We start from the raw sequence: 57671 nt of genomic DNA on the forward strand, positions 1-57671 counted from the left end.
CATGTGTGGACGGCCCGGTGAGGTCAAGAGCTGACGTTGCAAGATTTAGCGGCGGTTCGATTGCGATCATGTGTCCGGCTTCTTTGTGCGGCCAATGACCGCCAGCCTAGATAGGTTCCGCGAACGAGATCCAAACATTTGAACGGCATGGGTGCGCCTTTGGGCCTTACGGATTCTCTCGCTCGTCGGATCGACCGATTACTATCTCCTGCTCAGATCTTCTCCTCCGCCACCGGCACGAGGTTCAGGCAGCTACCGGTTGACGCCGATACGCTTCACCCCGCACCATCATCGCCCAGATCACCCGGGCGATCTTGTTGGCTAGAGCGACGGCGGCAACCTTCCGCGGCCGACGCTCCAGCAATTTCAATAGCCACGCCGACGCGGACTTGCTGCCTAGTTTGGCGAAGCGGACCACCGACATCGCTCCAATGACCAGGAGCTGACGTAACCTCTCATTGCCCGCCTTGCTGATCCTCCCCAGCCGATGTTTACCACCGGTAGAGTGCTCCCGCGGCGTCAGGCCGAGCCACGCGGCAAAATGTCTTCCGGTCTCGAAGTCTGCCGCGTTGATGGTCAGCGCCATGGTAATCGCGGTGATCGGCCCCACGCCAGGGATTGCCGCGAGCCTTTGGCTGACTGGATTGGTCTTATGGAGCTCGCTCAGTTTCTGATCCAAAGCCGATATCTTGGCATCAAGGTCGGCCACGTGACTGCCCATGTCCTTGAATATCGATTTTGCGGTGTCTGGGACCGCCGTGTCAGCCAATAGCGCCGTGATTAAAGCCTCTACGTTCGCACACCCCTTGGCGCCGATGATCCCGAATTCGGTCGCGTGTCCCCTCAGCGCATTGATTGCCTGGGTCCGCTGGCCCACCAGCATCTCCCGGTGCTTCAGGATGAGTGTCGCCGCCTGCTCATCCACCGACCTCACGGGAACGGTTCGCATCGTCGGGCGAGACGCCGCCTCGCAGATTGCCTCCGCGTCGTTGCGGTCATTCTTGCCCCGCTTGACCAAGGGCTTGACGTATTGCGGAGGAATCAATTTCACCCGGTGGCCCATCCGGCCAAGCACACGCCCCCAGTGATGGGAGCCGCCGCACGCTTCGAGAACCACCTCGGTAGGCGCGATTTTGGCAAAGAACCGTTCAACCTGAGCGCGTCCGACTTCGCGACGCAGCACCGGCCTCTCCTTCTCGTCGACCCCGTGGATCGTGAAAACATGCTTGGACGTGTCAATCGAAATGCGCTTGTATTCCATTGGGCGGCCCTTTCATTGGGTTGGTAGTCCGACCCCATCTTGGCACATCCGATGCCGTAGGGCCGTCCACCCCAACATTTGAGGGTGAGGTCGAAACGGGAATATTCCGGCGCGCCGAGCGTTTTGCGGAGCATGTGCGCGATCGCGGTGAAGCGGTCGGCGAGACTCTGTGCGAGGGGGTTAGTGGCCTGCTCCATTTCGCTAACATGGCATAGGCGGGGGTGGGTGCGAAAGAGCGAAATCAGGGGGTGAGGGTGGTGCCGGTGGTGGTGGTGGTGCTGTGCAGGCTGCCGGTGAATTGGCTGAGGAAGATTTTGCTGCCGTCGTTCAGGGTGAGCAGGGTGCCGGTCAGGGGGCTGGTGGTGGTTTGGCTGATGGACAGGCCGGATTGCAGGATCAGGCTATCGCTGGTGCCTTGGGCGCCGAAGCCGGTGATGGTGGTTGCGTTGTTAGCGGTGAGGCTGTTGATCAGGAAGCTGTTGCTCGCACCGGCGATGGTGCTGGCGACGAGGAGTTCGTTACCTGTGCCACCCATGATGGTGTTGCTGCCGCCATTGCCGATCAGGGTGCTGTTGCCGCTGGCGGCGAGAAGATTATCGCCACCCGTGCCGCCGATGAAGACGCTGCCATTGTTAGCGCCCGTGGCGGTGACGGCGCCGGTGCCTGCGGTCATGGTGATGGTGCGGCCACTTGCCATATCGGTCACGATCAGGGTGCCGCTGCCGCCCTGGATGGCGAGTTGATTGCTGCCGCCGGGGGAGGCGGCGCCGGCAAAGATTGTGTCGTTACCAGCGAGGTTGGTGATGGTGGAATTCCACGACCCGCCGGGGATGGAGATGACGCTGTTGCCGGTTGCGGTGGTGATGGCATCAAAGCCGGAGGCGATGACGGTGTTCGCGCCGGTGTTGGCGGCACCCGCCATTGTGACGGCGGCGGTGCCGCTGGTACGGATGATATCATCTGCCCCGGTGACCAGGACCGGCGAGTAGGTGCCGGCGAAAACGATGTTATCCGCGCCGCCAATGGTGGCCATGACTGGGTTGGGGCCGCCGCCGGATTGCACCGTGAGATCCGCGATATTGTTCGAGCCGCCGACGCTCACGCGCGTGCTGCCGGTGACCGAGGCAAATTGGCCGGTGCCCAGCTCATTGATGGTGAGGGCGCCGAAACTATAGGGCGAGATGACGGTATCTTGCGCGCCGAGTTCAGTGAGGACACCGCCGGTGACGGTGATTTGGCTGTTCGCGCCGGTGGTGGTGATATTGCCATAGGTGGCATAACCGCCCGCGCTGCCGATGGCGTTGATGCTGTCATTCGCACCGCCGATGGTGAGGAAGTCAAACCGGCCAAGCTGTTGCGCGTTGATCGCGGCGTTGCTGAGCGGATCATACATGAAGGCGCTGGCGGCACCGAGAATGGTTTGCTGGGGCGCGGGTTGGGCGCTGGGCGGCGGCACGGCGGGGCTGCTGGGCAGGGTGAACCAGCCGGTTTGCGGGGCGGATGTCAGATCGGTCAAGGTGAGGGTTGCGCCGCTGCTCAGGCCGAGCGTGGCGGTTGAGCCGTTGATGCTGGCATTTTGTACGATGCTGGCGATTTGCGCGGCTGTGAGCGCGCTGCCATTGGCGGTTTGGAGCGAAATTTGGTCGATCAGCGGGTTGAAGCCTGCGACCGTGGCGGCGCCTTGGGTTTGGATGTTATCGATGATGGTGGCGATGCCGGCCCCGGTGATGGAGACATTGGCGTTAGCGCCGAGGGCGATGGTGCTGCTAGAGGCTGTTTCGGTGGTGATGGTGGCCATCACGTTGGCACCGCCCACGGCAGCGATGAAGCTCGGGCCGCTGGCGGCGGTGATTGCATCGAAACCGGAGGCGAAGACGGTATTGGCCGAGGCTTGGGCGGCGGCGCTGATGGTGACGGCGGCTTCACCGCTGGCGTTGATGATGTTGTTCGCGCCGGTGACCAGAATGGGCGAATAGACGCGGGCGGTGACTGTGTCGTTCGAGCCGGAGATGGTGGCGCTGGGGGTGCCGGGGGTGCTGGCCTCAATCGTTAGGAATGCGATGTTGCCGGAGCCACCGATACTAACGGCGTTAGTGCCGGTGAGCGAGGCGAATTGGCCGGTGCCTAGCTCATTGATGGTGAGGGCGCCGAAGCTATAGGGGGCGGAAACGGAATCGCCTGCGCCGGTTTCGGTGTAGACGCCGCCGGTGATGGTGATTTGGTTGTTAGCGCCGGTGCTGGTGAGATTGCCATAGGTTGGAAATGAGCCTGCGCCACCCTGGGCGTTGATGATGTTATTCGCGCCGGTGAGGGTCACGTAATCGGATTGGCCGGTTTGTTGGGCATTAATGGTCGCGCCGCTGATGGAATCGACCGCCGAGCCGCCGCTGCCGCCGAGAATGGTTTGCGCGGTGCCGGAGGTGATGATTTGGAGCGGGTTGGTGGGGGCTGGGGGCGTGCCGCCGCTGCCTGTACTGCCGCTGCCGCCATTGCTGGTGCCGCCGGATGCGGCGGGGATGGTGTTATTGGCCTCGGCGGTGGCGAGCAGGCTGGCGGGCGCGGTGACGGCTTGGTTTTGCTCGCTGAACCAGGCGCCGGTGGCGCCGGTGACGCTGGTGAGGAACAGGGTTTCGCCGGAGGAGAGCGCAAATTTGGTGCCGCCCGCGATGGTGGTGGCGCTGGCTTCGATGGTGGCGAGCTGGGCTGGGGTGAGGGCGATGCCGGTGGCGCTGACGATGTCCAGCCGATCAAGGCTGGGGTTGAAGCCTGCAATGGTGACGGCGCCGGACGCGCCGCTATTGAGCACGAACAGATCCTGGCCGGTGCCGGTGGTAAGCAGGGCGGTGCTGCTGGCTTGGATATAGGTGGCGCCGCCGCCGGCGATGATGGTGTCCGCCCCGGCGCCGGCGAAAATATCGTTACCGTTCGGGCCGCCGAAAATGACATCGTTGCCGGCACCGCCGAATAGGAGATTGATGCCGGTGCCACCGATCAGTGTGTCGGTGCCGCTGCCGGCATAGAGCAGGGCGTTTTCGGTGAGGGTGATCGGGGCAAGAGCGGTGGCGGCGCCGGCGCTGTCTTGACCGAGCACCATGTTGGCGAAGGAGAGCAATTGGCCGTTGGCGAGGCGCGGGACGATGAGGAATTGCGGGTTCGAGGCGGCGATTTGGGCGGGGCTAAGATAGGGCGCGCCGCTATTGAGGAGCCAGCCGAAGGCCTGCATGGCTTGGTATTGGTAATTGCCCATGACCGTGGGGTTGGCGACGCTGACGGTGATGATGCCGGCGAGGCTTTGCAAAGCGAGGGCGCCGTAATCGCCATTGCTGCCCGCCCAATTATTGCCGACATTGGATTGGCCCGTGGCTTGGGTGGCTTGTTCGATTTGCGCCCAGGTTTGGTAGTAGGGACCTTCTGATTGCAGACCGGTGGCATTGTTGCCGACTGCGAGATTGTAAGCGATCCCGTCGCGCGGCGAAAAACCTTGTGATTGGGCGAAGAAGCGCCCGACCAGAAAGTTGGATTGCCATTTCAGGAAGGTGAGGGCGTTGGTGTAGCCCATTTCTGCACCCTGGATCACGGTGCTAGCAAGATAATCTTCTTCCCAGGGTGGGAGTCGGGAACCATTGCTCCCATAAGGACCGGGCAGGTAGCCATAGGCCTGACCTTCGGCGATGGTAAGTTGCGGGATCAACGAGACCAAATAGCTGTAATTGGCGTTGGTGACGGCGGAGAAATAGGCTTTATCGGCGGAGCCTGCCGGATTGGCGTAGGCCGCTTCCTGGATGGTGCGTAAGCTCCAAGCGGAACCACGAATTTGGTTGCCGGGGCTGGCTACAATGGCCTGACCATTATTACGCGGATAAGGCCAGAAATTATCGATGGCGAACGAGGCCTGGGCGTTTAATTGCTCTAACGCGACCACATTGCCGGTGAGCATATAGGCGACATAATTGAGATCCGGCGTGTGGGCTACGTCGGTCGTCCAGCCGGAATTGGTGGGGTTAACTTGTTGGGTAAGGCCGGTGGTGTAGGAGCCGGGGCCGCCGCGACCGTCTGTCCAGATCGTCGGATAATCGGCCGGGTTGAGAAAACTGCCATTACTCGTCGGATCGTAGAAATGCCAAGGGATTGAGCCGGCTTCGTTGGCTTGACCGAGAGCGTAGGCGGCGGCGGTGGCGCTTTGGGAGAGCAGCCAGGTGGCATTGGCTTGGGTGGTGGGGCCGATATCGCCGCGACCGCCGACATTGGGCATATATTGGGTAATGCCATCGGTGCCGAGCGGGGCGTTCCAGCCAGGGGCGGCGATGGCGGCGGCTTCGTTCGCGAGGACGGTGCTGGAGACGCCATATTGGGTATCGTAGTTTGGAATTGCGCCGGTGGCTTCGAGATAGGCGATATCATGCTGAATATTCAGGCCGGTGGCGGGCGGGGTGGTGCCGGTGGTGAGGCTCCAATCTTGATATTGATATTGGGTGAGGTTTGATTGCTGCGCCACGGTCACGCCGTTCTGGCTGATGGTGGCGCTATAGCTGATGGTGCCGCCGCTGGCCTGCATGGCGGCATCATTGTTGAATTGCAGGGTGGTGCTGATTTGGCCGTTGGCGTAGGCGGTGATGTCCGCCTCGATCCGCAGCGAGCCGGTGACCGGGATGCTGACGATGGCTTCGCTGGCGAGCGGGCCGGAGAGCCAGCTTTGGGCGCTGTTGGCCGCGAGGGCGCTGCGCACTAGGCTGGCGATATTGACGGTTTGCACCCCGGTCGCGCCGCCCGCATTGGCGGTAATATTGAGGGTTGCGGTTAGATTATAGGTGGCGAGGGCGCTCGCAAGATCGACCGGGGCGGCGGTGCTGGCGGGGGCAAGGCTGAGGCTGACCGGCGTTGAGGTGCCGGCGGCCAGCGCGGGGGCGAGGATGGTGACCACGCCGCTGGCCACCGAGCCATCCGCGTTGAAGGTTTTGGCATCGAGTTGGGCCTGATAGGAGACGCCATTAATGGTGGCGATGAGGCCCGATCCGGCGGGCACGGCGCCTTGCTTGAACACCTCATTGAGCGTGACCGGTTGGGCGGCGAGCGTTGTGGTGCCAGTATTTTGGAGCGTAAAGCCAACGATTTCACCCGTGCTGGTTGCGGGCGCCATCACCGGAGCGACGAATTTTCCGGACGGGATACGGCTGGTCAGCATAGAAACTCCTGAGGGCAGAGCTGGATAGTTACGAACAGCACCAGATCAGGCGTTTTGCCAGACGACGAGCCAACCTACCCGGCCAATTCTTAACGACTGATTACAAGAGTCTGAATCACATAAATTTTATTGAAATGCAACCTAGAGACGATACCAGTAAAATGAAGATCGATATTGTGGCCTGCCTGCCACAATCCGAGCGATCGGGACGGGTTTTACGACCCTCGGTCATCCTTGGTCATGTGGGGTCATGCGCATACGACGCTCGGAAGCCTCACCGGGCTACCGGTGATGATGATCTTGACGTATCGACCTATCAGACCGCATAGATTTTTCGGTTATTGTGATGTGAAATGCTCACTTCAGTCAGATTATTTATCGAGGCTCCATGATGATATTGAGCGATGCCTGGAACTGGTTGGTCAATCGGCCCTTGAAGGTTTGACGGATGGGGGGTTTGTTCATCGTTGCAGGTGCTGACACGGCCCGCGCGCAGGCGTTGGCGCAGCGGGCCCGGCCCCATTTTGCCAATGCGGGTTTGAGCCATCCATTGACCATCGATACGGGCGATTTATGGATCGATCTTTATCCAAAATATCGCCGGACGATGCCCATCATCGAGCAACTTGGGGGCGGCGATTTTGCCGCTGTTGTTGGGACATTCATCTTCGGCGGCAAGACGGGGCTCGACGCGCTTCGGGACTATCTCGCCCAAACGGAGCCATCGGGCGCGGTAGATCCTGATCGGTGTCGTGGGGCGTATTTGCTGCTGATGCGCCGACAGGGCCGAACGACACTTCGGGCTGATTTGCACGGGGTTTATGAGCTTTATTTGGATCAATCCCGCACCTTGTTCAGCACGGCCTATCTGGCCCTTGCCGCTTGTCTGCCCCAGCGCACGGTCAGGCGCGCGGAGTGCCTTGAATATGTTGTTGGCGGCGTCACGCTGGGCACGGCGACACCGATTGCGCAAATTGACCGGCTTGATCTTGGTGAGACCATTGCGTTTGAGGACACGACGCGCCGCCATATTACCCGTCCGTCCCTGATCCAAGCCGAGCGGGACGCGCCGATTGAGGAGTTGATTGAGCGCAGCCTCTTGAGCCTGCGCACCGTTATGGATGATTATGTTGCGGCGTTTGACAAACAGATTCGGATTAGTTTTTCGGGCGGCTATGATAGCCGGCTGTTGTTCGCGCTGGCCCGGGACCGCGGTGTTGAACCGGATTTGTTTGTGTATGGGGATGCAAACGCCGCAGATGTCCGCAACGCGGCAGCGCTCGCACGTGCCGAGGGCGCGAAATTCGAGCATATCGACAAGACGCTGATCCGCCCGGTCACGCTCGATGAATTTCCGTCGATGCTGAAAGCCAGCGCCGAGATGAATGACGGATTTTCGCAATATTGGATGTTCTGTTCAGATTCCGAAAACTATGCCCGCATTGATCGATGCGGGAGTGATGGCGTGATGATGAATGGCGGCGGCGGCGAAGTGTTTCGTAACTTCTTCAAATTTGCCGGACAATCGATGAGCGTAGCGGCTTTCGTTCGGGCTTTTTTCAGCGGCTATGATCCGGCTGGACTGACGGATTCGAGCCTTGCCGGGGAGTATGAAGCCAATCTCGCCGATAAAATCATCAAGCTGTTCGGATTGGAGCGCCCGGTTCTGACCCGCGCCCATGTGCTTGCCTTATACCCGCACTTGCGCTGCCGATCATGGTTTGGGCGCGATACTAGCCTCGATAGCCGTTTCGGTGACCGCGCCACGCCCTATTTGGAGCCAGAAATTGTGCGCACCGCATTGCAAGTTCCGCTGCGGTGGAAGCAATTTGGCATTTTCCAAGGACGGCTGATCAACACACTGAACCCGCGTTTGGCGGCGCATATGTCATCGCATGGCTATCGATTTGATCGCGACCCGCCATGGCGCGCTCGGATTGGTGATCTACGCCTGCTCTTGCAACCGCTGGCGGTGCGCCGACATAATTTCAGGATCAAGCAATATCTGGGTGCGCGCGCGACCAGGCCTCAGGAATTATCCGGCAAATTTCTTGAAACGGTCATTAATCCGGCTTTTCCACGCACATCTTCGCTGTTCAATCCGCAAAAATTGACCGACTCCACGCAGTTTCAAAGATTGGCTGTTTTGGAGTATATGATGAAGATGCTTGAGATTTGATTGATTAATTTATTTATTAGTGTACTTATCTTGGTATAAAAATATAGTTTACGGTATCATTTCTAAAATTTTATGAGTGTGTCGATATCGGCCAACCTTCTGTTCCTTAGGTATACTATGCGGTAATTACGTTCAGCAAAAAAGCTAAAGCACAATAAACGCAGTCAGGATTATGACAGTCTTCCAACTCGACAATCAGGGTCGGCCGGTATACAATGGGATAATTGTGGATCAAGCGTTGTGCCGAAAGAGAGTTTGTCATAGCCGATCAGAATTTAGCGGTTTGCCAAACCGATCTAGAGCACGCCGATTGATTGATGATACTGCTCTTTTTCCAATGCGTTTTTGATTAAGTTGGCACCATGAAGAACCCTCAGCCGCCATACGCTATTCTATTCACGCATTTTGGCGTTCAATGGTTGCGCGGAAGCGAGCTTGTGCTTCTCGACTTACTTATCAAACTTAACCGTGATAATTTCCGCGTTATAATTTGGACCAACGTGCTGCCCCTGGCAGAGAAAACAATGGCTCTCGGCTTGCCGACCCATGTGTCAAGCTTTGAGACCTACTTTGATTGGGGTTCAAACTCGTTTAGTCCTCGCCGATACATTAAGTCGGTCCGTGAGGCTGTCCGACTCATTCGTTATTATGGTATCGCACTGTTACATGCTAACAGCGCAGCGCCGACGCAGTGGCTCGCCCCCGCTGCATGGATTACGCAACGCCCCCTCGTTGTGCATCTCCATGCCCCATATCTTGCTCGCAATCGGTTTTTTTATGGGCTTCATCAAGCCGATCATCTCGTTGGCGTTAGTAATTATGTTCTCGGTGAACTGCGGACTGATGGCCTGGCTGAGTCGCGGCTCAGTGTGATATATAACGGAATCGATGAAACACGCTTTGCTCCGAACAAGGACGGTGATTTCCGGACATTCGTCGATGTTCCAGAACACGCGATACTACTCGGGGCTGTTGGATCTCTTATTCACCGAAAAGGATTTGACTTACTAATTCAAGCTCTGGCACTGCTATCATCAAATTACTACTTATGCTTAATTGGTGATGGTGAAGATGCCGAGAGATTAAAAAAAATGACAGGCGACCTCGGCGTTACGGGCCGTGTTTGTTTTCTGGGCCACTGTCCCGACCCATCCCCATTATTCCATGCTGCGGATATGCTGGTGATGCCATCGCGTCAAGAAGCCTTTGGATTAGTTCTTTTGGAAGCGGGAATCTGCGGATTACCCGCCGTTGCAAGTCGGGTTGGCGGCATCCCCGAGGTGATCATTGACCAAGATACAGGGCTACTGGTACCGCCCGAGGACGCCCATGCTCTGGCTAATGCGATAACCTTGCTTGGATCAAGCGCGTCTTTCCGGCAACGGCTTGGTGAAAATGCGCGCGCTAGGATTCAATCGCAATTTTCGTTGGCTCAAATGGTTACACAATTTGAAAAGCTCTATCTGGCACAGATCATGCGGCAGAAACGCGATAAAATCTCCCTTTCTGAACGACTTTTACCTTATCAAAGACGCTTCTTTGGCCAGAGAGGCTGAATGTCATATTTTAATCGTCCATAATAAACACTGATTAAACCTAAATGGTCAGATAAAATTTAATAAAATCTAGGCTTACTAAATATTTTTTATTTTGCTCTCTCGATTAAGGTATCAAATTTTTTTATTGATTTTGAGAATTCTTGATCGGCAATCGTGTTGGGGTCTTTATCGTCAAATAATTGACGAGCTATTGTCATCCATAATATTTTATCAAGCCTTGATGACGACTCCAGCCGACGTATTGTTTCTTCGTTAAGCTCTACCGCAAGAGTTTTCCGCAAACCTTGCTTTGGTATAGATGCCTCATTTTTATTAATTTTATGCCCACGATTTATAAATTTCTCTAAGCTGGCCCAGCGACTATGTTTGTATGTTGATCCAAGCCAAAGAAACAGCCGATCGCGTAATCGTAAATCCTCGATCATACCGACAAAATCAAATTGATTAAGGCGTTCGAGAGCGATCATCAGTAAAGTTTCGTCCATCTCTGGCGAAATAAATTCTGTGGCCTGACAAGCTGGATGCGGCCAAACTAACATCCGGGTCATCAGGTTATCAGTTTGGCATGCTATTTCCGGAATTGAAATGTAATCGCCGAAATGTTTACGTGCGAGCTCCAACCGTTCACCGTAATCACCGTAAAGTGACAATACATGATCCGAGTAATTTCCCAAATAGAACCAGTATGATAGGAGTCGCGAGCGTGGCTCCCGCAAAACGGTCATCAATTTTGCTTCCGGGTTCCAAGCACGCAGCATTCCCCAACCAAAATGCCCGGCAAGAAAATCAACATTCGCTGGAATTTCGGTCTCATCGCGGAACACGCCGGCCCGAAGATCAATATCCATCGTGTCGAAGGCCTCAAAGTTACCGGTCAATGTCCGATCAATCCCACCGGCCCACCGTAATGGCCGCAAGGAGCGTTCAATTTCACGTATGAGCGCCGTTCCACCAGCCTTTGGCATATGCATGAATACTAATGGTGGTCTTAGATTACGTCGCGTTGCTGTATAACGCGCTCGCTTTATTGATGAGTATATTGTCAAATTATTGCACTTTCATTTCGAAAACATTTGATTTGCTCATAATTTTTATTTTTCAATCAATCAATGCCTTACTAAGACTCTTGAGCGTGAGCCGCTTGAACTCCGAAAAATGCAGCTTCTGAACTGGAATTATTTTTAGTTTCTTTGATCATGTGTATTTCCTTGGACATAAAAATTCATGGCTTGACTCAGCCGCATTGCGAAAGCCGACTGAGACTGGTGTTGCTCCGCAAAAACATGGGCGGCATTACCCAGTCTTTTAGCGAGATCAGGATTGGTGAGCAATGTTTCGATGGCTTGGCGCAACGCGAGGGGATCACCGGGGGGAACGGTTAGGCAGGTCTCACCTGGCTTGAGAATGTCGTTCAACACCGCAGTATGGGTGACGATGAGGGGTTTGCTCATGGCGGCGGCTTCGAGAACGGCGCTGATGCCGCCCGCATTGAGTGTTTCGATCAGCGGGATCACGACGAGTTTGGCCTTGGCATAGAGTGTGCGGAGGTCGGGAAACGACAAGGATTTGGGAATAATCTCGACGTTGTTGGGCTGTGCCAGATGCGCGACGACCGAGGGCGATGTGCGGATTTTAACGCGGGTGGCGAGTGGTGCCACAGCCTCGAACAACGTTTTGTAGTCACGGCTGGCATCATTGCCGATTGACAGCAAAAAATCATCAGTGTCGATGGATTGAGGGGTGAAAAACATCGTATCGACCGAGTGACCGATCATTTGCACCGGGGCGCGCACGCGCCATTTTGCTTCGATATAGTGTTTTTGGTGGGTTGCAAGAACCATGATGCCGTCGATACGCGGGATGACATAGTCAAGCACCCGCATGCGCAACCGCCATGTCTCGGTCAGTCCAAGGTCCCAGAGAATGATTTTTGTGCGAAACCCGAAAATGTGCCGTAACATTAGGAGCGGAATAGCATTGCCGTCGAAAACCGAGACGATCAGGTCGTAATCGCGTTTGCGGGTCAGGATTTTGAGGGCGCGCAGCGGATCAAGCGCCTGGAGTAGCGGGTTCATGCCGCCAAATGGGTTCCATGGGCGCGTGCCGGGGTCGAGGATATCAACGTGCCAACCTAGATTTTCCAGCGCAGCATCAAGGCGTTGCGGAACGGGGCCGCCATCACGCTCCACCGTTTGGCGGTAGGGCAACCATTGGGTTGATGGGATCATCAAGACGCGGCGGCGGGTCATGGGCTTCGTTCCGGGACGATCCAATATTGTGCCTGCTCAGCGTGCGCCAGGGGGCTGGTTTCGGGCGGGTGGGCTTGGATGAGCCAACGATAGGCCGCGCGGGCGCGGGCGGAGCGGGTGGTGTTGATGATGCTGGCCAGGGCGGCTAAGCGGGTTTGGGCATAATAACCGTTGCTATGTTTCCAGCCGCTGCCGTTCGCTTGGCCGGCTTGTTCGGTGGCGCTCCGGATCGCGGACCAACTTTTGAAATAGATCATGGTCTTGGGATTATACACGATCAGATTATAGGCGACACCATCACGCGGATTAAAGCCTTGGGCGAGCGGGAGCAGTGAATTGGCCAGAAAATGGGTTTGCCAATGTAGCACGGCCCGCGCGCCGGGAACCTTAAATTGGGCGAGGCGACCCATTGTGGTTGCGAAAAAATCCTGCTGCCAAGGGGGCATGGCACCAGAGTGACCGTAATTGCCTGGAAGATAGCCATAGGCTTGGCCTTCGCGGGCTTGCCAGAGCGGGATTTTCTCATGGAGAAAATTCATGTTGTTGGAGACCATTTGCGCGAAATAATGCCGCATCGGGCTGTGTTGCGGATCGATATAGGCGGCTTCGGCGATTTCGCGCAGATCCCAGGCGGCGCCGCGCAACTGATTACCCGAGCCGACGACGATGCCTTCGCCGCCATTGCGGGCTTTGGCGGCGGGCCAGAAATCGGTTTCGGAAAAGCTGGCTTGGGCGTTGAGTTGATCAAGATCGTAGCGGCGGCCGGTGAGGAGATAGGGGATGTAAGCGAGGTCGGGCTGGTGGGCGGCGTCCGCGTGCCAGCCGGTTTTGCCGACTTGTTGGGTGAGGCCGGTGGTGTAGGAGTGCGGGCCGCCGCGACCATCGGTCCAGATGTTTGGGAAGTCGGCGGTGGTCAGAAATTGCTGGGTTTTGGGATACCACATATGCCACGGCACCGCGCCTGAGGCGTCTGCTTGGCCGATGGCGTATTCGGCGGCGATCGGGTTTTGGCTGATGAGCCAAATCGCGTTGGCGCGGGTGGTGGGACCGATGCTCCCGCGACCACCGACCATGGGCATATATTGGGTGACGCCATTGGCGGCGAGTGGCGCGCCCCAGCCAGGTTGGGCGATGGCGTGCTGATACTGGGCGAGCACGCTGAGGGCGGCACCGGGATGAAGTTGGTAATGCGGGATGGCGCCGAGGCGCTCAAGGGCAGCGATGTCATGCACCACATTGATCGGCACGCGGCCATCGCTGCGGAGCACAACGTGCCAGTCTTGATATTGATGTTCGGTGAGCGGGCCGACGCGGTAGATGGTTTTGCCATTGAGGGCGATGCTGACGGTTTCGCTCATGGCGCCGCCGGAGGCGGTCATTGCGCGATCATTATTGAATTGGATGTCCGCGCCGATGGCACCGCTGCGATAGGCGGTGAGGTCCACCACCAGGCGGAGCGAGCTGATCAGGGTGCGGCTCAGCCGGACTTGGTGGGCGAGCGGGCCTTGCAGCCAGGGGGAGAGCTGATGCGCGGCGCGGGCTTGCTGGTACCAGACGGGCAGATTGATGGTGAAAGAATGCGGGGTGCCATCTTTGGGCGTTATCGTGGCGTGCAGGGTGATTTTATGGGCGGCGAGGGCCGGGCCGATGGCGACGATGGGGGCTGCTGACGCGGGAGCGGCGCGCAGGAGTACGGGCGCGTTCGCGGCGGCGCGGAGCAATGGGGTTTGCAGGGTGATGATGGCGAATTTGGCTGAGCCATCAGGGTAGCGCAGCTTCACATCGGCCTGTGCCGGAGCAGAGCCGACAGTGATGCCGTCACCGCGCGGTAGGGCGCCGGGTGCGAACATTTCGGCGAAAGTGATTAGACGGGGCGGCAAGGCGTGATGGGTGGTGTTTTCCAGCACGATGCCGGCCAGCGCCCCCGGCGCGTGCGGCACCGGTGGGGCGGCGACAAAATTTTGTGCGGCGGCGGGGTGCGGGGCGGCCAGGGGGATGGCGGCCAGGGCCAGCAGCGCGAAAACTTGGGTGCGGGGTAAAAATGTCATGTGGGGCGTTGCCTTGTTCTCATGCGCTGGAGCGCGCTGTGGGCAAAGTGAGCGAGATCACGCTCGCCGCCATCGGGGCGACCGGCGAGGAACCAGAGGATGCCGAGTGATGCACTATAGCTGATGACGCCGGTGAGGATGGCCAAGCCGAGGCGCACGGCTTGTTGATGATTAGTGCCGGGATGATCGCTCCAGCCGAGATGCAGAGCGACCAGCAGCGCGGTCATGATGGCGGCGGCGGCGAGGCTGCGCCAGACGCGGGCGAATAAAGTGGCGAGTGACAATTCGAGCCGGTGGATGGTGACGGCGAGGAAGGCGAGCTGGTCGATAATATCGGTGATGGCGATAGCGATGGCCGCACCGCGCAGGCCATAATGGGGCATGAGCAAAATGATTAGGCCGAGGCGCAGGAGCGTCAGGGCGACGGCGAGTTTGAACAGGGCTTTCATCCAGGCTTGCACCCTGAACACCACGCCGCTGATCATGCTGAAAATGCTGAGGGCGTTGGCCACACCGATGATTTGCAGCAGCGGCACGGCGCCGATCCAGTTTTTGCCAAAGCCGAGCTGCACGATGGGATAGGCGGCGAGTGACAAGCCAAGACCGGCGGGGAGTGCGATGATCATCATCAGGGCCAGCAGGCGGAGCAACAGGCTGGCCCCATTATCGCCGCCGGCACGGGCTTCGGCGAAGCCGGAGAAGGCCGCACGGCAGAGCGGGCCGACCAGTTCGGTGTTGGGCAGGCCCGCAATTTCATTGCCGAGGCCGTAAATACCGACCGCGCCAACGCCAAAGACCTTGCCGATGATGAAGTTGGTGCCGTTGGAGTTCAGCAAATTGACCAGATTATTCACCCAGGTCCAGGCGGAATAATGGGCGATGCGCCGCCAGGCGACGAGGCTGAGGCGCGGGCGATACGGGTGCAGCCGGTAGGTCATCAGCGTGGTGAGGGTTTGATTGACCAGCAAGGCCACGATCAATGCCCAATAAGAGCGAAACAGCAGGCTGAGAGTGATGCCGATGGCGGTTTGCGCGATGCGGGGGATGATTTTCAGGATGAATTCGCGGTCGAACGCGATGAAACGCCGAAAATCCACGACGCCGATATTTTCCATCGAGCCGATGGCGCTGATCGCCGCGACCGCGAGCAGCACCGGGGCGAGATGCGGGTTGTGAAAAATCACCGCAATCGGGAAGGCGGCGATCAGCAGCACCAAGGCGACGCCGAGGCCACGGATTAGATTGATGGTGAAGCCGGTGTCATAGAGCGCGCGGTCCGGGTTGGTATCGCGGATGATCGCGGCTTCGACGCCGGCTTCGCAAAGCTGGCTGAAGCCTTGGGCGAAGCTGGTGGCGAGGGCGACGATGCCGAAATCCGCTGGGGTGAGCAGGCGCACCAGGATCAGGGTGCTGAACAGGCCGATGAAGCGGGTGGAGAAGCGCCAGCCGACCACCCAGCCCGCACCGCGCGCGGTGCGGCTGAGGATGGAGCCTTTGCCGGCGAGGCTGGCCAGACCGGCATCTGATGACGGAGATGGGTCAGGCGCGGGGCTGACGGGGGGGTTGGTTGGTGGGGGGGTTGTTGGCTCGGCGGTCATCAGGGGCGCGCCGATGGGGTTTGCCAACCGGCGAGAAAACCATCGAGCACCAGCAAGTGCCAGAGCAAGGCGGTATGATCGCGCCGCCCGCTGGCATGGGCGCTGAGCAGGGCGGTGAGGCCTGCAGCGTTGAACCAACCGCTGGCCAGCAGGGCGGAATTTGGCCCGCAGAGTTTTTGCTGCACGCTGGCGGCGGCCTCGCGCAGGGCGGGGGCCAGGGTGGCGGTGAAGCCTTGTTTGGGGCGGGTGAGCACCGAGGCGGGCAATAAGCGGGCGGCAACATCGCGCAGCACGGCCTTGCCGTGGCCACCGCGCAGTTTCAGCCGATGTTCGAGCGCGAAACCGAAGGCGAGCAAGCGCGGATCGAGCAGCGGCGAGCGGACCTCAAGGCCGACGGCCATGCTGGTGCGATCCGCTTTGACCAGAATATCGCCGGGCAGCCAGGTTGCGAGATCGATCTGCTGGGCGATGCGCAGCGGGTCATCGCCCTCATGGGCATCGGCGATGGCATGAAAGCGCTGGGCGGGATCATGACCCGCGATCAGGCGGCGAAATTCGGGGCTGAACAAAGCGTGGCGGGTTTGCGCATCGCTGCGGCTGACGCTGCGATAATAGGCTTCGGCGGAGTCGAGGCTAAGCTCGGTGAGGGTGGATTTGGCGCGCAGCCAGCGGGGGGCGGCATCGAGTTTCGGGTAGGCGCGGGCCAGGGTGCCGATGAGGTGGCGGCGCGCGGTTGCTGGCAGCAGGCGGCGGCCCGCTTCGGTGATCTGGTGAAAGCGGTAGCGCCGATAGCCGGCGAAGGCTTCATCCCCGCCATCACCAGACAGGGCGACGGTGACATGCTGGCGGGCCAGGGCGGCCACGGCGCGGCTGGGCACGGAGGAATGATCGCCGAACGGCTCGCCGAACAAAGCGGCTTGGGCGGCGGCATCACCCAAGATGGTGTGGGCGGACATCAGGGCGGTTTCGTGGTCAGCACCGCAATGGCGGGCGATTTCGGCGGCGGCTTGCCGCTCATCGGCTTCGGGAAAGCCAATGGTGAAGCAGCGCAGCGGATGATCGACCGTGCGGGCGGCGAGGGCGACCACGCAGCCGGAATCGATGCCGCCGGAGAGAAACGCGCCGAGCGGGACATCGGCGATCATGCGCTTGGCGACGGCGGCTTCGAGCTGATCCTGGAGCTGGGCGGCGGCGATGGGGGCATCGGACGGCACCACGAGGCCGTCGGCGGCGGTGGGCAGATGCCAATAAGGCTGCGGGGGCGGCACGGGTTGATCGGCGGTGATCAGCAGGTGGTGGGCGGGGGGCAATTTGCGAATATCACGGAAAATCGAGGCGGGGTCTGGGATGTAGCCGAGGGCGAGAAAATCCTCGATCGCGCTTGGATCGAGCTGGTCGGTCAGGCCGGGCACGGGTTTGAGGGCGGCGAGTTCGGAACCGAAGGCGAGGGTACCATCCGGTGCGATACCGTAATAAAGTGGCTTTTTGCCGATCCGGTCACGCGCGAGCAGGAGTTGGCGGGAGCGCCGGTCCCACAGCGCGAAGGCGAACATGCCATCGAGCCGGTCGAGCACGCCGAGGCCCCATTGGCGCCAGCCATTCAGGATGGTTTCGGTATCGCCACGGGTGCGAAACACCTGACCCAGTGCCGTGAGTTCGGCGGCGAGGCTTTGAAAATTATAGATTTCGCCGTTGAACACGATGGTTTGGGCGCCATCCGCGCTATCCATCGGCTGCTGGCTGCCCGCGAGATCGATAATCGCGAGGCGACGGAAACCGAGGCCAATTTGGCCATCAAGACGCAAACCAGCCGAGTCGGGACCGCGATGGGCGATGGCATCGGTCATACGCTGGAGCAGCGGCCCATCGACCGGGCCGGATTGGGCGAAGACCGCGTCGCGCCGGAACAGACCCGCAAGACCACACATGACTATACGACTCCGAGACGGTTAATATTTTTGTAATAAATTCGGGTGTTTAATGGGCGTCTTGCAAGAGATTGGCGACAATCCAAGGTTTTTACGGATCGAGGCGATTTCGCGCCTGACGCGATTCGCGCTTGATTGACGGGGCAAAAATGTCTCATATTACGAATACGAGATTTGGTTTTGTGACTCAAACAGATGAAACGAGATTTGGACATGTCCCGCGCGATCGTGGTTGACAGAGCAAATGCGGACAAAGTGCCTGAGCGGCTGCCTTGGCCCCAGGCGGCTTTGGCAATCATGCTGTTTTCGGCGGCGGCATGGATGATCATTGGCGGGATATTTTTCCTCATCTGAGCCTGGGCCTTGGCGCCTCGGCCCGCAGGCTCGTTTGTGCCAGTAAATCCTGCCATTGCGCGGTCATCACCGCGACATCGAATAGACGCTCCGCCTTGCGGCGATTTTCGGCACCGATCATCGCGCGGTCAAGCCTGTGTGCCTGGGCGAGGGCATCGGCAAGGGCTTGATCGTTCGGGGCGGTGAGCAAGGGCAGATTGGCCTCGGCGACCATGGCGCTTATGTCACCGACGGCGGTGGCGATGACGGGTAAGCCGCTCGCCATCGCTTCGATCACCGAGAGTGGCATTTGTTCGGTATCGGAGGAGAGCGCGAAGAGATCGGCGGTTTGATAGAGCGGTGCTGGATCGGCGATGTTGCCGAGAAACGTGACCTTGAGGGCCAAATCGGTGGCGAGGGTTTGCAGGGCGGCGCGCTCCGGCCCGTCACCGGCGATCAGCAGGTGCGGGGCTGGGTTCAGGCGCGCCAAAGCGAGGGCGCGCAGCAGGCGGGCGATATTTTTCTCGGGGCGCAAGCCGGCGACGCACAGGATGGTGAGGCCCGGATCGGCGCGGCCCGGATTGGCGCGACTGATGGCTAAACTTGGATTGGGGGTGAAGCGGGTGAGGTCGATCCCGTTGGGGATATAATGGATGCGCGGTTCGGGCAGACGCCAGATATTGCGGGCGGCCTGGTGCAGCAGGGTCGATGGCACGACGATGTCGCTTTGGCGCAGCACCAGGCGGCGGGTGAGCACGCGGCGGGGTAATTGGGTTTGATGCTCTTCGGGACCGAACCCGTCTTCAGTGTGGATATGGCGGGCGATGCGCGCGAGGGGGCGGGCCATGGCCCATTCGATGGCGCCCCAATTGCTGGTGATTAACAAATCAGGCGCGATGCGGCGCAGCAGGGCGCGGATGGCGCGCAGGCGAGCCGGGAGCGCGCGGGCGGGCGTGGGTGGCGCGATCAACTGGACGTCAAGCTGCGGATCGAGCCGGTCGCGGCAAGCGGTTTGCTGATCGAGGGCGATGATCGCGTGGCGGAAGCGCGGGCCGAACCGATTGGCCAGGGTCGCCATGCGCATTTGCGCACCGCCGACGGCGAAGCTCGGAAACACATGGAGGATCAGCGCGGGGGGTGCAGATGTCATTTGGGTTTCGCGTGCGCGATGATGCGGGCGGCGTTATGGTCCCACAAATAGGGGTGCGACAGGATTTCGTGGCGGGCGGCGCGACCGAGACGATCGCGCAACGCGGGATCGGCGGCGAGGCGATGCACGGCGCGCCAGAGCGCTGAGGGATCGGCGGGATCGACCAGCAGGGCCGAGTGGTCATGGGTGAGGATTTCGCGGATATTGGGTTGATCCGGGGCGATGATCGCGCAGCCGGCGGCCATATATTCGAATAGTTTCAGCGGCGAGGCGTAGGCGACCGAGGCGGGTTGCAGCGCAATATCGATCTCGGCGAGCAAGGGCGGGATTTGGTCGCGCTCGACCAGACCGGCGAAGCGGACCCGATGTTCGATGCCGCGCGCGGCGGCCAGGGCGCGCAGATCGGGCAAAGCCGGGCCCTCGCCGGCGATGACCAGGTTCAGGGCTAAATCCGGGTCGTCCGCCATGTCCGCGATGATCAGATCAAGCCCGTGCCAGGGGCGCACGAAGCCGATGAAGCCGAGCACCGGGGCGCGCGCCGCCGGGGGGACGATGGGGCGGTTGATAGCGGGGAAGCGGCTGATATCGACGCCGTTGGGGGTGATGGTGATGTTTGAGGCCGGTGCGCCTTGGGCGATCAGAATGTCGGCGAGCACCTGGGTGACGGCGAACACCTGATCGGCGCGGCGCCAGACCGCCCGTTCACCTGCGCGCGCCAGGGCTTGCAGGCGCAGCCCGCCATGCTGCGCCCGCTCATCGGCCAGCGGGGAATTAACTTCGACCAGATAGCGGGTGCGCGACAGGCGCGCGGCCCAGGCGCCGGCGAGGTAGAATAAATTATAGCGCTCATAGATCAGATCGGGCTGGAACCGGCGCAGGGCGCGCCATAAGCGCCAGAAGGCCGGTAGGTTATAGGCCAGTTCGGCGAGTTCGCCGATGGCGGTGGGCAGCAGGCGGCGCAAGGCCCCCGCCGCACCGCCGGAATCACCAAAGCGTGACGCGGCATAGGCACCGGGACCGACCACCAACACCTCATGGCCGGCGCGGCGGAAGGCGGCAATCAGGTCTTCGAGATGGACCGATTGACCATCACGCGATTGGATGCGGTGACTATAGAGGATTTTCATGGGGCTGGACTGACCGAGCTTGTGGCGGGCTGATAGGCGCGGCGCAGGGCGGCGAGGCGCAGGCGGGCGAGCATCGCGACACCTTGGGCGCTGCGCCGATTGATCAGCAATAAGCCGATCCGGCGCTGCTGGAGAGAAACCCAATCGCGCTTATAGGGATCATCGCCGCGCCCGAAATCGAGATAAGCGATGGGGTCGGCGGCGAGGAGCGATTGGATCATCAGGGCGGTGAGCACGGTTCCGGGTGAGTGGCTGGCGGCGGATTTGAGATAAGCGAGCTTGAGCAGAAAGGCGCGTTGGCCGCTGACGGCCCAATATTGGGCGGCGAGCGGCCCGTTTTGATCGGCGAGCAGGCCGACGCGCAGCACCCCTGCCCCGGCCAGGCTGCGCATCATGTGTTCGTTGATCTGGGCGAATGGCTCGGGCGGTTTCCAGGAGCCGGCATAGACCAAAGCGAACCCGGCGACGGCGTCATCGAGCGTGATGGGTTGGTGATTGGGCGGGCTGGTGGTCCAGCCGAAACTGCGAAATTGCAGGCTGGCGGCGGCTTTCATCCGGCGTTTGATGGTGTTGCGCAGCGCGCCGGGGCGGGTTGCGAGCCAGTGCGCGAAATCCCCCTCGACCGGCATGAACCAATTGCTGAAATGGCTGAAGCGATGGGTGGCGAGGCCGGTTTCAGCGGCGGCACGCTCAAAGGCGGCGATGGCGGGATCGGCTGGGTCTAGCGCGTCCAGCCGGACCACACCGCGCACGGCGCGGACGAGGGTGGCGGCGAGGGTGGCAGCGAGGGCGGTTGGCTGGGTCAGGGCCGGGCGAAACGCGATGCTATACGGGCTGGTCATGCCCTCGGCCGGCAGCAGCGCGCCGGCGCGGGCGCGGCACCAGAGCGGCAGGGTTGCGCCGTCCACCACCAGACCTGCGGGGACGCGACCGGGCGGGCGGGCGGCACGGGCCAGCAGGTCGAACCAGAGCCAGCTTGCGAACAGATCATCGCCGGGGGCGGCGAACGCCGTGCGCTCAAGGGCGGTCCAGGGCAGGATGGGCGAGCGGATGCACGTCACGGTGCGTCGACCCTGCAGGCGGCGAGAAATTCGGCGGCTTTCAAGCGCCAATCGGACTGGGTGGCGCGGGTATGCGCGCCTTGGGTGAGGCGGGCGCGCAAGCTGGCGTCGGTGCGCAGGCGGCGCATGGCGGTCTCGATGGCCGCGATTGAATGACCATCGACCAGCAAGCCGTTTTCGCCATCGGTCACGGCGGCGGGGCTGCCGCCATCGATCCCGGCGATCACCGGCAAACCCGCCGCGTTGGCTTCCAGAAACACCAGACCGAAGCCTTCCGTGTCCCCCGAGGCGAGGGCGCGATTGGGCATGATAAACACATCGCCCAGGCGGTAATGATCGGCGAGGTCGGCATCCGGCACGTCGCCGGTGAAAATCACCGCGTCGCTCACATCTTCGCGCGCGGCGAGGGCGACCAGGGCGGCGGCGTATGGCCCATCGCCCACCACCAGGAATTTCACGCTCGGATCGGTTCGGTGCAGGGCGGCAAAGGCGATGATGGCGTGGTCGATCCCTTTTTTTTCGAGCAAACGGCAGACCGAGACGAACACGAAAAACCCGTCCAGCCCGTAGCGGGCGATCAGATCGCGGCGGCGTTCCTGCTGGGCGGGGGCAAATCGGCGGTAATCGACGCCGTTTTCGATCAGCTTGATCCGATCAACAGCGTCCGGCACCAGACGCGCAACGGCATCGAAGGTGAAGCGGCTGACCACGATGATGACATCAGCGACGGCGAGCGCGGCACGGCGGCGGCGGCTGGTGGGGTCGTAATCATCATCGGTGGTGATTTCCTCGCCATGGACATAAGCGACGCGCAGCAGGCCGGGCCAGAAGCGCAAGGCGCGCAGCAGCCAGGCACCGGCCATTAATTCGCCGATGCAGACGGTGCGGATGGGTTGGGTGGCGAGGATGCGGGTGACGCGCACCAGCACGGTGGCGCGGAGGGCCAAATCATAAGCAAAGAAGCGGAGCCGACCGAACCAGGAATTGCCGCTGGGGTTATTGAGGGGGGTGCGCAACAAGGTGAGACGGGTGACGCGATACGGGGCTTGGCGATCATGTTCACGCCAGCCGATCAGCGGCAGATGATCGACATAATGGGTGCGGGGGGCGAGCACCTGGACCTTGCCGTTCGCGTGGCGGGCGAGTTCGCCATAGACCAAGGCTGAACCGCCGCGAACCGGCGGAAAATTATTGGCGATCAGCAGGATTTGCGATTTCTGGCTCATGGCACCGCGTGGCTGACCGGGAGTGGGGGGGCTAGCAAAGCGGGGATTTCATCGGTTCGCACGAAGCGGCAGCCATGGCGATCCGCAAGGTCGGTCAGCATGGCGGAGAGATCATCGAAAAACCGGTGTAAATCGCGCCGGTTGCGGACATAGGGGTTGCGGCCCGGCCAGATTGAAGAGCTGTGAAAGCTGAGGGGGAGCACGCGCTGTTGATGCGCGATCAGGGCGTTGGTCAGGCGGCGGACGGCGCGCGCACCGTTGCCCTCGGGCGACAGGGTCACGCGCTCGGCGCAGCCCAGACGGGCCAGCACCGCGCCGACCATTTGGCGTTGGCGCCCTGGCTGCATGACGCGGCGATAGGCAATGCGGCCATAGGCGCCGCCCCAGCCGATGATTGAACGGCAGAGGGGGAGTTCGAGTAATTTTTGATCATCGCCAAACCAGAACGGTTCGAAATTGATCCGGCTGTAATCGGGGCCGCCCTCATCGGCCATCGAGGTGCAGGGCGCGACGCTGGTATCGATGGTAATGCCCAGCGCGCTGATCAATCGGGCGGTGTGCCGACCCAGGCCATAGCGGCCTGAGCGGAACACCAAGGGCGGGAAGGCAAAGCAGGCGAGAAATTTCCGGTAGAGATTTTCGAGCTTTTGGGCTTCGATATCGGAATCGAGATTGCTGGCGAAGGACATGTCCGAGCGTGATTGGCCGGCAAAGGGTGGGGTGACCCAGGCATGGAGCTGCAAGCCGAGCGCGCAATCACCGCGTTCGGCCATGCGGCGCAGTTGGGCGACGATGTTGGGGTTTTCCAGAATCGGGAAGGTTAGGAGCAAGGTGGGGACAGCGCCATAGGCGCGCAGGATCGGGATCAGTTGATCGAGATGATGCAAATAGGCGGTGTCATGCGGGGTGCCTTCGATGGGTGTTTGCCAATCGAAATCTTCTTCCGTATCGATGATGATGGTGGCGATGGGCTGCGGGCCACGCAAATGAGCCGGTTGTGGCGCCATGAAGAGGTCTGAAAGATGCGCGGGCATGGCAATGTCAAATCTCATAGGGAATAGGCCTTTGCCTGATGGCACGCGAACCGTTTGAGTTCAAGCAGATCGGGCCAGCGTCCGGACCGCAAAACGACCCGCTGTTGTCCGTGGCGGTGGTCGATGACCCTGATTTGCGCGCGCTGGAGCTGGATTGGCGGGCGCTGGAGGCGCGGGCGGATGGGTCGTTTTTTACCTCCTGGATTTGGGTGTCGGCGGCGCTGGCGACCGGGCTGACGCGGCCATTGGTGGTGCGGGTGACGACGCCGCATGCGGTGGTGGCGCTGGGGATTTTCAATCGCCGGTCGGCTTGGTTTTCGCGCTGTTTGAGCCTGAATTCGGTGGGCGACCCGGTGCTGGATGCGGCCTATATTGAGCATAATGGGCCGCTGGTGGACCGCGATTATCCGCAGGCGGCGGCGATATGGTGGCGGGCGATTGCGGATTTGGGCGCGGCGATTGTGGATTTGCCGGGGATTGCGGCGGCTTCGCTCGCGGATTTGCGCGGGATGGGGGCCATTTCGGTCGAGCGGCGGCAACCGGCACCGCGCCGCAGCCTTGCGCCGGTGCGCGCTTGCGGCGGCGATGTGACAGCGCTGATGTCGGCGAATAGTCGCGCGCAATTGCGGCGAGCAATCCGCTCCTATCAGCGCAGCGGGCCGATTACGATGACGCGCGCAGCAACCCTCAGCGAGGCCGAGCGCGTATTCGAGCAGATGGCGGTGCTGCATCAGCGCGCGTGGCACCGACGCGGCCAAGCGGGGGCGATGTCAGCTTTGTTCCGAAATTTTCACCAGCCGATTCTGGCGACCGGCGTGGCGGCGGGGATTGTTGATTTATGGACGGTGACGGCGGGTGATCGGCTGATCGGGTATTTGTATAATTTCAGGCATGGCGATGTGGTGGCCGCCTATCAGAGCGGCTTTGCCTATGATGAGGCGCAGCCGCACGAAAAGCCGGGGCTGGTGTGTCACGCCATGGCGATTGGCCATTACGCGCAAGCGGGGTTGGCGGTTTATGATTTTCTGGCGGGGGCGGCGCGCTATAAATCGAGCTTCGCAGACCATGAGGCTGAGCTGGTTTGGGTGCGCCTCGCGATCGGGTATGCGCCGATGGCGGTGCTGGCGAAGGGGCGGATGATGCTGCGTGCGGCGCGGGCGCTGGCCGGGTTGGACAGAAAATTTTGTCGGAAAATTTTACAGTTGAGGATTTGGCGCCGGGAAAAATTTGGTTAAGTATTTGAAAAAATTATATTGTGTGAATTTGGCACGGAATCTGCTTACTGATTGGGACTGGGTTCAATCGGCTCTTCAACGAAGGATTATGACGATGTCTCTTAAAATGGCTACTCTCGCGGCTTGCGCCGTTGGCGCGCTGATGATGGGTTCGGGCGTTGCGTATGCGACACCCTCTTTGGACTTTACTGTCACGGCATGGAATGCATCGACGCCAGGTGCGACTGAGGGTTCGGCGAACCAGCAGGCTCTGCCGAGCAACCCGATCAATATGCAAAACAATTTTTTCTTTTCGGGCACTTTCACCGGTATCCCGAACTGGATTGATGAATCGCAGACGAACAACACGCTGGGTTATTTCACTAATAATTTGGCGGGATTCACCGGCGTTGTGTTCGGCAAGGGCCCTTTCAGCGCCAATACGGTGCTGAGCACGCCGGGCTTTGCCAGCGGCACGTTGTTTGATCTGACGTTCACAACCAACCACAGCTTGAGCGCGACCATCACCCATGATGATGGTTTCAGCCTGTGGAATGGAACCAATAGCGGCCAACCTTTGTTCGATTATGCCAGCCCGACGGTTGCCGTTGGCGACAATATCCAGGTCGGTCCGGGCACCTATAATCTTTGGTATTACGAAGCGAATGGCGCGCCGGCGCAGCTGACATTCTCGAATGTCGATGTTCCGGAGCCAGGTTCGCTGGCGCTGCTGGGCACCGGCCTGCTGGGCCTTGGCTTGGTGCTGCGCCGCCGTCGTCGCGCTGCGTAAGCAGCCGAGTTTATTTAAGATCGGCGCAACGGGCGGTGGCAACACCGCCCGTTTTTTTGTGCCGCAAACAGGATTGCCCGGCGCAGCATTGCGTGATGATCGCGTGGTTATAGCAGTCTGTCTGATCGATGATCGGCCCTTGGCTCCGTGTCGGGTTCGGCGCTGGCGGACCAACTCAAAAAAGTTTTTTGCTGCTTTTTTTTCAAAAAAGCAGACCTTCCTTATCGCCCCTTATCGCTATCGCTATCGCCATCGCCACCACAACAACGGTGATCCGAAAAGACGATTGGTATGAACGCGTCACTATTGCGGGGAGCGGAGTGCGGCTTGGGCGAATTGGCGCAGACTGGCATGGCTCAACGCGGGGCTGGCTAAAGCCTGGCTGATTGCGGTGCGCGAGGCCGATTGGCCGGGCTTCGGGGTGAGGATGATCACCAATTGCGCGGCGGGCGGGCTGGGCCGGCTTGCGACCATGTGCAGGCGGGTGAGCAAAGAGCCGAGCGTGAGATGACCATTGATCAGCAGGTCGCTCGCGGCGCGGTGATGGCCGTGTTTGCTGACGGCGAGTTGCCAATGCGGGGTCGTGCGGCCGGCGGGGCTGATTAGGCCGAGATGGGCTTCGCGCAGATTGATCAAGCCGAGGGTGCGGCGGAGATCGAAAATTGGTTCTGGTGTGGTGGCGGGTGGAAACGCGACGATGGTGACCCGCATAGCGTTGGCGCAGGTGAAATCACGCCGGACCGCACCGGATGGCAGGCGGGCGGTGGGGCTGGCGCTCAGGCGGCAATCGGCGAGCTGGGTGGGCGGATTGACCTTGGTGGCGCGGGCGATGCGATCAAGGGCGACGGCGGTGATCGGCGCGGCGAGGCTGATGGCCAGCACCGCCAGGGCGGCGGTGATCCGCGCTTTAGGTTGAGATGGGGGTTGAGTTGGGGCTGATGTCGGGTGCGACGCCACCATTGATTCGGTGTCGGATGATTCGGTGTCGGGCGGAAGTTGCGGGGGCGCGTGATCTTCGCGGAAAGGCAGGCCGAGGAGAATAATGATCAGCAGCACGATGGAGAAGAAAATATAGCCATATAAAACATGGTCGGTGGCGGCGGCTTTGGCGCTGCCCTCGGCATAGCCGAGCCAGATGATGCCCAGCGCCCGAAAGCCGTTGGCGATGACCGGCACCACGAGGCACACGGCGATGAAAATCAGGCGCCGCCCGGTCGAGCGGAAAATCACCAGCGCGTAGAGGACCGCAAAGGCGATGGCGGCGATCAAAAAGCGCAATCCGGCGCAGGCCTGCGCGATGCGGAACGCGCCGGCGCTGATTTCGATGGTGGTGCCGTGCAGATAATGGGCGATGCCGAGCAGGCTCAGCCCATCCGCCGCGAAGACGGCGGTGAAATGCTGGAGCGGGGCCACCAGGAAGCCGCCGAACGGCACCAGAAAGAACAAATACCAGAGCGGTGCGCGAAAATACCAATAGGCTTTGCGCCCGATGACGCCGAGGATCAGGCATTGCAGCAGCGCCATGGCGGCGAGTTGCCGCCCTTCCATGATGCCGAGCCGATTGGCCAGCAGCCAGCCCAGTGCGAAGGGAATGGCGAGCAAGGCCGCGCGCGGCTCGGCGGATGGGGTGAGGTGGGCCAAGCCGGCGCGGCGCTCCCAGGCGAGATAGGCCGCGATGGGCAGGATCAGCCAGCAATGATTATAGGCGGTGGAGACCAGCCAGACATGGATGGCGGCGGTGGCTTCGTGACTGAAGGCGATGCCGAACAGCAGCACGCCAAGGGCGAGAAGGACGGAGGTTTGGCGCCAAGGCTGGGTCATGCCAGCACCCGGTCCAACGCGGCGAGCGGCGTGGCCCAGCTATGATGCGCGATGACCGCCGCGCGACCGGCGGGGCCGAGGCCGGGCCACTCACCGCGCAGGATGGCGCGGGTGCCTGCGATCATCGCAGTGGCGTCATCCGCGATCAGCGCATCGCGCCCAGCGCTGGCGGCGATGCCGGTGAGGGCGGCGGTGGTGGTGAGGACGGGACGGGCCATAGCCATCGCTTCGAGCACCTTGTTTTGAATGCCCCGGGCGATGCGCAACGGCGCGACGGCGAGGGCGGCGTGGTGAAGATACGGGCGGATATCCGGGACGTTGGGGTGAATTTTGATGTTGGGCTGGTTGGCGAGGGCGCGGATGGGGGCTGCGGGATCAGCGCCGACAATGTGAAACAGCGGGCTTGGGGTATCGGCAGCGAGGGTGGGCAGCACAGCGTTCGCGAACCACAGGCAGGCTTCGATATTGGGGCGATAATCCATCGCCCCGGTGAACACGATGGCGGGATGGTCAGGGGGATAGGGCGTGGGGCATGGAACATCGGGGTTGAAAAAATCAATATCGACGCCGTTGGCGACCGCCTCGGTTCGTGCCTCGGTTTCGGGGGCCAAGGCGGTGAAACGGGCGCGCTCGGCCTCGGAGACCAGGAAGGTGCGGGTAAAGCGCGCGGTGGCGGCGCGTTCGAGGGCCAGCAGGGTTTTTGCTTCGCGGCGCCAGATCAATGATGTCGGCAGGGCCGCATTTTGGCCGTAGGCGGCGAATTTTTCGGAATCGAGATCGACCATGTCAAAAACGGTCGGGATCGGTGCATGGGCGGCGAGATAGGGCGCCATGGCGGAGGAAAAAATCAGCGCGCGCGCGACCGGATGGGTTTTGAGTGTGTGATCGACCCAGGCTTGCAGGCGTTGATCGGTAAAATAGGCGACGCTGAGCGGATGACCGGGGCGCAGCCGGGTGAGGGCGCGCAGGCGGGCGGTGCGAGGGTTCAGCGGGATCGCGGCGAGTGAGGCGAGGCCGGGGCGGAGTGTTTCGACATGGGCCATATCCTCAGGCCGATCGACAAAGCAGCCGAGATGCACATCAAAGCGCTGGCGCAGATGATCGAGCCAGCGAAAGGAGCGGATTTTGTCGCCTTTATTGGGAGGATAAGGCAGGCGATGGGCGAGAAACAGCAAATGCATGCGGCTCAGCCCAGGCCGCGAATGATCGCCGGGCCGATTTGATTGACGATGGGCCGTGGCAGGCGTTTCCAGAGGGCGATCAAGGCGCGATATTTCGGGTTGAGCGGGTTGTTTTCCGGGATGCGGGCGCCGGGGGCGAGTGCGAAGCGATAGGCCAGCGGCTCGGGCGCGAAACCCCAGTTTTTCTTGAAGGAAAACGCGCCGGTGCCCGCCTTGCTGCGGCCAAAATCGAACCCGGTGCGCCCCTGGCTGATGGCGTGGCGCATCAGCGCCCAATACATGAAATCATGACCGCCGACACCGCGTGCGGCCAAGCCACCGCCGGCGTAATAGGGCAGGATTTCATCGCGAAACTTGAAGGACAGCACAGCACAAAGGGGTTTTTCCACCTGCCGCACCGTGAGGACTTCAACATCTTGTCCAAACCCCTGGAACAAAGCGCGGACATAGCGGCGCGAAAACACCGGCGTGCCGAGATGATGAACGCTCTCGGCATAGAGGGCGAAAAATGGCTCGATTGAGCGTTCGATTTCACTGGTCAGGCCGTGCTCGATGGCTTTGCGCACGACGGCGCGCTGCTTGCGCGGAATCGCTTTGAGGGCGTCCTCTTCAGTGCTGGGCAAAGTTTTGCGGAAGGTGAAATAGAGCGGCTCAGGGGCGGCGAATTGCGCCGGATCGAGATCGAGCGGGGTGCGGGCGCGCAATTCGCAAACCGGCGCGCCGAGTGTGCGCTGGAGGGCAATAGCGGCGTCGGCCAGCCCGTGCAGAGTTTCGGTGTCGGCGGCGAGTGGCCCGCCATAGACGGTGAACGGCAAGGAGATCAGTGAATGGCCGAAGAGCAGGGTTTTCACCTGCATCAAGGGCAGAACACCGCAAATTTGCCGGTCGCGTTCGGCGAGCAGGAAATGCGGGCGATGACCAAAGCCGGTGGCCAGAACCTCACCCCAGGCGAAGCGGTGGAAAAATGTCGCCTCGGGATGGGCGTTGACGAATTCGTCCCAAGCGGCTTGATCGGCCGGTTCGGCACGGCGATAGGTGAGGGTCATGTTAGTGCGCGCCGGGGGAGTTGAGCAGGTCGGCGAAAATATGGTCCATGCGGTCCCAGGCGAAATCGGTCAGGAGGGCGGAAAAGCGGGTTTTCATGCGCGCCAGATTGACCCGGTGGCGAAAGCGCGCTGTCAGGCGGGCGCGGGGAATTTGCGGTTGCGCGGGGTCCAGCTCCCAGGGGTGGGTGTAGAAAATCGCTGGGTTATGCTCGGTTTGATGCAAATGCCGCACGGCTTGGCGGTAGGCGGCGTAAGGGAGCAGGCGAAAATAGCCGCCCCCGGCGCAGGGCCAGTTGCGGCCAAGACCCTTGATTGTGGTCAGCGGAATTTCCCACAGCGATAATCCGGTGGGCTGGAAGGGCGTGCGGGAGGCATCCGGCGTGCCATAGAGATCATGGCGGACTGGAAACAGGCTGGAACTGTAGCGATGGCCGGTTTCTTCCAGGATTTCCCAGGCCCAGGGCACATGCGGGCCGATGGAAAACGTGGGGGCGCGGTAGCCGATGACCGCGACGCCGCCGGCATCTTCCAAGGACGCGCGGGCGCGCCGCAGATCGGCCCGAAACGCGTCCGGCCCGATTTGATCGACGAGTTGATGGCCATAGCCATGGCTGGCAAGCTCATGCCCGGCCTCGACGATGCGCCGGATCAGCGATTTATGCCGATCAGCGACCCAGCCGAGGGTGAAAAACGTGGCGCGTTGGTTGCGCGCGGCCAGCGCATCGAGCAGCCAGGCGGTATTGGCTTCGACGCGGCGGGGCCAGGATTCCCAGTGATCGCGGTCGATCACGTCCGCGAAGGCCTGAACCTGGAAATAATCCTCGACGTCGATGGTCATGGCGCCGGGGATCGACATTAATATCGGTCCGGGATGTTGAGCAGGCTGTTGACGCGCTCGGCGGAGGAGGCAGCGCTGCTATCGGGCAGGCCGGAGGTGAGATCACGCTCCAGCTCTTCGGCGATGCGTCGCGCCGTGGCGGCGCTGATGTTCATTTCGCCCTCGATGGCGGCATTGAATAATAATCGGCCACAGAGCCGGTTGATCCGGCGCGGCACGCCGTTGGTGGCGCGATGGATTACCGCGAACGTGTCCGGCTGGAACAGGTCGGTGCGGGTGCAGCCGCCGGTGGCTAGCCGATGCAGGATGTAAGGGCCGACTTCCTCGGGTGCGAGCGGGTTTAGATGATAGGAGGCGAGGACGCGTTGGCGAAGCTGGTCGAGATCGGGGCCGGCCAATGTGCGGCGGAATTCGGGCTGACCGAGCAGCACCACCTGCACCAGCGGCTTTGAGCCATCCGCGAGGTTGGACAGCAGGCGCAGATTTTCGAGGGCTTGGACTGATAAGGCTTGGGCTTCGTCGATCACGATGATGGGGCGGCGGCCACCGGCGAGGTCGCTGCGCCAGCGCTCGCGGATGCGCATCAGAAAATCGGCGTGATCGGTGCTGCGGCCAATGCCAAATTCCGCGCCGATCAGATGCAGCAAGGTTCGGCCATCGACCGCCGTGGTGGTGATGACGGCGGGACGGTAGGTGCCGGGATTGATCCGCGCGAGGGTGCGCTCCATCAGCGTGGTTTTGCCGGCACCGACTTCGCCGGTGATCACCACGAAACCATCGCCCTGCGCGAGGCCGAACATCAGATGGGCGACCGCGCGGTTATGCTCGGCGCTGCCGAAGAAATAGCGCTCATCCGGGGTGAGCCGGAACGGCATTTCACGCAAATTAAAGTAATCGAGAAGCAGATCCACGGTTCAAAATACCTTTTGCACACCGAAAGTGATGCTGGTTTGCACACCATTACCCGCACTGGCCTGTGAACCGGTCAATCCATTAAATGACGTATTGGTAACGGCGAGTTGGAGTGAAAATTGGAGCTGGTGCGCGGTGCGATAGCGCCCGGTGATGGCGCCGGCATAGACCGGGACATTGCCGGTGTTTGAGGGGGAGCCGAGAACCGGGTTGTTGATGGAACTATAATCAAAATAGGTGGAGATTGAGGCGTTCGGGGTCAATTGGTGGGAAAAATTCGCGGACGCGGACAGGCTATGCTGGGAAAAGCCCAGCGTGCCGGGGGCATTGGCCACCAGCGTTTCATTGCTGCGCGTCAGATTGAGCGAGAGCGTGTCACGCGACCAGCGTGTGGTGGTGGCGATGGAGAATTGATGATTGCGAAACAGGCCCGATTGGACGCTGAGGCTGTTATTGGTGAGCAGGAGTGGGGTTTGGCCAACGCCGCCGACGGCTTGGCCGGAGAAATTGACGGTGGCGCCTGCGAGATTGGCGGCGACGCTTTGGGCCTGGGTGGCGAGTGTTTCGGCATAGTTGGCGGATAGGGTGGTGCGCGGCGTGAGTTGTAGCGTGGCGCGCAGATAAGGCGCGTTGAACCCATCGCGATGGCGATACGAGACCACCAGATCGACATGCGGGCGCGGATGTAATTGCACGCCCACGCTCCAGGTGGCATCGGCGATATGGGTGGGTGGCAGGCCCTGATAGCGCAAATCTTCATAGCCGCCGGAGACGAAAACCAGATCATGCGGGCGGATTGCGTAGCGGATTTCGTCTTGCCCCCGCAGAACACTGGAATTATTCAAAATGCCGGAGCCGATATATTGGGTCGCGGTGAGTGACACGCGGTCATCGATATTGGCGTACAGCGGCACGGTGGTGAAGCGTGCCCGGCCGGTTTGCGAGAACACATCATTGGGCGTGAAATAAGGCTGCTGGCCGCCGGACAAAGCGGCGCGGTTGCCATTTTGGCTGGTGTATTGGGCGCTATAAATGACATCCAGCGAACCGAGGCCGATGAATTTTTGCCGGTAACGCGGGCTGATCAGATAGCTTTGGGTGGTGGTGCGCTGATGCGGGCCGATGGCCTGATAGCCGCCGGGCGCGTAGCCGCCGGCAGTGGCCTGCTGGGTGAGATAGGCGCTGGCATTGAGGGTCAGGCGGTTGGGGATCAGGGTGGTGCTGAAGCTGCCATTCAAATCTTGGCTGATGCCCGAATCCTGACTTTCATGCGCGTAAAATTCAAAGCTCGGCTGGTAATCGAGCTCGATCCGCCCGATCGGCGCTGACCCTGCGACGCGCAGGCCGGGCGTGAGGCTGGTGATGAATTCATTGTTCAAGCCGAGATATTTTGGAAATCCACCGATAATTGCTTCCTCGGAAACCCCGATTGAAGGGGTGAATTGCAGGCCGGTTGGCGTGGCGAGCGGGCTGTTCAAGCCAGCCGCGCTCGCAAACGGGCTAGGCAGAGCGCCGAGGCGAACGGCGGAGCCGAACGGTGCCGCACCGGTGAGTGCCGAATCCGGCAATAGTGAGTCTGCTGACGCTGACGCCGCGGATGCTGACGTGGACGCGGATGAAGACGAGGAGTCAGTGGCCGATTGGGCCAAGGCGCGCCCTTCAGCAGCGGCGAGGGCTGGGGCGAGCAGCAGGGCGATGCGCAGGGTTCGGCGGTTGAACAAGGCGGCCCGGATCATCGGGTTAGGCCCTGGCCGCGAACAAGCCGCGCCGACGCACGGGCGCGCGGTTTAGTAACAGGCTCAGTTGCGGGCAGGAATCGAGCAGATCAAGCGATTGCTCGATATCGGCGCGGCGGGTTTGGCCGGATTCGACCACCAGGATCACTTGCCCGGCGATGGCGGAGATTTCTGTGGGATCGCTCTTGGTGAGGCAGGCCGGGGCATCGATCACAATGATGGCGTTATCGTAGCTGTTGGCGACTTGGGCGATCAAATGGCGGATGGGCTGTTCGGCGGCGAGTTTGCCGCGCGTCTGCGCATCGGCGGTGCCGCCGACGGGGATGAAAATCAGCCGGTCGAGCGCGGTGCCGACCGGCACGGTGCGGGCGAGTTGCCGTGGTGATTGACCAAATTCGAGCAGGCCCGGCACATCCGCGAGGTTGAAATGGGCGGTGAGCGAGGCGTGGCCGATATCGGCATCGACCAGCACGACATCCTGCGTGCCGCCTTCGGCCAGCAACCCCGCGAGATTGAGGGCGGCGAAGCTCTTGCCTTCGCCATCGCGCGCACTGGTGACCAGCACGACATTATGGTGGCGAGCGGGGTCGTTATCGGCGGGGGGTTGTTTGAGATGTTCGAGCACATGGTGGCGAACAATGCGGAATTCTTCGCCAACCCGGCTGCGGCGGCGCAGGGAGACCATGCCATTTTCCTCCAGCAATTCGTGAGACAGGCGATGCGGGGCTAAGCTGGTGCGCGGTGCGGCTGACGGATGGACCGGGCCGAAGGCTGGTGCCGATAGGGGTGTTGGTATCGGCGTTGGCGTTGGCCCTGGCGTTGGCGTTGGCGTTGGCGTCAGCGTTGGCGCTGCGGGCGAGCGTTGGTTCGCCGCATCGAGGGTCGGCAGGCCCTGCGCGTCGAGGCCGGCGGCGAGGCGCTCGACCAGGCCGGGCTTGATGCTGGCGGGACGGTCATTGCGGCTCATCCCAAATTTCCAATCATGAAGGTCGCGATGAATAGCGCGCCAAAGACGCTCAGCAGCAATCCGCCGGCGATGCCAAGTTGCATGACCGGGGCGGTGGCGCTGGGGGCGGGCGCGAGATCCGAGATATGGCCGATGATCGGCAGGCCGAAGCTTCGCAAATCGGCTTCGGACTGGACCCGGCCTTCAAGTTCGCCGAGCACGACGCCGATGCCAAGACCCGCACCGATGCCGAGGATCAGCACCGCGATTAACAGCAAGCGCCGGTTCGGGCCGATGGGCAGGCGCGGCTGCACCGGCGGGTTGATGACCTGCAATTGCACCTGATTGGCATCGATATTCGCGGCGGCGCCGATGCGCATGGCTTCACGCCGGCTGATCAGGTCTTGATATTCCTTTTGCAGCACGCCGTAATTGCGATTGAGGTTGATGAATTGCGCCTCGATACCGGGCTGCGAGCGGGCGAGCGCGTTGAGCTTGGTGCGCTCGACGCGGGCGCGGGCGAGCTCGCGGGTGAGGGTGAGGATGGCGGTTTGGGTTTGCAACAGCTTCAGATGCAACGCCTCATAGACCGGATTGGCGACCGGCAGGCTGTAGGATGAGGTGCCGCCGCTGCTCGGTGCGTGTTCCAGCGTTTGGACTTCGCGCTCGGCGGCTTGCACGCCGGGATAATCGTTGGTGTATTTCTGGCGCAGCCGGGCGAGGTTCGCGAGGGCGGCGGCGAGGGCGGGATTGCCGGCGGCGGTTTGCCCGGAGGACAGGAGCGGCTTGGTTTTGGCCAATTCCTCGGTCAACAAACCTTGTTCGGCCTTGGCATCTTGCAGGGTGGTTTCGAGTTTATGCACATTTTGGCTGGCGGATTGCACAGCGGAGACGCCATTAATGCCGGGCAGCAGGTCGAGATATTTGGCTTGGAACGCGGCGCGGCGCGCTTCGAGCGTTTTCAGTTGGTCGTGAAAATAGGTGATTTGCGATTGCAGAAACTTGCCCGCGTTATCGATATCGCCTTGGTTATGGACGGTGGCGCGCTCGACATAGATACTCACCAACCCTTCGATAATGTTATAGGCGCGGTGCGGATCATGCCCGACGAAGCGGATCGTGAACAGATTGCGGCTTTGCGGCACCACCGTCACCCGCGACTTCAGGGAGCGAATAAGCGCCTCACGCGCGCCGGGGCCTTCGGCGCGCAGACCTTCACGCTCGATCAATTGTTGCAGATTGGGCGTGCTGAGCAGGGTTTCGCGCAACAGGTTGAATTCCTGCTCGGAATTGCCGTTGATCGCGATGCCGCGCAGCAACGGGGTGAGCACCGGGTCCGCCGCGACATAGAGCTGCGCACTCGCCTCGTAATTGGGCGGCAACAGCATCACCACCGTCCAGCCGAGCAGGCAAACGGCCCAGCTGGTGGCAAGTACATAGAGGCGTTTGCGCCACGCCGCCGCGAGCAAACGTTGGGCGGTGTTGATCAGCGGTTCCATGGAGCGGTCAGAACAGGCTGCGCGGAATGACGACGATATCGCCGGGTTGCAGCCGGATATTTTGCTGCAAATCGCCATCATTCAACAACGCACCAAGGGCGAGGGGAATTTTGGTATCATGCCCATCGGTGCGGCGGATGATGAATGCGCTATTGGCCGCGCCAAATTGCGGCACGCCACCGATTTCGGTCATCAGATCAAGCACCGTCATGCCATTGACATAGGGAATGGCGCGGGGCTTGCCGGCGCCGATCACGCGAATATCGCTGCCCAGCGCGCCATGAAAGCTTTTGACGATGACAGTGACATTCGGATTTTTCACATATTGCTTGAGGCGTTGGGCGATTTCATTTTGCAATTGTTGGGGGGTTTTGCCCGCTGCATTGATGTTTTGCACCAGCGGGATCGAAAAACGGCCATCGGGGCGGACCGGCACGGCGGCTTCGGAGAGATCGGGCGAGCCATAGACGAAAACGCCGAGCACATCGCCTGGGCCGATCCGGTAGGTGGGATTAGGCGCTGCGACGGCGGCAAATTTGGGCGGCGCGGGCGGTGCGCAATTGGTTAGCCCGACACTGATGGCGGACAGGAGCACCAGGGAGAGTGCGGTGTTGCGGTTCAAAATCCGATTATTGCGATGAAGCTGCATAAACCGTTTCTCTCCTGGGGTTTGAGGAACCTGCTGAAAAAATAAAACAATCCGCGTTTTGCTGGCCGTTCGAAAATATGCTGGGCGCCGCGACTGCAAGCCGGTTATTGTCGGCTCATCACGACCGATGAATGAGATAGCCTCGGCGGCCTAAAGTCAACAGCTTAATGCCCGTCCAAAAAAACATCATAGCGACATTATCGCGCTTTTCTGTTGATTGGGCTGACGGGCGGCTCGCTATCAAGAAAGCGGGGCGCTGTGAAGGGGGCGGCGGACGCGATGATGGTGCCAATGCGTGGAACACGCTCCGAATTGGACATCGATCCCTGTAAAAAATGCCTAAATTCAATTTAATGATCTCAAAATTGACTAAGTAATGTCAAATTGTAAAATTTATTTTATTCAAAGTATAAATTTAATCACGTGAATGTGACGTTTTAGATTATTTTCGTTCAAATTTTTGATATACTTGATCAAGATTCGCTCGTTTATTAGTAAAATACTGATATTGCTCACTATTTTTAGTGTGACTCAGGTCACACTAAATGATCTGGCTGATTTACGGTTGGCAGAATTTCGGTTACTAACTGCGTCGCGGTCGGACGATATTCACCGGTCGTTAACTTTCTGAATGCATACCCATCTCAAATTCTGATCGAGGCAAGACGATATGTCCAATCCCAATCGAGATGCTGCTCAAATGCAGGAATTGTCATTGTTTAATCGTCGGGCGCGATCGGCGGCTTTTGACGCATTTGAGATGAGCACGATTTCGGCATCCGCCCCATTGGGCAACGCCCAGCAAGCGGGTGATTTCAGTGATAAAATTCGCCGAGTTTTTGATATTTTGTTTAGCGTTTTCATGTTGATTGCGGTTGCGCCGTTGATGGCAGCGGCTGCCGTGGCGATCAAGCTTGATAGCGAAGGCCCGGTATTCTACCGGCAAACTCGCGTTGGGCTGAACGGCGCCCATTTTCGGATCACCAAATTCCGGAGCATGCGGCAAGACGCTGAGAAAGCGGGTGTCGCGGTTTGGGCCTCGACTGGCGATTGCCGGATTACCCAGGTTGGGTGCTTGCTGCGCAAATTCCGGATTGATGAACTGCCTCAATTTTTGGACGTTTTACGCGGCGATATGAGCGTGGTCGGGCCGCGCCCGGAGCGGCCGGAATTTGTCGAAATCCTGCAGGACGCGATCCCAGATTATAATTTGCGCCATACCGTAAAGCCGGGGATTACCGGGTTGGCGCAGGTTCGCTATTCCTATGGTGCTTCCATCGATGATGCGCGGGTGAAGCATATTTATGACATGGAATATCTGAAAAATCGGTCCTTGCGGCTCGATGGTCGGATTGTGGTTGAGACGGTTGCCGTTGTTCTGTTCGGCAAGGGCGCACGGTGACGGTTTTTAAGCCGGCGTGACCAATACGGCGTTCCAGGCCGTTAGTCTGGCGCTCGGCGTTGCGTATGGCGCTCTGGCTATTTTCATCGCCCTAGCCCGACTGCCGCGCGCAGACCGTGCGCATTTTCCGCGCATGTCCAAAACTTTGTGGCTGCGCACGCGATTGCCGATGATGGTTGCGGCGGGCTTGACGGCCACCTCAAGTGCCAGTGCGGCGTTTCTGCCGGCGAATATGCCCGCCGATACGATTGTGATGTCGAGCGCATGGATGGCGGCTTTAATGGGCTGGACCATCGCGGTGATCTCGCTGGAGGCGGTGTGTCGGGGCCGTTCGATCAGTCGGTTACCATCGGTGCAACGAAATTTGCTGGCGGCGCTGATCTTGATATTCGCGGCCTTGCTGGTGATGGGGGTGATTGACCCGGCGGTTGCGGTTGCTTTGACCGTCGATGGGAATTTGGTCTTTGCGCTGATTGTTCTGGTGCTTTTGGAAAATATCATGCGCAATGCCGAGCGCGAGATTTTATGGCATATCAGCCTGCCCGCCGTTGCGACCGGCGGGTTGGCGCTGGTGAGCTTGCTGCTCTATGGCAGTGTGGTGTTGCGGCATCATTTTGCCGCTTCGTTGATTGATGCGCGGCTCGCTTTTCTGCTCATGGTGTTGCCGATTTTTGCCGTGGGGGCGATGCGCGCGATCCGCTGGCGACCACGCCGGTTGCAACTCTCCAAAGACGCCGCGTTCTATTCAGCGAGCTTGATTTTAGGCGGCTCGTTCATGGTGGTGCTCGGCGTGATCGGCACGTTATTGCATGATTACGGCGCGGGGATGGGTGCGGCGGTTGAATGGGCGGTGATGTTTGCCGGATTGCTCGCGCTGGGCATTGTTGCAAGCTCAGGCTCGGCACGATCGCGGTTGATGCTGATGCTGAGCCGGCATTTTGGTGCGGCACCTTATGATTATCGGCAGGAATGGTTGCGCTGTCTTGCGACATTATCGACCGATCATGAGGTGAGCGTGGCGCAACGGGCGATCAAGACCTTGGCGGATACAGCCGATTCGCCCACCGGAATTCTCCTGCTCCATGATCGGGAGCATGCGTGCCTGCGCTATGCGGAGGGTTGGAATACGGCGTTGGAACTGCCAGGCCTAGCCACCGATGCGCCGCTCTTTGCTGAGATTGTTCAAAACATGGTGATCGAGTTGGCGCCCGATGGGCCGTTGGCGCCGTTTTGGCTGGCGGTGGCGTTGCCTGATCCGTTTGCCGCCGGGCCGCTGGGGGTGGTGGTGCTCAGCCGCCCGCGTGCGGCGCAGAAGCTGCACCGGGAGATGGTGGCGTTATTAAGCGTGGTTGCCGGTGAGATTTCTCTGGTGATGGCGGAGCGGCGGGCCGCCGAAGCGCTGGCGGTGGCGCGCAAGTTTGAGGCGACCGGCAAGCGTTTTGCCTTCGTGGCGCATGACATCAAGAATGTGGCGAACCAACTGGCACTCCTGATCGATAACGCGCAGCGCCATATGGCAGACCCGGCGTTTCAGGCTGATTTGATCGCGACCGTCAGCGATTCGGTGGAAAAAATTCGCGCGATGATCCGCCGGTTGGACCAAGGGGGGGCGGAAAGCACCGCGCGCCTTGATGTGGGCGCGCAGCTCCGCACGTTGCTGGCGCGGCGAGACTTGGTGACGCTGGAGGAAACGCCGGGAGAATCGATGATTTTGATCGATCCCCTGGTTTTCGACATGATGATTAATCATTTACTCGATAATGCCCGTGACGCGAGCGCGGCTGGGCAGGTGGTGACGGTTGCGCTGGCGCATGAGGCGGGGTGGGTGACAATCCGCATTATTGATCGTGGTTGCGGTATGAGTGCCCATTTTATTCGTGAGCAATTATTTAAGCCGTTTTCCTCGACCAAGCAGGCCGGGTTTGGGCTGGGTGCGTTCCAGACCCGCGAGCTGGTGGTGCAGGCGGGCGGCAGTTTGGACGTGGTCAGCGATGAGGCCGTGGGCACGACGATAACGATTCGTTTGCCGACGGTGGCGCCAGCACCTATGGTTGCGCCGGGACATCATGGTGAGGGGCGTCATGACTGATCAGGACGCGGCGGAGGCGAGCCTGCTGATCGTCGAGGATGATCCGGGCTTGTGCCGACAATATCGGTGGGCGTTTCCGGGTCGCACCGTGTTGCTGGCGGGAAATCGGGCCGGAGCGGTTGAGATTGCGCGCCGTGAGCAGCCGCAAGTGGCGATCATTGATTTGGGTTTGCCGCCCGACCCGGACGGGATTACCGAGGGATTGGCGATCCTGGACGCGCTGGTGCGCGAGGTGCCGGGGATCAAGGTGATCGTTGCGACGGGCAATGGCAAGCGGGAGAATGCCTTGCTGGCGATTGGCCGGGGGGCGTATGATTTCTTTGAAAAGCCGGTTGATATCGAAATTTTGCGCATCATTGTCGATCGGGTGTTCCAGCTTGCTGCGTTGGAGCAGGAAAATCGCCGCCTCAATGCGATTGGCAGCCCGAGCCCGTTGCCACGGGTGATTACCGGCTCGGAATCGATGCTGAAAATTTGCCGCACGATTGAAAAACTTGCGCCTTCGACCGCGCCGGTATTGTTGCTGGGCGAGAGCGGCACGGGGAAAGAAATTCTCGCGCAATCGCTGCATGAGCTGAGCCCGCGTGCGAAAGCGCCCTTCGTTGCGATCAATTGCGGTGCCATCCCTGAGCCGCTGCTTGAGTCCGAACTGTTTGGCCATGAAAAAGGCGCGTTTACCGGCGCGATCAAGCAGACGCCGGGCCGGATTGAGTTGGCGCAGGGCGGCACATTATTTTTGGATGAAATCGGGGATTTGCCGCTGGGGTTGCAGGTCAAGCTGCTGCGGTTTCTGCAGGAGAGCGTGATTGAGCGCGTTGGGGGCCGCAAGCCGATCCAGGTTGATGCGCGGATTGTCTCGGCAACCCATCAGAATTTGGATCAATTGGTCGAAACCGGCCGGTTCCGGCTCGATTTACTGTTCCGGCTCAATATTGTGACTGTCAAAATTCCGCCCTTGCGCGATCGTCAGGCCGATGCGATTTTGCTGGGGCGTTATTTTCTCAACCGGTTCGCGCGCGAGCAAAATCGGCCAGGACTGACCTTCGCGGAATCCGCTCTCGCCGCGTTGGCGCACCATTCATGGCCGGGGAATGTGCGGGAATTGGAAAACCGGGTGCGCCGGGCCGCCATTATGGCGGATCATGCCAAGATCGAGGCGCGGGATTTGGACTTGGCGGACGCGGCCCCGTTGCCGGTGCATGATTTGCGCACCGCCCGGCGCGAGGCGGACCGTGCCGCGATCCAGATGGCGTTGGCGCGGGTGGATGGCTCGATCGTGGCCGCGGCGAAATTGCTTGGGGTGAGCCGCCCGACACTTTATGGGCTGATTAGCGGCCTTGGCTTGAACGATGCCGTCAAGGCAGACCGTGACGACAGCCTCGCAGAGGATGTCACTGATGGCGACGAGCTGGATCAAGCGTGATCCGGCATGGCAATGTTCAAATTTGAGGGGAGCGTTCGCATGGCAAGGAAACAGGGCATGAGCAAGACAGCAGCGGCACGGCGACGGGTATGTTCGGTGATTGCCGTTATGATCGCGGGCGGGCTGATCGCCACGGCGCCGGCGGCGTGGGCGGGTCAGCCCGCATCCTATCAGCGGGCAGCGACCGCTTTGGCGCAGGGCAAGTTGCTTGATGCGCGCTTGGATTTGCTCAACACGGTCCATCAACATCCCAATGATGGCGCGGCGCACGCGCTGCTCGGCGACGTGCTGTTTCAGCTTGGCGATCCGGTCGCGGCGGAACGCGAGGCGCGCAAGGCGTTAGCGGCAAAGTTTGAGCCGGATCGCAGTCTTGCTTTGCTCTTGCGCTGCTATATTGCGCAAGGACGCTCGGTTGCATTGTTGCATGATTACCCGATTGGCACGGCAACCGGCGCGAAGGGGGCGGTGATTGCCGTCGCACGGGCGCGCGCGAACTTGGTACTATCGCGGTTTGATCGTGCCAAGGCGGATTTGCAGCAGGCGGCGACATTCGCGCCGGATGCGCCGGCGGTGTATTACGCGCAAATCGATCTGGCGTTTGCCACTCATGATCTGGCGCAGGTGCAAGCCGGTTTGGCGCAGGCGGCGAAGCTCGCCCCCGGCGCGCCGCGCTTGCTGCGGCGCCAGGCGCAGCTTGATCTGACCGAAGGCAAGCCGGCGGACGCAGTAACGCTATTGCAGCAGGCGAAGCAGAAAGACCCGGCCGATATCAAAACCATGTTGCTGCTGGTTCAGGCTTTATCATCGGCAGGGCAAATTCCGGCCGCACAGGCGCAACTCACCGAGGTACTAAAATTTGTGCCGCACTCGGTGGGTGCGGCGTATTTGCAGGCGACAATCGATGTTGATTCACATCATTGGCATCACGCGCATGTCATTTTGCAGCGTATTGGCGGCGCGGCGAAACAGGTTCCGGGCATTCTCTATTTGCAAGCGGAAACCGATGAAGCGTTGGGTCAGCCTGCCACCGCCTTGACGGCGGCGCAGAGCTTTGCCGCTCAGACGCCGGGGAATGTGGGTGCGCAAATGCTGGTGGCGCTGCTGGCGGTGCAGACGGGCCATTACCAACTCGCCCAAACCGCGCTCGATCACGCGGCCAAGGCGGGGCCGCTGAATGCGCAAGGATTGGATTTGCGCGCAGCGGTTGATTTTCACGAGCAGCATTGGGCGCAGGCGCGCACGGCGGTCAATCAGGCGTTGAAGCTCGATCCGCATGATGTTGCGGCGTGGCGGCGCTTGGGTCTTTTGGATATGCAAAGCGGTGCGTTTGCGAAAGCCGAACAGGATTTCCAAACAACAATGCAACTGGTACCGCCGCATGCGACTGCGATGCAGGTGGATGCCGAACATCATTTGGCGGTGGCGGCATTGTTCGCCGATGATATTCCTGGTGCGACCAAAGCCATCGCGCGACTAGACACGCTGGGTGGCCCCACGGCGGCGGCGCCCTTGCAGGCGCAACTGGCGATCCTGCATGGGGATTTGCCGACGGCGCAGGCCGCGTTTGAGCGGCTGTTGAAGGCCAATCCCAAATCGGTGCAGGCGCAACTCGGGCTCGCGCGCATCGACTTATTGGAGCAGAACCAGTCAGCCGCACTTGATCGGCTCACCAAGCTGGCGGCGCTGCACCCGGCGCAGCCGCGCATCATCCTGGCCTTGGTTGGTTTGCAGCGGGCCACGGGGCAACAAGCCGCCGCACTCGCGACGTTGGAGCGGGCGCATCGTCATGCGCCGGATAACGCGCAGTTCGTCGCGGCGATTTTGCAGCAGCAACGCGCGGCGAAGCAATTCCAGGCCGCATCCGGCCTGCTTGCTACGGTATCGCCGAGCGTGCGTGCAGATCCGGCGGTTTTGCTGCAACGGGCAATGCTGGCGGTGGCGCAGGGTCATTTGGATTCAGCCGCACTCAGCCTGCAAGCGGTGCTGGCCGCCCATCCGGATGATGTCGCGGGCCGCTTGGCGCTGGCGCATATCGATGTCGCGCGCAAACATCCGCGCGCGGCGGTGGCGGTGATCAAAGCCGGATTGCAGCGCGATCCGCACCAATTGGCGTTGATGGAGGCGCGTGTTGGCTTGGCCCAGCTGCAGCAAGGTCCGTCCGGGGCGCAGCAACAAATCGCGCAATTGAGCGCCGATCCAAGCCATCAGCCGCAGGCCGCTTTGTTGGAAGGGCTGCTCGATGAACAGCAGCATCAATGGCAAGCCTCTGCGACGGCGTTCACCAAGGCGTATACGAAAACCCCCTCGCCGACGCTGGCGCTGAATGCGATCCGGGCCGATCTGCAGGCCGGGCAACATCCGGCAGCGCTCGCGATGCTCAAATCCGCCGTCGGGCAATTTCCCAACGATGTTGCCCTGAGCGACATGAATGGCTCGCTCGCGATCGATCAAGGGCATCTGACAGCGGCGGCACAGGCTTATCGCCATTCGCTGCACTTAGCGCCGCAGGATACAGTGGCGTTGGATAACCTTGCATGGATCGAGGGCAAGCAAGGTAAGGCGGATGCGGTGGCGTTGGCCCAGCGGGCTTATTTCGGATCGCCACTGCCGCAAACGGCGGATACGCTGGGGTGGATTTTGCTCCGCCAGGATCACGGCAAGGCGCCGCCGGCGCAAGCGCTGACCTTGTTGAACGCCGCCCATGCGGGCGATCCGGCTAATCCATCGATCGCCTATCACGACGCGGTGGCGCTCGCACAATCGGGCGCGACGGCGCAGGCCATCACGATCCTTGAGCCGATTGTGGGGCCAAAAGCAAAAGCCGGGAGCCATCGGTTCGCTGATCAACCGCAGGCTGAAGCGCTGTTAACCAAATTGCAGCATCCGGGCTAAATCGGCTTATGCTGCATCTGCTGGTTCTGCTCTCGGCGATCATGATCCTGCTTGGGATGGCGGTGGCGCGACCCATGGTGGGCGTGCTGGCGTTTGACTGGATCTCGTTCATGAACCCGCAGCAGGAGCTGTACGGGATCGGCGCTCAATTGCCTTGGGCGTTAATGGCGGCGTTAGCGACGATCATTGGTTGCGCGGTGCGGCGCGAGCCCAAGCAATTCCCGATCACATCCACCCAAGCGCTGATTTTCAGCTTCGCGGGTGTGATTTCGATCAACAGTTTATTTGCTTTGGTGCCGCCGCAAGTTGAATTTCATGATTATCTGCAGCTGATGAAATCGCTGGCCTTTGCGTTGCTGGCCGGGGCCTTGATTACCAACCGCAGGCGGTTTCATGCGATTATTTGGCTGATGGTGATTTCGATTGGATATTACGGCGTGAAAGGCGGTATTTTTACCCTCCTCACCGCCGGCAAGGACCATGTGTATGGACCGGCGAATACCTTCATTGGTGATAACAACCAACTCGCCGTTGCGTTATTGATGACGCTGCCGTTGATGAATTATTTGCGCATGCATTCGCTGCATAAAATTGTGCGAACCGGCTTGGTGGCGGCGATGGTGCTAACATTATTCGCGGTGGTGGCGACCTACTCGCGCGGTGGTTTGATCGCGCTGGCGGCGATGGGGATACGGTTTTGGTGGAATGGCAAAAACCGGGCGATCAGTGCGGTGCTGATTGGCATTGTCTTGGTGGCCGCCATTGGGTTCATGCCGCCGGATTGGCAGGCGCGGATGTTCACGATTGTGCATTTCCATCATTCAAACTCGGCGAATGATCGGCTCACCGTATGGCGCGACGCGTTCGGGATTGCCGCGCATAATCCGCTGACCGGCGGCGGATTTCAGTCCACCGCGATCCCGGATGTGATCCATCGGTATTTTCCGATGGATCATCAACGCGCCACGCATAGTATCTGGTTTGAAGTGCTGGGCGATCAGGGTTTCCCCGCCTTGTTTATTTGGATCGCGCTCAATGTGAATGGTTTATTGATGGCGCGCGCCATTGCGCGGCGTGCCAAGCGCAATCCGTCCTTGGCGTGGCTTGGGGATTTTGGACGGATGGCGGAAGTCTCCATCATTGCCTTTATGGTTGGCGGTTCGTTCCTGTCCCTCGCCTATTATGATTATTATTTCATGCTGCTGATTGTTGTCTCCTCGGCGTTGGTGCTACTGCGCCATGCCGCGACGCAGACCAGCCGGGTGGCGAGCGCGCCGCAGGCACAAGGATGGCGGATGCGCCGGGCGGCATCGTTATGACCGCGATTTTTTTCTTGCTGGAGTTGGCGGCTGTGCTCTGGCTCGGATTCTGGAGTTTTGCCGAGCCGACGGAGAAAAACGCAGCCAAGCCGCCGCGCCCGACGCCGTTTGATTATGTCGATCATGCACCGGAACCGGGGGGCGAAACGCCAACGGCCAGCGGGGCGCGCTGGCGTCAACGACGCACCCAGGCGCGCAAGCGGTCCTGATGCGCATTGTTACGGTATCGACACTTTATCCGAATGGCGAATTTCCATCACATGGCATATTCGTTGAAACGCGGCTGCGCCATTTATGCGCAGATACCGGGTGCGACGGGCGGGTGATTGCGCCGACGCCGTATTTCCCATCGCGCAGCGCGCGGTTCGGGCGGTTTGGCCAATGGGGCCGGGTGGCGCCGCGCGAGACGCGTTTTGCGCTTGATGTTTTGCACCCACGCTACCTGGTGGTGCCGGGGGTGAGCCATGCGCTGACACCGGCGTTATTATATCGGGCGATGCGGCGCGGCCTGGAACAATTGCATGCCGATGGATTTTATCCCGACCTGATCGATGCGCATTATTTATATCCGGACGGGGTGGCGGCGGCCCGCCTGGCCGCGCATTTCAATTTGCCATTGGTGATGACGGCGCGAGGCTCGGATGTGACGGCCTGGCCGCAAGAACCGGGGCCGGCACGCCAAATCCGCGCAGCGATCAAGCAGGCGGACCATGTGATTGCGGTGAGTGCGGCGCTGGCTGAGGGACTCGGCACATTGGGCGCTGCGCCGGGGCAGGTGACGGTGCTGCGCAATGGCGTTGATTTGGCGCGGTTCATGCCGATCGATCCGGAGGCGGCGCGCGGTGCTGTGGGTCAGGCGCGGCGCTATGTGCTCTCGGTGGGGCATTTGATCCCGCGCAAGGGGCATGATCGGGTAATCCGGGCGCTGGGCGTGCTGCGGGATGGCGGTGTGAATGACGTTGATCTGTTGATTATCGGCAGCGGGCCGGAGGAGGCGCGGCTGCGCGGCTTGGCGGCATCGCTGGGGCTTGCCGCACAGGTGCGCTTCATCGGCTCGATCCGGCAAGAGGAATTGGCCCGGTTTTATGCCGGGGCGGACATGTTGGTGCTGGCCTCGAGCCGCGAGGGATGGGCCAATGTGCTGCTGGAATCGATGGCCTGCGGCACGCCTGTCGTGGCATCACCCGCGCCGGGCAACGCCGAAGTGGTGCGCGAAGCCGCGGCGGGACTGGTCGCGGCGGAGAACACGCCCGAAGCATTGGCCCAAGCGATGCGGCAGCTTTGGGCGGCACACCCTGATCGGGCGGCGACGCTTGCTTTTGCGGCGCGCCATGATTGGCGCAGCATCAGCCTTGGCCAATCCGCGATTTTCGAGGCGGTGCTGGCACGGTATCAGGCCGCGCGGCGGTGAGTGATCAGCGGAAAATCTGTCGGAAAATTTTACAGTGGGCGTTTTGGGATCGGTTAAAATTCTCATAAGCATCTGATTTTATTGGCAAGTGATAGTTTGGCACGATATCTGCTTACATACCGAGGCTACGTTTTTTATTCTTCAACAAAGGATTATCCTGATGTCTCTTAAAACAACGATCCTCGCCGCCTGTGCCGTCGGCGCGCTGATGGTCGGTGCTGGCGTTGCCCACGCCGCCCCGCCCAGCAATCTGGTGACCAATGGCAACTTCTCCTCGGTCGCTGATGGCGTCAGTGTCAGCGCGCAGTTCGGCAAAAGTGCGACGGTTCCCGACCAGCAGTTCGTGACCGGCTGGACCGGTAATAACGGCTATGAAATCTGGTATCCGTCGGCAAGTGCCGCGATGAGCGATAACGCTTACGGGCAATATAGTGGTACCACCAAGGAATATATCTGGAACGTCAGCGCGCCGCCGACCGGCCCCGGCACGTTTGTTGGCCTCGATGGTGACACGACATCCGGCGTGCAAAGCTCGATCAGCCAGGTGATCAACGGCCTTACGGTCGGCAGCACCTATCAGATCAGCTTTGATTGGGCCGGCGCGCAAATGGCAAGCCGGACGGGTGCGACGACCGATTCGTTGCTGGTCAGCCTCGGCAGCTCTCAGCAGAGCACCGCTGTGTTGAGCAATGCCAGCAAGGGCTTCACCGGTTGGGAAGCCGCGACGATGAGTTTCATCGCGACCAGCACCTCCGAAGCCTTGTCGTTCTTGGCGGTTGGTTCGCCGACCGGGTTGCCGCCAATGTCGCTGCTGACCAATATTTCGATGCAGCAGGTCGCCGTGCCTGAGCCGTCATCCTTGGCGTTGCTGGGTGGTGGCTTGGTGGGCCTTGGCCTGGTTCTGCGCCGCCGCCGCGCTGCGAAGAAGCAGCCGGTTACCAAAGTCTGATCAGGCGCCGGTCGTTCAGGTTTAGTGCCTGGACGACCGTTTGGTCTTGTGGTTGAACCCGTTGAATGCATGATTTTTTCATTGAAGTTTTGAGGCTGGCCGTTTGGCTGTTATTGCTTGTGGTGATTTTTGTGCCACTTGAGCGGGTTGCGGCGATTGAACGGCAGCCGATTTTTCGCAAACAATTTGCCGTTGATTTGGGCTATTACGCGATCAATTCCTTCCTCACCGGCGCGCTGCTGGCTGTTCCGCTCGCGATCATCGGGGCGGCGGTGCATCAGGCCGAGCCGATTGCGTTGGCTCACGCGATCAAGTCGCTTCCCTTCTGGGCCACACTTGCTTTGTCGGTTCTGGTCGCCGAAATCGGCTTTTATTGGGGACACCGGCTGACCCATCAAATTCCTTTTCTGTGGCGCTTTCACGCGATTCACCATAGTGCGGCGCAGTTGGATTTTCTCTCCAACACCCGCGCCCACCCGGTTGATATTGTGTTTGTGCGGCTCTGCGGCTTCGCGCCGTTATTTGCGCTGGGGCTGGCCGGCGGGGTTCGCACGCCCGCAATTGTGATCGTGCTGGGCACGATTTGGGGGTTTTTCATTCATGCCAATTTGCGCTGGCGGTTTGGCATTCTGGAATCCATTGTCGCCACGCCCTTTTTCCATCACTGGCATCATACCAACGATGCGATGCGTGACCGTAACTACGCGGCGATGCTGCCTTTGGTCGATCTGATCTTTGGCACGCTGCATTTGCCGAAACAGTGGCCCACTGACTACGGCATCGATAAGGCGATGCCGCCTTCCATGGTCGGCCAGATCATCAGCCCCTTCACCTCCGATTCCTCGCCGTGAGTTGAATCCTGATTTCAGCGCGGGGCGGCGGCGCGGGTTAGGCGGTCATTGATGGCGAGGCCGATATCATGGTCGGGGATCGGGCTTACTGCGATGGCAGTGAGGGCTTGGCGGGTTGCCTCGTTATCCAGGCGGCGGAGATGATCGAACAAATTGGCGGCGGCTTCGAGCAAATCGCCGCGTTCGGATAAATTATAGGCGAGGGCCGCGTCCGGCAAAATCGCGCCGAAACCGAGCAAAGCTTCGTGCGGTGCGACGCTGCGGGCGTCGAGGCGCATGGGCAAGGTGGGCGCGTAGTGCGAGGCCAGCAGGCCGGGGCTGCGCAGGATTTGTTCGCCCCCGTCCGCTCCAAGATTATCGCTGAGGGGGCCGATATGGCTTTCAATCGCGGCGCGGGAAATGGCGCCGGGGCGCAGCAGGCGCGCAGGGCCGGTGAGATCAAGCACGGTGGATTCCAACCCGACCATGCTGGGGCCGGATTGCAGCAAGGCGGCGATGCGGCCATCAAGCTCCGCGCGCACATGCTCGGGGCGGGTGGGGCTGATCCGCCCGGAGCGGTTGGCCGAAGGTGCCGCGACCGGACGGTCGACGGCGGCGAGCAAGGCTTGCGCAATCGGGTGGGACGGCACCCGCACGGCGAGTGACGACAACCCGGCGGCGGCGAGGCTCGCGATGGGCGAGCCAGGGTGGCGCGGCAGCACCAAGGTGAGCGGGCCGGGCCAGAACGCCTCGGCCAAAATGCGGGCGCGCTGATCCGCCACAGCATGCGCGAAAGCGGCGCTGGCGCTAGAAAAATGGCAAATCAGCGGATTAAAGCGAGGCCGCCCTTTGGCCGCGAAAATGCCCGCAACGGCGGTGGCGTTGGTCGCATCTGCGCCCAGCCCATAGACGGTTTCAGTCGCGAAGGCGACCAGTTCGCCCGCGCGGAGTGCCTGGGCGGCGCGGGCAATGCCTGCTGGCGTGTCCGGCAGATACAGCGTGCCGCCGGTCACGGATCAAGGTCGCGGCGGACCTGGGGGGTGCTGAGCAATTGATTGATCCGGGTTGCTTCATCCAGCGCTTCATCCGGCTGGAAATGCAAATCCGGCGTGACCCGCAGCCGCAGGCCACGACCAATTTCGCCGCGCAGAAATGGGCCTGCGCGTTTGAGGGCGGGCAATAATGGGGTGATGTCACCGCCGCCGAGCAGCGAGGCGAACACGGTGGCGTGTTTCAAATCCGGGCTCATTCGCACTTCGGCGACCGTGATCTGCGCGCCCACTAACGCCGGATCGCGAAATTCGGTGCGGATCAGAATATCCGCGAGCCGGTGGCGGATTTCTTCCGCCACCCGCCGCTGGCGTTGGCTGGGCTCGCCGGCGGCTACGCCGGAACGATTTCGGTTTCGTAGCATTCGACGACATCGCCTTCCCGCAAATCGTTGAAACCAGCGAAGGACAGGCCGCATTCATAGCCGCGTGCGACCTCTTTGACATCGTCCTTGAAACGCTTGAGTTGCGACAATTCGCCCTGATGGATCACCACCCCATCGCGCAGCAAGCGGACGCCGGCCCCGCGCTTGACCAGGCCTTCGGTGATATAGCAGCCCGCGACCTTGCCGACTTTGGTGATGTTGAACACTTGGCGGATTTCGGCATAGCCGAGGAATTTCTCGCGATGCACCGGCGCGAGCTTGCCCTTGACCAGCTTTTCGATATCGTCCGCGACCTCATAGATGATCGAATAATAGCGCACATCGACGCCATCGCGGGTGGCGAGTTGCCTTGCTTGGGCATTGGCGCGGACGTTAAAGCCGATGACCAGCGCCTCGGAGGCGCGGGCGAGCTGGATGTCGCTCTCGGTGATCTGCCCGACGCCGGAGAGCAGCACGCGAGCGCGCACCTCCTCATTGCCGAGTTTTTCCACGACGGCCTGGATTGCTTCGGCGCTGCCTTGCACATCCGCCTTGATCACCACGGCGACTTCTTTTTGCGCGCCGGCCTGAATTCGCGCCAGCATTTGATCGAGCGTGCCACGGGCGGCACCGCTGGCGGCGGCACTCCGGTCGCGCTCACGGCGCTGGCGGAATTCGGCGATTTCACGCGCCCGGCTTTCATTCTCGACCACCACGATCAGCTCACCAGCCGAGGGTACGCCGGACATGCCCAGCACTTCGACCGGCATTGACGGCCCAGCCTCCGCGATGGTGCGGCCCCGATCATCGAGCATGGCGCGGACACGGCCCGACTCGCCGCCCGCCACCACAATATCGCCCTGGCGCAGCGTGCCTTTTTGCACGAGCACGGTCGCGACCGGGCCACGACCACGATCTAGCCGCGCCTCGATCACGGTGCCTTCAGCCGGACGATCCGGGTTGGCGCGCAGATCGAGAATTTCGGCTTGCAGCAAAATGGCTTCCTGCAACGCGTCCAACCCGGTGCGCTTGAGAGCAGAGACTTCGACATCCTGGGTTTCACCGCCCATGCTTTCCACCACGATCTCGTGCTGGAGCAATTCGTTGCGCACCCGCTCAGGGTTGGCATCATGCTTATCGATTTTGTTGATCGCGACGATGATCGGCGCGCCGGAGGCTTTGGCGTGTTTAATCGCCTCGATGGTTTGCGGCATCACCCCGTCATCCGCCGCGACCACCAGGATCACGATATCGGTGACGCTGGCGCCACGGGCGCGCATGGCGGTGAAGGCCTCATGGCCCGGCGTGTCGATATAGGTGATGCGCCCGCCATCGGGCAGCGTAACTTGATAGGCACCGATATGCTGGGTGATGCCGCCCGCCTCGCTGGCCGCGACGGAGCTGGCGCGCAGCGCATCGAGCAGGCTGGTTTTGCCGTGATCGACATGGCCCATCACCGTGACCACTGGCGGGCGGGGCTGCCTGTCCTCATCGCGATCGGTCTCGCCGGCGAGGCCGATTTCCACATCATTTTCCGAGACCCGGCGCGCACGATGGCCAAACTCATTCACCACCAATTCGGCGGTATCCGCATCGATCGATTGGGTGGCGGCGGCCATCACACCCAGTTTCATCAGCGCTTTCACCACATCAGGCACGCGCGCCGCCATGCGGCTGGCGAGCTCTTGCACGGTGATATTGTCGGGCAGGGTGACATCGCGCACCACGCGCACCTGATCCGAGCGCAGCATTTCGAGTTCGGCTTGCCGACGCTCACGCTCGCGCTGACGGCGCACTGAGGCGAGCGAGCGGACGCGCTCATCCTCGCCTTCCAACGCGGCTTGCACATCGATCCGGCCACCACGGCGGTTATCGGGGAGTTTTTTGGCAACCGGTGCTACGGGTTTGCGCACCGGTGTTGCGCCGCCGCCGGGACGGCGGGCAACGCGGGGCGATTCATCATCATCATCGCGCCCACCGGGACGGCCCGGCTTGAGCCGCAAAGTTTCGGAGGGCACCGGCGTGTTACCCGGTGCGGCGGGGCGGCGGGCAGGACCGTTATTCGGCCCGTTATTGCCCGGGGCAGCCCCATCGCGGCGCGGCGCCGGACGCCCCGCGTCACGACCCGCGTCACGACCGGGTGCCGGGCGGGCGGGGGCGTTGCGATCTGACGGTCCTGAGCGATCGCCGTTGGCGCGATTGAAATTATTGCGCTCAGCATGGGCGCGGGCTTGCGGCGGCGCAGCGGGGGGCACCCGATTCGCCGGTTGCAGAGGTGCGACGTTATCGACCAGTTCGCTGGTGACCAGATGATCATCCGCCGTGCTGGTGCCGGACGGCGCTTCGCGCGCGTCACGCGCGGCATCGGCGGTTTCATCGGCGGGGTGCTGCGGGGCGGTGACGGCCTCGGTCATCGCCTTGGCTTCGATTTCCGCTTGTGCGCGGGCGGCCTCGGCCTGGGCGCGGGCAGCTTCGGCCGCGATGCGGGCCTCTTCCTCGGCTTTGCGCCGTGCCGCCTCGGCAGCGGAGAGGATGGACATTTTTTCTTGTTCGCGGCGCTCGGCCTCGCGCTTGGCAACTTCGCGCTGCTCGACCAAAGCGCGTTGACGCGCGGCCAGTTCGGTTTCGGTCAGCGCCCGCGGCACCGGGCCGGGGCTGGCTGGCTTTGCCGCCGGGCGGACGCCATCAGCCGCCGGACGCGTGGCATCGGCCTCGACCGGGGCGACGACGCTGCGTTTTTTGCGCACTTCGACCTGCACGACTTTTGATCGCCCATGGCTGAAGCTTTGCCGCACCGACCCGGCATCGACCGTGCGGCCAACTTCGGTTCGATTGGCTGGCCGCAGCGTCAAGCGGCCTTTGGTTTCGCCTTGGTCTTTATCGTCGCTCATATAATCCGATCCGTCATTGATAGGTCGAACCAGCGGGAAGCCCCGCCGATCCGGAATTCGCCGTCGTCATCCGGCGTCTCTCTGCCCGCTCTGCACGCCCGGCGCAACGCCCTGCCCGGGCAGAACCCCGCGCAACCGTGTTGCGTCCGCCAAAATCATCTCGGCAAGCCGCCCTGGCGCCAGGGCAACATGCACAATCGCGTCGCGACCAAAAACGGCACCCAACGTCGCGGCGTCCAATAGGTCGAGCACGGGAACATCGCGCCCTTGCAGCACCCGCCCCCGCTCCGTCACACTGCCATCGGCGGCGCCAACCAGCACCGCGCAGCGCCCGGCGGCCAAGGCCTCGCGCGCTTTTTCGAATCCGCCCACCGCCTGCCCCGCCCGCCGCGCCAAACCAAGCGATGCCATCAGCCGGTCGCGCAGAGCGAACACCACGCGATCGGCCAAATCATCGGGGACCGTGAGAGCCGGGATATTCAACGATCGTCCAGCCGCGCGCTGGAACACCCGACGCTTCAAAGCTTCCTGTATCACATCGCGCCGCGCACTCAACCATAATCCGCGTCCCGGCAGGGTTGCGGCAGCGTCAAACACCAGAGATCGATCCGGAGCAACAACAAAACGCAGCAGGGCGGCGCGCGGCCCCGCCTGGCGGGTCACCAGGCAGCGACGCTCCGGCGCACGCGGATCATCCAGCACCGGCAGATCAAGATCCGCCGTGTCGTGATCGAGATCCGGCGGTGATGCGGTCAGATCAGCCAGCTTGGTTATCCCCTTCGAACCAATGGGCGCGTGCGCCCATGATGATGGCGTTGGCGGTGTCGGCATCCATGTTGGCCTTGCCGACAATATCGATCAGCTCATCGCTCGCCAGATCGGCCAGATCATCGAGGGTGCGGATTTTGGCTTCGCCCAGCGCCACCAGCATGGTGGGGGTCAGCCCGTCGATGGCCACCAGCGCATCGCTCACGCCCAAAGCTTGGCGTTTTTCTTCCTGCTCAGCCGCCCGACGCTCCAGCGCCACAATCGCCCGGCGCTGCAACTCAGTGCCAATGGCTTCATCGAAACCCTCGATTTCCGCCAAATCTTCAATCGGTGTGTTCGCCAAATCCTCAATCCCCTCAAAGCCTTCTGTCACTAACAAACCGGCGATCACATCATCCACGTCCAGCGCCTCGACAAACAGGCCGCTGCGCCGACGGAACTCTTCCTGACGGCGCTCGCCTTCTTCCGCCTCGGTCAGAATATCGATATCCCAGCGGGTGAGCTGCGAGGCGAGGCGCACATTCTGGCCCCGCCGACCAATGGCCAGCGAGAGCTGCGAATCCGGCACCACCACTTCGACTTTGCCGCCTTCCTCATCGATCACCACTTTGGTCACCTCGGCAGGGGCCAGGGCGTTGACCACGAAGGTTGCGGGGTTCGGGCTCCAGGGGATGATGTCGATTTTTTCGCCCTGCAATTCCGCCACCACCGCTTGCACCCGCGAGCCGCGCATACCCACGCAGGCACCGACCGGATCAATCGAGGAATCGCGGGAAATCACCGCCATTTTCGCCCGTGACCCCGGATCACGCGCAACCGCCTTGATTTCGATAATGCCCTCGTAAATTTCCGGCACTTCCTGCGCGAATAATTTGGCGAGGAACCCTGGATGGGTGCGCGAGAGGAAAATTTGCGGGCCGCGCAACTCGTCACGCACATCATAAATGAAGGCGCGCACCCGGTCACCATTCTGAAAATTCTCCCGCGGGATGGTTTCATCGCGGCGCAGCAACGCCTCGGCGCGGCTGAGATCGACCATCAAATTCCCATATTCGGTGCGCTTGACGGTGCCGGTGATGATTTCGCCCACGCGGTCTTTGAACTCGTCATATTGGCGCTTACGCTCATATTCGCGCACACGCTGGACGATCACCTGCTTGGCGGTTTGCGCGGCGATGCGGCCAAAATCGATCGGCGGCAGCGGATCGACCAAATGGCCACCCAGCTCGATATCGGGTTTGAATTTTTTCGCGATATGCAGCGGAATTTGGGTCTCTTCGTTCTCCACCGTCACCACCGCCTCGGTCCAGCGCGACAGGCGGACATCGCCGGTTTTCCGATCGATGGTGGCGCGAATATCTTTTTCATGGCCGTATTTGGCGCGGCCAGCTTTCTGGATCGCCTGCTCCATCGCCTCCAGCACTTCCTCGCGATCGATTTGCTTCTCGCGGGCCACCGCGTCGGCGACCAGCAGCAATTCAGGGCGGGCTATTGCGGTATCCATGATCTGTCTCGCTTTTCCTAAAAAAACTATGATGTTGAGGCGTTCAGTTCGCGGCCGGCGGCTGCGCCGTCGCGCGGATCAATTCATCGGTGAGCACCAGCCGGGCGCGCTGTACATCGGCCAAATTCACCTCAATCGTCTCGCCGGTATCGAGTTTGAGCTGGGCGACGCCCGCTTGCGCGCCGAGCACCGTGCCGGTCAATCGTTTGCGGCCTTGCAGCGTGGGCACCGCCATATCGACGCGCGCGAGATGGCCGGCAAACCGAACCCAATCTTTCAAGCGGGTCAAAGGCCGATCGATGCCAGCAGAGCTGACTTCCAAAGTCCACGCCCCCTCAATCGGGTCTTCGACATCAAGCCGGGCGGAGACCAGATGGCTGATTTTTTCACAATCTTCGACGCTGATCTGGCTGCCATCCGCGCGATCCGCCATGATTTGCACAATTGGCCGCTGCCGCCCGATGATCGAGACGCGCACAAGCTCATAGCCCTGCGCTTCAAGGCCAGGAATGATCATATCGGCAATTCGGCCCTCAAGGCCGGTATGGGACGGACGGGTCTCATGCATCGGATCAACTCGCAGCTTGTCGCGCCGCCCAATAAAAAAGGCGGCCCGCTAAGGCCACCTCCGAACGGGCTGGAGCGTGATTTGGCATTCCATACGCCGAACGGCCCGATGCAGCAAGAGGCCGGCACGAACGAGCTTCTGGCCGATCAGGTGCGTGCAAACCCACCGCACACGCCACCTCGTCAGGCATTTGGATCTCTGATAGGGTCTTGCGTGCTGGGCTGCTGTTGTCTCCCGCGCCCGGCTCGACGCAATTACCCGGAGAATCAGGCGGCTTGGACATTAGGCGATTAATCGGTCGGGTCGCTGCATTCGGGCAAACGCGGCACGCATGGCCGGTCATCGGGCTCATCCTGATCCCGTGCCTCGCCAATTTATGGCTTCTGCTCGGCGTTGTGCAGGCAGATCCCGCCTATTATTATTCGTTTTTGGCCAGCAGTATACCTGGCCCTTATCGGGGTGCGCCCGACTGGTTTGACCCCACAATCGGTTTGATTACCGAGGCGCAGGGACACCTCGCTGCGTATGATTGGTTGCATGGCATTGTGCCCTGGTGGAACCCCTATACCGGCATCGGGATGCCGCTGGCTGCGGAAATGCAGACGTTGGCGTTTTTCATCCCTTTTGTATTCACACTGGCTCTGCCGCATGGCTGGCTGTTGCTGCGCCTGTCTTTGCAGATGCTGAGCGGCGTCACGCTCTATGCCTTGCTAACCGAATTGCGAACCACGCGCTTGGCTGCCTTTGTTGCCGGGGCGCTCTACGCGCTGAGTGGCACATTTTTCATGGTACCGCATGCCGCAACACCACTGCCATTCATTCCGCTCCTTTTGCTTGGCCTTGAACGCGCCGGTCGCGCTGCAGCAACTGGACAAAGACTCGGCTGGGGGTGGATTACAATCGCCGTCGCGCTCTTGGTTTATGCGGGATACCCCGAAATTGCTTATTTTGGCGGGTTGCTGGCCGCAGCCTGGACAATCGCGCGCTTTTCGTCGATGGGCGCGGCGCGTTGGTTGTTCATCGGCAAGGTCAGCGTTGCCGGCACACTCGGCCTGCTGATGACACTGCCCCTGCTCGTGCCATTTCTTCATTACCTATCGCATGCGTTCGTTGGTCCGCATGATGGTGGCTTCGCGGCTAGCCGCATGTCGCGTCAGGGCGATGGATTGGAGCTGCTGCCGTTTCTGTTCGGCCCGATTGGCGTCACGAGTCCGCCAGGGCTTCCCGTCGCGGCGGCCCGACATCTTGGACCCGCTTGGAATGATGTTGGGACCTGGTTTGGCCCGGTTGCGGTGATCGCTGCTTTGGCGTGGCCGTTCAGCGTTTGGCGGTTCGGGCCCCAGCGGGTCAAGGCGGGGCAAGTGGAGGCGGGGTGCAACCGGGTGATTGGCATCGCGCTCGGCGGCTTCATTTTGATCTGGGGACTGCGGTTGGTTGGTGTTCCAATGGTGCGGCAAGGGTTGAATTTGATCCCCGAGGTCGCCCGCGCCAATACGATCCGGTTTGTTGCCCCGGCGATGGATCTGGCAATGCTGATTTTGGCTGGTTTAGCCCTCGATCAGTGGCAACGACAAGGCGAGCTGTCGCGCCGACGGGCATTGGTCGTGTCGTTCATTGGACTGGGCTTGCTGGGCGCTGCCGTGC

43 protein-coding genes (1 of these 43 running past the window's edge) are annotated in these 57671 nt (G+C 61.0%); 16 read left to right on the forward strand and 27 right to left on the reverse strand.

From position 1 onward, the window contains the following. Positions 1–244 precede the first annotated feature (244 nt). Together ACYUCQ_RS05550 and ACYUCQ_RS05555 are read right to left on the reverse strand one after the other, a co-directional pair. Entirely contained in the window at positions 245–1261 is a 1017-nt protein-coding gene (locus ACYUCQ_RS05550; RefSeq protein ID WP_460253519.1) for an IS110 family RNA-guided transposase, read from the reverse strand. 241 nt (positions 1262–1502) lie between these two features. Further along, complete coding sequence (locus ACYUCQ_RS05555; protein ID WP_460253520.1) at positions 1503–6443, reverse strand: beta strand repeat-containing protein; 4941 nt, start codon at positions 6441–6443, stop codon at positions 1503–1505. 448 nt (positions 6444–6891) lie between these two features. Between ACYUCQ_RS05555 and ACYUCQ_RS05560 the strand changes: the two genes are divergently transcribed. Continuing rightward, on the forward strand, positions 6892–8622 hold the full coding sequence (locus tag ACYUCQ_RS05560; RefSeq protein WP_460253521.1) for a hypothetical protein: 1731 nt from the start codon (positions 6892–6894) through the stop codon (positions 8620–8622). A 362-nt stretch (positions 8623–8984) separates the two neighbouring features. Continuing rightward, positions 8985–10178 carry a glycosyltransferase family 4 protein gene (locus ACYUCQ_RS05565; RefSeq protein WP_460253522.1) on the forward strand — a complete coding sequence of 398 codons (1194 nt, stop codon included), beginning with the start codon at positions 8985–8987 and terminating at the stop codon, positions 10176–10178. 89 nt (positions 10179–10267) lie between these two features. On the opposite strand, the gene ACYUCQ_RS05570 is transcribed toward ACYUCQ_RS05565, so the two are convergent. The 5 genes from ACYUCQ_RS05570 to asnB form a co-directional block, all read right to left on the reverse strand. After that, positions 10268–11152, reverse strand: coding sequence for a hypothetical protein (locus ACYUCQ_RS05570; protein WP_460253523.1), 885 nt, complete (start codon positions 11150–11152; stop codon positions 10268–10270). 210 nt (positions 11153–11362) lie between these two features. Then, complete coding sequence (locus tag ACYUCQ_RS05575) at positions 11363–12430, reverse strand: glycosyltransferase family 4 protein (protein ID WP_460253524.1); 1068 nt, start codon at positions 12428–12430, stop codon at positions 11363–11365. Further along, positions 12427–14478: a hypothetical protein gene (locus ACYUCQ_RS05580; protein WP_460253525.1), complete on the reverse strand. Its 2052-nt coding sequence runs from the start codon at positions 14476–14478 to the stop codon at positions 12427–12429. The genes ACYUCQ_RS05575 and ACYUCQ_RS05580 overlap by 4 nt, the downstream gene beginning before the upstream one ends. Further along, on the reverse strand, positions 14475–16076 hold the full coding sequence (locus ACYUCQ_RS05585) for an oligosaccharide flippase family protein (protein ID WP_460253526.1): 1602 nt from the start codon (positions 16074–16076) through the stop codon (positions 14475–14477). Before ACYUCQ_RS05585 ends, ACYUCQ_RS05580 begins: the two co-directional genes overlap by 4 nt. Beyond that, the gene (gene asnB, locus ACYUCQ_RS05590; RefSeq protein ID WP_460253527.1) at positions 16076–18004 is read right to left on the reverse strand and encodes an asparagine synthase (glutamine-hydrolyzing); all 1929 of its coding nucleotides are present in this window, start codon (positions 18002–18004) and stop codon (positions 16076–16078) included. The genes ACYUCQ_RS05585 and asnB overlap by 1 nt, the downstream gene beginning before the upstream one ends. A 213-nt stretch (positions 18005–18217) precedes the next feature. Between asnB and ACYUCQ_RS05595 the strand changes: the two genes are divergently transcribed. Next, a complete protein-coding gene (locus ACYUCQ_RS05595; RefSeq protein WP_460253528.1) occupies positions 18218–18358 on the forward strand; it encodes a hypothetical protein in 141 nt (46 codons plus the stop codon). On the opposite strand, the gene ACYUCQ_RS05600 is transcribed toward ACYUCQ_RS05595, so the two are convergent. From ACYUCQ_RS05600 to ACYUCQ_RS05620, 5 genes are read right to left on the reverse strand one after another with little or no spacing between them, the layout of a single operon-like run. Then, the gene (locus tag ACYUCQ_RS05600; protein ID WP_460253529.1) at positions 18351–19487 is read right to left on the reverse strand and encodes a glycosyltransferase family 4 protein; all 1137 of its coding nucleotides are present in this window, start codon (positions 19485–19487) and stop codon (positions 18351–18353) included. The two genes, ACYUCQ_RS05595 and ACYUCQ_RS05600, sit on opposite strands and share 8 nt — an antisense overlap. Continuing rightward, on the reverse strand, positions 19484–20614 hold the full coding sequence (locus ACYUCQ_RS05605; protein ID WP_460253530.1) for a glycosyltransferase family 4 protein: 1131 nt from the start codon (positions 20612–20614) through the stop codon (positions 19484–19486). The genes ACYUCQ_RS05600 and ACYUCQ_RS05605 overlap by 4 nt, the downstream gene beginning before the upstream one ends. Next, positions 20611–21675: a GNAT family N-acetyltransferase gene (locus ACYUCQ_RS05610; RefSeq protein WP_460253531.1), complete on the reverse strand. Its 1065-nt coding sequence runs from the start codon at positions 21673–21675 to the stop codon at positions 20611–20613. Before ACYUCQ_RS05610 ends, ACYUCQ_RS05605 begins: the two co-directional genes overlap by 4 nt. Next, the gene (locus ACYUCQ_RS05615) at positions 21672–22901 is read right to left on the reverse strand and encodes a glycosyltransferase family 4 protein (RefSeq protein ID WP_460253532.1); all 1230 of its coding nucleotides are present in this window, start codon (positions 22899–22901) and stop codon (positions 21672–21674) included. The genes ACYUCQ_RS05610 and ACYUCQ_RS05615 overlap by 4 nt, the downstream gene beginning before the upstream one ends. Further along, entirely contained in the window at positions 22898–23953 is a 1056-nt protein-coding gene (locus tag ACYUCQ_RS05620; RefSeq protein WP_460253533.1) for a polysaccharide deacetylase family protein, read from the reverse strand. The genes ACYUCQ_RS05615 and ACYUCQ_RS05620 overlap by 4 nt, the downstream gene beginning before the upstream one ends. A gap of 20 nt (positions 23954–23973) precedes the next feature. Here ACYUCQ_RS05620 and ACYUCQ_RS05625 point away from each other — a divergent pair, with 20 nt between their 5' ends. The 3 genes from ACYUCQ_RS05625 (at position 23974) to ACYUCQ_RS05635 (ending at position 26234) form a co-directional block, all read left to right on the forward strand. After that, entirely contained in the window at positions 23974–25170 is a 1197-nt protein-coding gene (locus ACYUCQ_RS05625) for a GNAT family N-acetyltransferase (RefSeq protein WP_460253534.1), read from the forward strand. A gap of 94 nt (positions 25171–25264) precedes the next feature. Further along, on the forward strand, positions 25265–25939 hold the full coding sequence (locus tag ACYUCQ_RS05630; RefSeq protein WP_460253535.1) for a PEP-CTERM sorting domain-containing protein: 675 nt from the start codon (positions 25265–25267) through the stop codon (positions 25937–25939). Beyond that, positions 25902–26234, forward strand: coding sequence for a hypothetical protein (locus ACYUCQ_RS05635; protein WP_460253536.1), 333 nt, complete (start codon positions 25902–25904; stop codon positions 26232–26234). The genes ACYUCQ_RS05630 and ACYUCQ_RS05635 overlap by 38 nt, the downstream gene beginning before the upstream one ends. An 8-nt stretch (positions 26235–26242) precedes the next feature. Here the strand turns inward: ACYUCQ_RS05635 and xrtA are convergent, their stop codons facing one another. Genes xrtA through ACYUCQ_RS05680 form a run of 9 tightly spaced genes read right to left on the reverse strand, consistent with a single transcriptional unit; the run spans position 26243 to position 36567 of the window. Next, a complete protein-coding gene (gene xrtA / locus ACYUCQ_RS05640; protein ID WP_460253537.1) occupies positions 26243–27760 on the reverse strand; it encodes an exosortase A in 1518 nt (505 codons plus the stop codon). Then, positions 27757–28941 carry a TIGR03087 family PEP-CTERM/XrtA system glycosyltransferase gene (locus ACYUCQ_RS05645; RefSeq protein ID WP_460253538.1) on the reverse strand — a complete coding sequence of 395 codons (1185 nt, stop codon included), beginning with the start codon at positions 28939–28941 and terminating at the stop codon, positions 27757–27759. The genes xrtA and ACYUCQ_RS05645 overlap by 4 nt, the downstream gene beginning before the upstream one ends. 5 nt (positions 28942–28946) lie before the next feature. Next, on the reverse strand, positions 28947–29987 hold the full coding sequence (locus ACYUCQ_RS05650) for a FemAB family XrtA/PEP-CTERM system-associated protein (RefSeq protein ID WP_460253539.1): 1041 nt from the start codon (positions 29985–29987) through the stop codon (positions 28947–28949). A 1-nt stretch (position 29988) separates the two neighbouring features. Then, complete coding sequence (locus tag ACYUCQ_RS05655) at positions 29989–30825, reverse strand: XrtA system polysaccharide deacetylase (protein ID WP_460253540.1); 837 nt, start codon at positions 30823–30825, stop codon at positions 29989–29991. A gap of 17 nt (positions 30826–30842) precedes the next feature. After that, positions 30843–31736: an ExeA family protein gene (locus ACYUCQ_RS05660; RefSeq protein WP_460253541.1), complete on the reverse strand. Its 894-nt coding sequence runs from the start codon at positions 31734–31736 to the stop codon at positions 30843–30845. A gap of 3 nt (positions 31737–31739) precedes the next feature. Beyond that, positions 31740–33473, reverse strand: a complete 1734-nt coding sequence (locus ACYUCQ_RS05665; protein ID WP_460253542.1) for a porin family protein — start codon at positions 33471–33473, stop codon at positions 31740–31742. 4 nt (positions 33474–33477) lie between these two features. Further along, positions 33478–34440: a P-loop NTPase family protein gene (locus ACYUCQ_RS05670; protein ID WP_460253543.1), complete on the reverse strand. Its 963-nt coding sequence runs from the start codon at positions 34438–34440 to the stop codon at positions 33478–33480. After that, positions 34437–35918 carry an XrtA system polysaccharide chain length determinant gene (locus ACYUCQ_RS05675; protein WP_460253544.1) on the reverse strand — a complete coding sequence of 494 codons (1482 nt, stop codon included), beginning with the start codon at positions 35916–35918 and terminating at the stop codon, positions 34437–34439. Before ACYUCQ_RS05675 ends, ACYUCQ_RS05670 begins: the two co-directional genes overlap by 4 nt. A gap of 7 nt (positions 35919–35925) precedes the next feature. Beyond that, on the reverse strand, positions 35926–36567 hold the full coding sequence (locus ACYUCQ_RS05680) for an XrtA/PEP-CTERM system exopolysaccharide export protein (RefSeq protein WP_460253545.1): 642 nt from the start codon (positions 36565–36567) through the stop codon (positions 35926–35928). 700 nt (positions 36568–37267) lie between these two features. On the opposite strand from ACYUCQ_RS05680, the gene ACYUCQ_RS05685 reads away from it, so the two are divergent. The 9 genes from ACYUCQ_RS05685 to ACYUCQ_RS05725 all read left to right on the forward strand — a co-directional run bounded on the left by ACYUCQ_RS05685 (position 37268) and on the right by ACYUCQ_RS05725 (position 48903). Beyond that, positions 37268–37969, forward strand: coding sequence for a sugar transferase (locus ACYUCQ_RS05685; protein ID WP_460253546.1), 702 nt, complete (start codon positions 37268–37270; stop codon positions 37967–37969). 16 nt (positions 37970–37985) lie between these two features. Continuing rightward, positions 37986–40058, forward strand: a complete 2073-nt coding sequence (gene prsK, locus ACYUCQ_RS05690; protein WP_460253547.1) for an XrtA/PEP-CTERM system histidine kinase PrsK — start codon at positions 37986–37988, stop codon at positions 40056–40058. Then, a complete protein-coding gene (prsR, locus tag ACYUCQ_RS05695) occupies positions 40051–41481 on the forward strand; it encodes a PEP-CTERM-box response regulator transcription factor (RefSeq protein ID WP_460253548.1) in 1431 nt (476 codons plus the stop codon). The genes prsK and prsR overlap by 8 nt, the downstream gene beginning before the upstream one ends. A 57-nt stretch (positions 41482–41538) precedes the next feature. Then, complete coding sequence (prsT, locus tag ACYUCQ_RS05700; RefSeq protein ID WP_460253549.1) at positions 41539–44373, forward strand: XrtA/PEP-CTERM system TPR-repeat protein PrsT; 2835 nt, start codon at positions 41539–41541, stop codon at positions 44371–44373. An 8-nt stretch (positions 44374–44381) separates the two neighbouring features. Then, a complete protein-coding gene (locus ACYUCQ_RS05705; protein WP_460253550.1) occupies positions 44382–45692 on the forward strand; it encodes a putative O-glycosylation ligase, exosortase A system-associated in 1311 nt (436 codons plus the stop codon). Further along, complete coding sequence (locus ACYUCQ_RS05710; RefSeq protein ID WP_460253551.1) at positions 45689–45901, forward strand: hypothetical protein; 213 nt, start codon at positions 45689–45691, stop codon at positions 45899–45901. Before ACYUCQ_RS05705 ends, ACYUCQ_RS05710 begins: the two co-directional genes overlap by 4 nt. Next, entirely contained in the window at positions 45901–47103 is a 1203-nt protein-coding gene (locus ACYUCQ_RS05715) for a glycosyltransferase family 4 protein (RefSeq protein WP_460253552.1), read from the forward strand. Before ACYUCQ_RS05710 ends, ACYUCQ_RS05715 begins: the two co-directional genes overlap by 1 nt. A gap of 160 nt (positions 47104–47263) precedes the next feature. Beyond that, positions 47264–48052 (forward strand): DUF642 domain-containing protein, encoded by a 789-nt coding sequence (locus tag ACYUCQ_RS05720; RefSeq protein ID WP_460253553.1) that lies wholly within the window; start codon positions 47264–47266, stop codon positions 48050–48052. A 65-nt stretch (positions 48053–48117) separates the two neighbouring features. Next, positions 48118–48903: a sterol desaturase family protein gene (locus tag ACYUCQ_RS05725; protein WP_460253554.1), complete on the forward strand. Its 786-nt coding sequence runs from the start codon at positions 48118–48120 to the stop codon at positions 48901–48903. A 14-nt stretch (positions 48904–48917) separates the two neighbouring features. Here ACYUCQ_RS05725 and ACYUCQ_RS05730 read toward each other — a convergent pair whose 3' ends face one another. From ACYUCQ_RS05730 to rimP, 6 genes are all read right to left on the reverse strand, one after another. After that, positions 48918–49895 carry an L-threonylcarbamoyladenylate synthase gene (locus ACYUCQ_RS05730; protein ID WP_460253555.1) on the reverse strand — a complete coding sequence of 326 codons (978 nt, stop codon included), beginning with the start codon at positions 49893–49895 and terminating at the stop codon, positions 48918–48920. Next, positions 49892–50296: a 30S ribosome-binding factor RbfA gene (gene rbfA, locus ACYUCQ_RS05735; RefSeq protein WP_460253556.1), complete on the reverse strand. Its 405-nt coding sequence runs from the start codon at positions 50294–50296 to the stop codon at positions 49892–49894. The genes ACYUCQ_RS05730 and rbfA overlap by 4 nt, the downstream gene beginning before the upstream one ends. Next, positions 50266–53187 (reverse strand): translation initiation factor IF-2, encoded by a 2922-nt coding sequence (gene infB, locus ACYUCQ_RS05740; RefSeq protein WP_460253557.1) that lies wholly within the window; start codon positions 53185–53187, stop codon positions 50266–50268. Before infB ends, rbfA begins: the two co-directional genes overlap by 31 nt. A gap of 66 nt (positions 53188–53253) precedes the next feature. After that, entirely contained in the window at positions 53254–54018 is a 765-nt protein-coding gene (locus ACYUCQ_RS05745; RefSeq protein WP_460253558.1) for a DUF448 domain-containing protein, read from the reverse strand. Next, complete coding sequence (gene nusA, locus ACYUCQ_RS05750) at positions 53945–55459, reverse strand: transcription termination factor NusA (protein ID WP_460253559.1); 1515 nt, start codon at positions 55457–55459, stop codon at positions 53945–53947. The genes ACYUCQ_RS05745 and nusA overlap by 74 nt, the downstream gene beginning before the upstream one ends. 43 nt (positions 55460–55502) lie before the next feature. Then, the gene (rimP, locus tag ACYUCQ_RS05755) at positions 55503–56027 is read right to left on the reverse strand and encodes a ribosome maturation factor RimP (RefSeq protein WP_460253560.1); all 525 of its coding nucleotides are present in this window, start codon (positions 56025–56027) and stop codon (positions 55503–55505) included. A 275-nt stretch (positions 56028–56302) separates the two neighbouring features. On the opposite strand from rimP, the gene ACYUCQ_RS05760 reads away from it, so the two are divergent. Continuing rightward, a protein-coding gene (locus ACYUCQ_RS05760) for a hypothetical protein (RefSeq protein ID WP_460253561.1) crosses the window boundary here: on the forward strand, positions 56303–57671 show its 5' portion. Its footprint extends 1316 nt past the window's final position; the window shows 1369 of its 2685 coding nt (coding positions 1–1369); it begins with the start codon at positions 56303–56305; the stop codon falls past the right edge of the window.

The organism is Acidiphilium sp. MT5, assembly GCF_054767495.1.

Bases quoted from the DNA above. Each gene is read 5' to 3' on its own strand.
- prsR (WP_460253548.1), top strand. From the start codon at position 40,051: ATGACTGATCAGGACGCGGCGGAGGCGAGCCTGCTGATCGTCGAGGAT.
- ACYUCQ_RS05570 (WP_460253523.1), bottom strand. From the start codon at position 11,152: ATGCATATGCCAAAGGCTGGTGGAACGGCGCTCATACGTGAAATTGAA.
- asnB (WP_460253527.1), bottom strand. From the start codon at position 18,004: ATGTGTGGTCTTGCGGGTCTGTTCCGGCGCGACGCGGTCTTCGCCCAA.
- ACYUCQ_RS05615 (WP_460253532.1), bottom strand. From the start codon at position 22,901: ATGAGCCAGAAATCGCAAATCCTGCTGATCGCCAATAATTTTCCGCCG.
- ACYUCQ_RS05710 (WP_460253551.1), top strand. From the start codon at position 45,689: ATGACCGCGATTTTTTTCTTGCTGGAGTTGGCGGCTGTGCTCTGGCTC.
- ACYUCQ_RS05630 (WP_460253535.1), top strand. From the start codon at position 25,265: ATGTCTCTTAAAATGGCTACTCTCGCGGCTTGCGCCGTTGGCGCGCTG.
- ACYUCQ_RS05655 (WP_460253540.1), bottom strand. From the start codon at position 30,825: ATGACCATCGACGTCGAGGATTATTTCCAGGTTCAGGCCTTCGCGGAC.
- ACYUCQ_RS05555 (WP_460253520.1), bottom strand. From the start codon at position 6,443: ATGCTGACCAGCCGTATCCCGTCCGGAAAATTCGTCGCTCCGGTGATG.
- ACYUCQ_RS05625 (WP_460253534.1), top strand. From the start codon at position 23,974: ATGGCACGCGAACCGTTTGAGTTCAAGCAGATCGGGCCAGCGTCCGGA.
- ACYUCQ_RS05565 (WP_460253522.1), top strand. From the start codon at position 8,985: ATGAAGAACCCTCAGCCGCCATACGCTATTCTATTCACGCATTTTGGC.
- ACYUCQ_RS05560 (WP_460253521.1), top strand. From the start codon at position 6,892: ATGGGGGGTTTGTTCATCGTTGCAGGTGCTGACACGGCCCGCGCGCAG.
- ACYUCQ_RS05745 (WP_460253558.1), bottom strand. From the start codon at position 54,018: ATGCCGACACCGCCAACGCCATCATCATGGGCGCACGCGCCCATTGGT.
- prsT (WP_460253549.1), top strand. From the start codon at position 41,539: ATGAGCAAGACAGCAGCGGCACGGCGACGGGTATGTTCGGTGATTGCC.
- ACYUCQ_RS05600 (WP_460253529.1), bottom strand. From the start codon at position 19,487: ATGACATCTGCACCCCCCGCGCTGATCCTCCATGTGTTTCCGAGCTTC.
- ACYUCQ_RS05595 (WP_460253528.1), top strand. From the start codon at position 18,218: ATGTCCCGCGCGATCGTGGTTGACAGAGCAAATGCGGACAAAGTGCCT.
- ACYUCQ_RS05685 (WP_460253546.1), top strand. From the start codon at position 37,268: ATGCAGGAATTGTCATTGTTTAATCGTCGGGCGCGATCGGCGGCTTTT.
- ACYUCQ_RS05575 (WP_460253524.1), bottom strand. From the start codon at position 12,430: ATGACCCGCCGCCGCGTCTTGATGATCCCATCAACCCAATGGTTGCCC.
- ACYUCQ_RS05725 (WP_460253554.1), top strand. From the start codon at position 48,118: ATGCATGATTTTTTCATTGAAGTTTTGAGGCTGGCCGTTTGGCTGTTA.
- ACYUCQ_RS05670 (WP_460253543.1), bottom strand. From the start codon at position 34,440: ATGAGCCGCAATGACCGTCCCGCCAGCATCAAGCCCGGCCTGGTCGAG.
- infB (WP_460253557.1), bottom strand. From the start codon at position 53,187: ATGAGCGACGATAAAGACCAAGGCGAAACCAAAGGCCGCTTGACGCTG.
- ACYUCQ_RS05720 (WP_460253553.1), top strand. From the start codon at position 47,264: ATGTCTCTTAAAACAACGATCCTCGCCGCCTGTGCCGTCGGCGCGCTG.
- ACYUCQ_RS05705 (WP_460253550.1), top strand. From the start codon at position 44,382: ATGCTGCATCTGCTGGTTCTGCTCTCGGCGATCATGATCCTGCTTGGG.
- xrtA (WP_460253537.1), bottom strand. From the start codon at position 27,760: ATGACCCAGCCTTGGCGCCAAACCTCCGTCCTTCTCGCCCTTGGCGTG.
- ACYUCQ_RS05550 (WP_460253519.1), bottom strand. From the start codon at position 1,261: ATGGAATACAAGCGCATTTCGATTGACACGTCCAAGCATGTTTTCACG.
- ACYUCQ_RS05605 (WP_460253530.1), bottom strand. From the start codon at position 20,614: ATGAAAATCCTCTATAGTCACCGCATCCAATCGCGTGATGGTCAATCG.
- ACYUCQ_RS05715 (WP_460253552.1), top strand. From the start codon at position 45,901: ATGCGCATTGTTACGGTATCGACACTTTATCCGAATGGCGAATTTCCA.
- rbfA (WP_460253556.1), bottom strand. From the start codon at position 50,296: ATGCTACGAAACCGAAATCGTTCCGGCGTAGCCGCCGGCGAGCCCAGC.
- nusA (WP_460253559.1), bottom strand. From the start codon at position 55,459: ATGGATACCGCAATAGCCCGCCCTGAATTGCTGCTGGTCGCCGACGCG.
- ACYUCQ_RS05650 (WP_460253539.1), bottom strand. From the start codon at position 29,987: ATGACCCTCACCTATCGCCGTGCCGAACCGGCCGATCAAGCCGCTTGG.
- ACYUCQ_RS05585 (WP_460253526.1), bottom strand. From the start codon at position 16,076: ATGACCGCCGAGCCAACAACCCCCCCACCAACCAACCCCCCCGTCAGC.
- ACYUCQ_RS05645 (WP_460253538.1), bottom strand. From the start codon at position 28,941: ATGCATTTGCTGTTTCTCGCCCATCGCCTGCCTTATCCTCCCAATAAA.
- ACYUCQ_RS05620 (WP_460253533.1), bottom strand. From the start codon at position 23,953: ATGAGATTTGACATTGCCATGCCCGCGCATCTTTCAGACCTCTTCATG.
- ACYUCQ_RS05665 (WP_460253542.1), bottom strand. From the start codon at position 33,473: ATGATCCGGGCCGCCTTGTTCAACCGCCGAACCCTGCGCATCGCCCTG.
- rimP (WP_460253560.1), bottom strand. From the start codon at position 56,027: ATGCATGAGACCCGTCCGTCCCATACCGGCCTTGAGGGCCGAATTGCC.
- ACYUCQ_RS05580 (WP_460253525.1), bottom strand. From the start codon at position 14,478: ATGACATTTTTACCCCGCACCCAAGTTTTCGCGCTGCTGGCCCTGGCC.
- ACYUCQ_RS05680 (WP_460253545.1), bottom strand. From the start codon at position 36,567: ATGCAGCTTCATCGCAATAATCGGATTTTGAACCGCAACACCGCACTC.
- ACYUCQ_RS05675 (WP_460253544.1), bottom strand. From the start codon at position 35,918: ATGGAACCGCTGATCAACACCGCCCAACGTTTGCTCGCGGCGGCGTGG.